We start from the raw sequence: 57,671 nt of genomic DNA, 5'->3' as shown, positions 1-57,671 counted from the left end.
ATGATAAGAACTGCAATAACGAGCTTGATATTTTTATTGAACATATTGTCTAGTGATTTTTACCTTTAGTTTAGCGCTGGCAAAAGTACTAAAAAGTTAATTAAATATTTTAAGTTTGGGCTTGCCAAAGTAAAAAGTCTTCGTATATTTGCGCCCAGAATTTTTTAGGGAAGTTTAATTTCCCATCAACAAAATCCATAAAACAGTTCGGAAATGAAAAGAACGTATCAACCATCCAAAAGGAAGAGAAGAAACAAGCATGGTTTTAGGGAGCGCATGGCGACTGCCAATGGTAGAAAAGTTCTTGCGAGAAGAAGAGCCAAAGGAAGAAAAAGATTAACTGTTTCCTCTGAGCCAAGACATAAAAAATAATGATAGTATTTATTATTTAAATTAAAGGTGTTACTTTTCCAGTAACACCTTTTTTTTGACATATAAGGAGATAACCGAGAAACCCCTATAGAAAATGCCCAAAAGAAAAGATTTAAATTCCATTTTGATTATTGGTTCTGGTCCGATCATCATCGGCCAGGCATGTGAGTTCGATTATTCTGGTTCCCAAGCGCTTCGCTCCCTCCGGGAAGATGGTATCGAAACCATTTTGATAAACAGTAACCCCGCTACAATTATGACGGACCCTGCCATGGCAGACCATGTTTATCTAAAACCGTTGACAACCAAGTCGATTGTAGAAATACTACAAAAACACCCAAATATTGATGCAGTATTGCCAACCATGGGTGGACAAACAGCATTGAACCTTTGTATCGAAGCTGACGACAAAGGCATCTGGGAAGATTTTGGAGTGGAGATCATAGGGGTGGACATCGACGCCATCAACATTACAGAAGACCGCGAGAAGTTTAGGGAGTTAATGCTCAAAATAGGAATAGGAATGCCACCACAGGCTTCTGCGACATCCTTCTTAAAAGGAAAGGAAATTGCCCAGGAGTTTGGGTTTCCATTGGTGATCAGGGCTTCCTTTACACTGGGTGGGGCAGGAGCGGCCATTGTACATGACCCGGCAGAGTTTGATGATATGTTGAGCCACGGTTTGGAGGTTTCTCCCATCCACGAGGTAATGATTGACAAGGCCTTGATGGGCTGGAAGGAATATGAGTTGGAGTTGTTACGTGACAAGAACGACAATGTGGTGATCATTTGTACCATAGAGAACATGGACCCTATGGGAATCCACACAGGGGATTCCATCACCGTTGCACCGGCAATGACCTTGTCCGACAGGACGTTCCAAAGAATGAGGGATATGGCCATCCATATGATGCGTAGTATAGGGGACTTCGCAGGTGGATGTAACGTACAGTTTGCCGTAAGCCCGGACGAAAAAGAAGATATTATCGCCATCGAAATCAACCCCAGGGTTTCCCGATCCTCTGCATTGGCCTCCAAAGCTACCGGATATCCGATTGCAAAAATAGCGGCCAAATTGGCGATTGGTTATACCTTGGACGAGTTGGACAACCAGATTACCAAGTCCACATCAGCCCTGTTTGAGCCTACTTTGGACTACGTTATCGTAAAAATACCACGTTGGAACTTTGATAAGTTCGAAGGTTCTGACAGAACCCTTGGTCTTCAGATGAAGTCCGTAGGAGAAGTAATGGGTATTGGAAGGTCGTTCCAAGAGGCCTTACACAAAGCCACACAATCCCTTGAAATCAAACGGAATGGACTGGGTGCCGATGGTAAGGGTTACAAGGATTATGAGACCATCATGGAAAAATTAAGGGTGCCAAGTTGGGACAGGGTATTCGTTATCTACGATGCCATACAACTTGGAATTCCATTAAAACGCATCCACGAAATCACCAAGATAGATATGTGGTTCCTAAAACAATACGAGGAACTGCACTTCTTGGAGATGGAAATATCAAAATACACCATAGAAAGTTTGCCAAAAGCCTTGTTGTTGGAAGCCAAACAAAAAGGTTTTGCCGACAGACAAATCGCCCATATGTTGGATTGTTGGGAGAGCGAGGTGCACAGCAAGCGTATGGATTTGAAGATCAACCGAGTGTATAAGTTGGTTGATACTTGTGCCGCCGAATTTAAAGCGGTAACTCCGTACTACTATTCCACTTTTGAAGAAGAAATAGAGACACCCGATGGTGAGCGCTATGTCGCCAACGATAGTGTGGTGACGGATAAGAAAAAAGTTGTGGTATTGGGCTCTGGTCCTAACCGGATCGGACAGGGAATCGAGTTTGATTACTGCTGTGTACACGGTGTTTTAGCTGCGGCCGAGTGCGGTTACGAAACTATTATGATCAACTGTAACCCGGAAACCGTTTCCACGGATTTTGATACAGCGGACAAACTTTATTTTGAGCCCGTATTCTGGGAGCATATTTACGACATTATCCTTCACGAAAAACCAGAGGGGGTTATTGTGCAGTTGGGAGGACAGACTGCATTAAAGTTGGCTGAAAAACTGGATAAATACGGAATAAATATTATTGGGACTAGCTTCCAATCGCTTGATTTGGCTGAGGACAGAGGTAGTTTCTCAACCTTGTTGAAGGACAATAATATTCCTTACCCGAAATTTGGTGTGGCAGAAACTGCAGATGAAGCTTTGGATTTGGCAGAAGAATTGAAATTCCCATTGTTGGTAAGACCATCTTATGTGTTGGGTGGACAAGGAATGAAAATTGTGATCAACAAAGAGGAGTTGGAAGCCCATGTCGTGGATTTGCTGCGTAAGATACCGAACAACAAGTTGCTTTTAGATCACTACTTGGATGGTGCCATTGAAGCTGAGGCGGATGCCATTTGTGATGGTGAGGATGTGTACATTATCGGAATCATGGAACACATTGAACCTTGCGGAATTCACTCCGGTGACTCCAATGCAACCTTGCCACCATTTAACTTAGGTGAATTTGTATTGCAGCAGATAAAGGACCACACCAAAAAGATTGCTTTGGCACTCAATACCGTTGGTTTGATCAACATTCAATTTGCGGTCAAGGATGACATCGTTTACATTATCGAGGCCAATCCCAGGGCGTCGCGTACGGTTCCATTTATTGCGAAAGCATACAAAGAACCTTATGTAAACTACGCCACCAAAGTAATGTTGGGCGATAAAAAAATCAAGGATTTTGATTTTAACCCACATTTGGATGGATACGCCATCAAACAGCCTGTGTTCTCCTTTAACAAGTTCCCTAATGTAAACAAAAACCTGGGGCCAGAAATGAAGAGTACGGGCGAGAGCATTCTGTTCATTGATAGCTTAAAAGATGATGAGTTCTACAACTTGTACGCCAGAAGAAAGATGTACTTGAGCAAGTAGGCTGCATCAATAGCATACAGACCTTTAAAGCGATTTTCTAATCAATCAATTGAAAAGATTCGGCAATCGTTTTAAAGGTTTTTTTATGTTCTGCTTTTTTGTTTTTCAAGGTCCAGCCCATCACCATATATACCCTGTCATCCCCTTCTATAAAGGTCAGAAAATAAGAGATTTCGTTCGGTACGCCATCAATAAAGGCATCCAATTCCATGGTTTCAGCATCCAAACCGTTTATTGTTAAAGGCTCTGGTTGGGATTTAGTATTGATTTTGGCTCCGCGGGATAGTAACTGTAATCTTGCGACCCTGTAGTTCTGAATTATAGATAGTTCATCATCATACTGTCCCAAGTCGCGATATACTTCTTCAAAACCAGCTTTGGGCTCGTCAATTACCAAGAGGTAGGCTTCTTTGATCAGACTTTGGAACTGTAAAGAGGCTTCTTCGTTCAAACCTGTGGTTCCTGTCATAAACTTTGGGATATCAATTGTGTAATTCCCATCAATGGACACGGGACGGAAGGTCTCCATTCCCAAGGCGGTATCCTCCTTTTTATTCTCTTTACATGCCGTTGAAGAAACAAGGCTAGCCAAAAAAATAATGAAAAAACGAATTTTCATAGCGGAACAATTGTTTTTCAGGAATAACGAAGATAAAATATAAACGGTTTCAGGTGTGTCTGACGCTTCAATTTTCTATTTGAGGTTACTTTTCCAAGGTAAAATCCATCATTTCCTGAATTTTCATTTTATGATAAACAAAATTTTTCGCCGTGTCTACAAAATTTTCATCAAGAAAAATAGCCAATAAATAAAATTTAACCATAATTAACAACTTCGATTTGTTGGAGAAATTTGGGTGATATAGTTTTGTTCCCCGAAATGAAGAAGGCTTTTTCAAAATATCTGTTTCCTTTCCTGATCTTAATGTTGGGAGGATTCATCAATTTGTATGCGGATTCGCAAGAAACTTCAGTTGCGAACGATGCCTGCTATCTTCAAAACTTAGATGATCAACATTCCTCAGCGACCTTCAACACGCTCCAATTGGGATTGGAGAAAAGGCACTGTGCCGAAATAGATGTTGAAGAGCAAGAAGAACGTGAGGAAGAATTGGCTTCACACAGTTTTTCAATAGAACATGGCAGCACTTTTACTGCCAGTTTAATTGCCTCTTGGGGGCAACTCTTTTTGGAATCTAACTCAAATTTTGGGCTTTCCCATCCCAAATTATCTTCTCCTGTAAAGAAGTATGTTAGGTTTCAGGTATTCCGAATCTAGAATTTTCTTTTTTGCGAAGAGGTAATAGCCCCTTTGCAACTTTCTACAACCCTTTGGGTAAAAATCAATAGCCAAGGGCAGGTCCCTTTATGTGGATTCGGACTTCCCTTGATTAATTCAAACCATTTTTAAACAGTAAAACTATGAGGAGATTTTCCATCTTCATCGGCTTGCTTGTAGTAATGTGCTATGCAAGCTGCGAATCCAAGGAACACGAAAACAAGGAAGAAACCAAATACCTCGTGTCAAGTCCAATTCAAAAGGATACTTCAATTACCAAGGACTATGTATGTCAAATCCATTCCATTAGACACATTGAGCTAAGAGCCCTTGAAAAAGGATACTTGCAACATATTTATGTGGATGAAGGGCAACATGTAAACAAGGGGCAGCAGATGTTCCATATTATGCCCAATGTATACCAGGCCGACCTTCAAAAAGCAAAAGCGGAAGCCGAAGTGGCCGAAATAGAATATAAAAACACAAAACTGTTGGCCGATGGCAATGTGGTATCTGCCAATGAACTTGCCATGGCCAAAGCTGAATACGATAGGGCCAAAGCGGAAGTTAGTTTGGCAGAGACCCATTTAGGGTTTACGGATATCCGTGCTCCATTTGATGGGATAATGGATCATTTGGAAGCAAGGGAAGGAAGTCTTTTGGATGAAGGTGAACTGTTGACCACACTATCCGACAACTCCAAAATGTGGGTCTATTTTAATGTGCCGGAGGCCGAGTACCTCGATTATATCACCAGTGCCAAAAAGAATGAAAAGCAAGAAGTGGAGCTTTTAATGGCCAACAATAAAAAGTTCGATCAACCCGGTATTGTTGAAACCATTGAAGGTGAATTCAACCACGAAACAGGGAACATAGCCTTTAGGGCCACCTTCTCCAATCCTGATGGCATTTTAAGACATGGGGAAACAGGAAGTATTTTAATGAAAGTTCCGTTGGACAAGGCCATGCTTATACCGCAAAAGGCAACTTTTGAGGTGTTGGACAAAAAATACGTGTTTGTTGTTGATGAGAACGATACCGTACAGCAGCGCGAAATTGAAGTAGGTGCTGAATTGCCACATCTATTTGTGGTAGAAAAAGGGCTCTCGTTAAACGACAAGGTGCTCTTGGAGGGTATCCGTATGGTTAAAAGCGGTGAAAAAATCCATTTCGATTTTGAGAAACCGGAATCTGTACTGTCCAATCTTGAGTTGTACACTGAGTAACAACCCCATAATTCTTAGTTAGTATGTTTAAAAAATTTATACACAGACCTGTGTTGGCCATTGTGATTTCGGTCATAATAGTTTTTACGGGAATGTTGGCCATAAAACAACTGCCCATTTCGCAGTTTCCTCAGATCGCACCTACCACGGTAAATATTTTTATCGCCTACCCAGGGGCAAGTGCCGATGTATTGGTGAATTCAACTTTAATTCCATTGGAGACTTCCATTAATGGGGTGCAGGGGATGCGGTACATAGCTTCCGATGCCACCAGTGCTGGTGAAGGGACTTTACGTGTAATTTTTGAACCGGGTACCGACCCCAACCAGGCCGTCGTACGGGTAAAGACACGTGTGGATCAGGTAATGCCCTTATTGCCCGAGCTGGTTCAGCGGGAAGGGGTGGTTATAACCCCGGTACAGCCCAGTATGTTGATGTATGTAAACCTGTACAGCGATGCCAAGAACAATGACGAAAAATTCCTGTATAACTACGCCTACACCAAAATGATTCCCGAAATTCAGCGGATAAATGGTATAGCCAGTGCCAAAATTCTGGGTAGTCGAAAGTTTGCCATGCGGGTTTGGCTCAAGCCGGACAGAATGCGTGCTTATAAGATTTCTGCTGAAGACGTATTGGAGGCCATGGACGAACAGAGCATCTTGGCCAGACCTGGACGTTTGGGAAGAAGCTCGGGTAAAAAAGCACAATCCTTGGAATATGTTCTGGTGTACCAGAACAGGTACAACGAACCTCAACAGTACAAGGACATTATTATTAAAGCCAATGAGGACGGGGAAATCCTAAAACTTGGCGATGTAGCCGATGTAGAACTCGGAAGTGAATTTTTTGATATCTATTCCAATTTGGATGGAAAACCATCGGCATCCATAGTATTAAAACAGACCTTTGGTAGTAACGGGAGTGATGTCATCAAATCGGTAAAAGAAAAATTGACCGAACTGGAAGCAGAAATGCCTCCTGGGATCGATTACAAGATCAGTTATGATGTATCCAACTTCTTGGATGCCTCAATAGACCAAGTATTGCATACCCTGCGAGATGCTTTTATCTTGGTGGCCATTGTGGTATTCCTTTTCTTGGGGGATTGGCGATCGACCTTGATCCCGATCATTGCGGTTCCCGTTTCCCTGATCGGTGCATTCTTTGTAATGCAACTTTTCGGACTGTCCATCAATTTGATAACACTTTTTGCCTTGGTATTGGCCATTGGTATTGTGGTGGACAACGCTATTGTAGTGGTAGAGGCAGTCCATGTAAAAATGGAAGAGGAAAACCTTACCCCTTATAAGGCATCTTATGAAGTTTTGGGTGAGATAGGTGGGGCAATTATTGCGATTACCTTGGTAATGACCTCAGTGTTTATACCTATTTCGTTCATGACCGGGCCTGTTGGGGTATTCTACCGACAGTTTTCCATAACCATGGCCGGGTCCATTGTTATTTCCGCTATTGTGGCACTTACTTTGACCCCGGTGCTATGTGCAATGATGTTGAAGAACACACATGGAAAATCACGAAGAAAGTCACCGGTAAATCGATTTATTGATTGGTTTAACGGTAGGTTCGAAAAACTTACCGGACGATATGTAGGTGTATTGAACAAGATTGTTAACCGTAGAGTGGTAACATTTGGATTATTGCTGGCATTTTGTGCCGGTATTTTCTTTACCAACCAAGTGTTGCCGGCAGGATTTATTCCCAATGAAGACCAAGGGATGATTTATGCCATCATCCAGACGCCTCCAGGAGCAACTTTGGAACGAACCAACGAGGTGGCCAGAAAACTTCAGGCCATTTGTGAGGAGACCGAAGGTGTGGAGTCCGTTTCTTCTTTGGCTGGATACGAGATCATGACCGAAGGTCGTGGTTCCAACGCAGGTACCTGTCTCATCAACTTAAAACCGTGGTCGCAACGGGAACATTCCGTTCATGAGATTATGGAAGAACTGGAAGAGGAGACCAAGGACCTGGGAGCTATCATTGAATATTTTGAACCGCCAGCGGTTCCCGGTTTTGGTTCATCGGGTGGTTTTGCTATGCGCTTATTGGATAAGACCAATAGTACGGATTACCATGAATTCGAAAAAATCAATAACGATTTCATGGATGCCTTGCGTGAACGTAAGGAGTTGGCAGGCCTATTCACCTTTTATGCCGCAAATTATCCTCAGTACGAGTTGAAAATCAATAATAAAGCGGCCATGCAGAAAGGTGTCTCCATAGGAAAAGCCATGGAAAACCTCAATATTTTAATAGGTAGTACGTACGAACAGGGTTTTATCCGTTTTGGACGATTCTTTAAAGTATATACCCAAGCCGCACCGGAGTATCGTGGTATGCCATCCGATCTGGAAAAGCTCTTTGTGAAGAATGAAGAAGGAGAGATGGTTCCATATTCCGCATTCATGTCCATGGAAAAGAGGCTTGGCCCAAACGAGGTGACTCGTTACAACCTTTATAACTCTGCAGCCATAAGGGGATTACCTGCCAAAGGATATACCAGTGGTGATGCCATTGATGCCATAAAAGAAGTGGCTGAACAGACGTTGCCCAGAGGATATGATATTGCCTGGGAAGGCCTTTCTTTTGATGAAGCCCAGCGCGGAAATGAATCTATATACATTTTTATTGTGGTATTGATTTTCGTCTATTTGGTGTTGGCTGCCCAATATGAGAGCTTCTTGCTGCCGTTGGCGGTGATCCTGTCTCTTCCCGTGGGGGTTTTCGGGTCCTTCTTTTTATTAAAGCTCATGGGTCTTTCCAATGATGTATATGCTCAAATCGGTATGATCATGTTGGTGGGTCTTTTAGGTAAGAATGCGGTATTGATCGTTGAGTTCGCCGTTCAAAAACACCGGCAGGGCTCAACCATTCTCGAGGCGGCCATCGAAGGTTCCAAGCAACGTTTTAGACCTATTTTAATGACTTCGTTTGCCTTTATAGCTGGTCTGATTCCATTGGTTGTGGCCACTGGGGCGGGTGCGATAGGTAACCGTACCATTGGAGGTTCTGCCTTGGGCGGTATGCTTATAGGTACCATATTCGGAGTATTGTTGATACCGGGCCTTTATTATGTGTTCGCCAAAATGGCCGATGGCAAGAGCCTTATTAAGGACGAGCATGATGAACCGATTTCAGAAGAATTTTTTAGACAAAACGACACCGTGTTCAAGTTGCGCGCCCGTCTTCGTTTGATGAATAAACGTTTGAAAAAAATAACGACGCCAAAAAATGGAAAGAAGAATAAAAAAGGCAACCAAGATGAAGCATAGAAAATCACTATTAATTGGAATGATTGCGATGGTGGCCCTTTATTCCTGTGTGCCCACCCGTGGGATAAGGGAGGAGAACGTATCTGTCCCCGAGAATTATCAAAACCAATCCACAGATACCATTAATACGGGACTTGTGGAATGGAGAGAATTCTTTAAGGACCCTAATTTAATTGCATTGATCGATTCGGCCCTAGTGAAAAACCAGGAACTGAACATTATGTTGCAGCAAGTGGATATGGCCAAAAATAGGATCCAGGCCAAAAAAGGGGAGTATTTGCCCTTTGTTAACCTGCAGGCAGGCGCCGAGGTAGAAAAAGTAGGTGAGTATACCCGAAATGGAGCTGTGGAAAAAAACCTGGAGGTGAAGGAAGGCGAAGAGTTCCCCGAACCCCTGACCAATTATATGGTCGGGGCCTTTGCCACTTGGGAGCTCGATGTCTGGAAAAAGTTGCGCAACGAGAAAAAAGCAGCTGTTTATGAATATTTGTCCAGCGTAGAGGGCAAGAACTTCATGGTGACCAATCTAGTAGCGGAAATCGCTGATTCCTATTACGAACTGATGGCCTTGGATAACCAAATGGCCATTATTGATCAAAACTTGGAGATTCAGCAGAACGCCTTGCGGATGGTAAAACTCCAAAAACAAGCCGCTCGCGCCACAGAGTTGGCCGTTAAGCGTTTTCAGGCAGAGGTGATGAAAAACCAGAGCCATAAATATGAGATCCAACAGCAAATTGTAGAGGTGGAAAACCGATTGAACTTTTTGATCGGTAGCTCACCACAGCATATTCCAAGGACATCCGATAATTTTATCGACAGGTCCATTGATACGATCTATGCAGGAATACCTTCGCAGTTGTTGCAAAACCGCCCCGATGTGCGCAGTGCCGAGTTTGAATTGGCAGCAGCAAAATTGGACACTAAGGCGGCTAAGGCCAGTTTTTACCCACAGTTTACCATTAAAGCAGGTTTGGGGCTTGAAGCATTCGATACCAAATACCTTACCACCACACCAGAATCCGTTTTGTATTCGGCCATTGGTGATATGGTAGCTCCCTTGATCAATAGAAATGCGATCAAGGCTCAGTACAAGAATGCTACGGACAGACAATTGCAGGCGGTTTACGAATATGAAAAGGCTATTTTGAATGCGTATATCGAGGTGGCTAACCAGTTGTCCAATATCGATAACCTGAAAAAGAGCTATGAATTGAAAGATGGTCAAGTACAGGCCTTAACGGAATCCATAGAACTTTCAACGCGTTTGTTCCAATCCGCAAGGGTGGAATATATTGAGGTGCTTTTGGCACAGCGTGAGGCCTTGGAATCCCGAATGGAATTGGTAGAGACCAAAAAGGACCAGCTATTGGCCCAGGTAAATATGTACCGAGCCTTGGGCGGTGGCTGGAATTAAGTCCCAGATCAATAGTTTTACCTACTGTCTTGGCTATTGATTTACCCAAAATGAAAGCCCATTTTACAACTGTAAAATGGGTTTTCTTCATAAAAGAAAAATGATACAAGGGCTACTCTTTTGATTTCATCAATTCATTGTAGGCCTCCTTATTATGAAATTCCCTGGCATAATCAAGTGCTGTTTTACCCTCATTGCAGGTGGCCTTGATATCAGCCTCACTTTTGATAAGGACCTTAACAATAGCTACATTGGTGGTGGCGGCGTACATTAATGGAGTCAAGCCCACACCATCTTTTTTGTTCACTTTGGCCCCTGCGTTCACCAACAATTCGCTGGTTTTTAGACGCCCTTCTTTGCAGGCGACCATCAAAGGTGAAAATCCAGAGGGAAGCGAATTTTCAGGATCACCTCCTGCAGCCAATACCAATTCAAGAAATTCAGAATCATCTTTACGTGCCGCTTCAAATATGGCATTGTTGCCATAACTGTTTTGTAGGTTGACATCGGAACCTTTTTCAATAAGGTGTTTTGCGGTCTTTTTCATTCCTTTTACCGTGGTCTTCATAAGGGCGGTCCAACCTTTATGGTCCTGCGCATTAATATCCAAACCGGAAGCAATCAAAAAATCGATCAGAAGGGAAAGGTCTTTATCTCCTTCGGCGTTATCTATCACAAGTGAAAAAGGAACACTGCCGTCTGGTTCAAATGGATTGACTTTTGCCCCGTTCTTCACCAAATATTCAGTTATGGGAAGATTTCCATTGGTCAATGAAATACAAATGGGGGTCAATCCTTGGTCCAACGATGCTTGGTTTACCTCCGCACCCTTCTCCACAATTTTTTTGACAAGGTCAAGGTTGTTCAAATCAATCGCTTTAAAGAGGCAGTTTTCATTTTGGACATCGAGATGGTTGACTTCCGCTCCAGCTTCAAGAAGGGTTTCTATAATGGGAATGTTTCCCAGATAAATGGCCCTATCCAGAACATTCCAACCCCAATCTGCGTTAAAGACTGTGTTTGGAGAGGCACCCTTTCCCAAAGCTTGTTTAACCGTATCAAGATTACCCTTATCCACTCCCTCCACGAGTAAGTGGGCCACATCTGAATTTGTACTCATTATATTGTATTTGAAAGTTACACTACTGTAAATAGCAATACTTGTGTTGAGTTGAAGTGTGGTTAAAATAGAAAAAAAGTAAGAGGTCTACGATGTGATCTGACGAATGCCCCTTTTGAAATGTTGGATGCCACATCTTAATTGGTGTAGGGATGAAAAGGTCTGGTCAATCCTGCAAATAGATAGCGGGTATACAACATGTATGGCCTTGGTCTCCGATCCACCACCACCATATCCATTTGGATATCGGACTTGGACCTTTGGGACAGTTTCGATTTGTAATTGAGTAAGGCCGCTATTCCCTCTATTTACGCTTGTTCAATAGGCTCATCCATGTTAAAAAACCTTTTCAGATTATGGCACATATCATCTAAAAACTCTTTGATTTCCTCAATAAACTCTGGCTCTTTTTCCAACCGATTGATGGTCAAATGAACGACAATGGATTCTGGTTCGGGAGGATATCCCGTAGTAATGGTCCAACATAGGGCATTGGGGCATTCCAGTAGGGCAAAACGGCATCCTCCTTTTATTTTGTTGCGAATCAAAGTGAATTCTCCCCAAATCCCGCCAATTTGCGCCTCATTTTCATGTGGGTCCTCCAAGTTGAAGATTTCAGAACTGAATTTATCTAAGTTACTCAAGGTTAAATACTTATGTATTTTTTGTTCTGTTGTTGATATGTCAATCGTTCTAAAATATTCCATCGGACATTCTTGTTTTTATCCCCCCGCAATTTTATTCCACCCTTGTTGAATCAGAAGTTTGTGCTGGTAATGGTAGCTCTGTGACAGGTGCGTCCCAGACAATTTTCCAGTCCCCATCCATTTTTTCCCAGAGCACCAAATAGTTTCCTTTATCTTCCATCGGGGGGATTGGAGAGGTCTCGTTTGGCGTAAATGTCATGGTGTATTTTCCGTATTCAGTCGCCAAATCACCGCTGGCCTTTACTTCTTGGGTGTTGAGGTCCAACTGCCATTTTCCAAACTGGATGTTTTGTTTCCATGCAGCTTTATAGTTCTCAATTCCAACAACGGCTGGTTGGTTGGGCATAAACTGAATGCAGTCATCAGCAAAATGCACGGCAGCGGAGTCGATCATGCCCGAAGCATAAAATCCTTGGATTTTTTCATTTTTCTCTTCAATGATCTTTTGTATTTGTGCGGAATATTCTTCCCCAGATTTGGCCTCAGTTGCGGGTTGCTCACAACTTGCCGCAAATACAATGGTCAGTAATGCTGAAATACTGGTCACGAATTGATGTTTCATAATGATATAGTTAATGGATTGTTTACACGTACTTATAAGTGCGGGGGAACTATATCTGATTTACTCAACAACCAAAGACGATGCAAGTTCCCTGTGTAACTTCCATTCGCCATCTTCAGTTTTTTTCATGATTACCAAAAAGGTGTCCTCCATTTCGTGGACCGTTCCGTTCTCATCGGTATAGTACATGGAGCTAACACCAAAATCATAGGCCATGGTATCGGATAATATGACGGTTTCCTTGGGATTCATTTTAATACTGTCGTATCGAAATTTGTTTCCGTGTTGTTCTCTCAACTTTCTGTAGGCAATCCAGTCTTCGCTTCCCGGACCTATCGAAATCATATCCTCGGTTGTGAATTTGCCCAAGTCACCGTAACGTTTTTCCTTGACCGTTTGCTCAAAGGATTTTCGAACTTGTTCAATTTTGGCCAGCTCGGCTTCCACATCAATTTCATGGATCTGGACAGGCTCCACAACGACCTTGTCCTGTTTTTCCCCACAGGAAAACAAGGTCAAGATCGCTAGAAGGCCTATTGTATTTTTCATCCTGGTCTGATTTATTTGTCTCCTTTATACTTATCAAACCATGCCAGCACACTTGCAATTTTGGCAATCAAATTGCTGGGTTTATTGGCAATGCCATGCGAAGCACCTGGAATCCTGACCATGGCAGTTTCCACATTTTCCAGTTTTAGCGCGGCATAAAACTGTTCAGATTCCGCAATCGGGGTACGGTAATCTTCTTCCCCTGTTAAAAGCATTGTTGGAGTGGTCACATTCCCCACATAGGTAAGGGGTGAGCGTCTCCTGTAATTTTCTGGATCTTCCCAAGGCTTTTTACCAAACCAATATTTGGAGAAGAATTGCACGCCATCGGCATAGAGCACAAAACTGGTCCAGTTGATCACAGGTTTGGCGACCACTGCGGCCTTAAAACGGTCTGTTTTGCCCACAATCCAAGCGGTGAGTACGCCACCACCTGAACCACCAGTAACAAATAGGTTGTCTTCATCCACGTATCCTTTTTCTAAAAGGGCGTCCACACCGGACATCAAATCTTCATAATCATGGTTGGGGTAGTCGTGGTGGATGAGGTTTCCAAATTCCTCTCCGTAGCTCGTACTTCCACGGGGATTGGTGTAGAGCACCACATAACCTTCGGCAGCATAGGCCTGGATTTCGGCGGAATACACTTCACCATAACTGGTAAACGGTCCTCCGTGTATCTCAAGAATCATCGGATATTTTTTGGATGGGTCAAAATCGGGCGGGGTTACCACCCATCCTTGTATTTTTCGTTGATCATAGGAAGACTCCCACCACATTTCTTCAACTTCGCCCAATTTTTTAAAGGAGAACAGGTCGTCGTTCACGGCGGTCAAACGTTTGCTATTTCTCGTATCTGCTGCACCTAAATCGGACGGATGACTCGTATCTCCCTGAGTGTAGGCAAATTTGTTGTTGTTTGAGGCTGAAAAACCAGCGGCGTTGTAAGGTCTGCCCAATGATAATCCACCCAATCCGTTAGTGATGTCGTCAACTTTGCCTGATAGGCTCATGGAAGCTAATTTTCCCACACCTTGGTCGGTGTAGCTGAAATAGAACCCATTGCCTTTGCTGTTCCAGGCCATATCCTCCACATCGCGGTCAAAATCACCTGATACCAACTGGGAGCCAGATCCATCGGTGTTCATTATATACATTTGTGTAATCTGATAGCCTTGTAAACGGTCATCGTAACCCAAATAGGCAATTTTAGAACCATCTGGAGACAAAACAGGGTGGGTATCGGGACCATAGCGTTTGGTCAATGGGGTGATTTCACCATCATTTACATTGATTGCGTAGATTTCACTGTCTGCGGGCTCCATTTCCTCATCTTTATGAAAATTAGCGCTAAAATATAGATGCTTGTTGTCTTTGGCCCAAATGGGACCCCCGTGATCAAACTCGGAAAAAGTCAATTGTTTCGGTGTACCTCCAGTGATAGGGAGCGTGAACAATTGTGAGTTACCGCCTTTGTAATATCCCGCACCATCTCCACGGTAGTTCATTTTGTCAATGTATTTGGGTGGTTTGTTCCATTCCGCTCCTTCTGGTTTGCCTGGCATTTTAATGATGGATTTATTGGCTTCAGGCACAAACATGTTAAAGGCCACATATCTGTCATCATAAGACCACGAAACAGCACCTGGCGATTGTGGTGTGTTGGTCAGGGCCATGGTTTCCTTGGTGTCCAACCACATCAGGTATAGCTTCATTTTATCATCTGCCATATTGGATTTAAAAACGATTTTGGTACCATCGTGCGACCATTTTGGAGCAAAATCGTTATGGTTTCCCGTGGTCAATGGACGGTTGTTGGAACCATCAAAATTGATGATCCATAGATTGGAAAGATTTCTGTCCGTCATTACATCCTTAAAATTTCGGACATAGATGATTTTGGAACCATCGGGTGAAATCTGTGGGTCGGAAACATATTCCATGTTAAATATGTCCAACAATTCCAGATTGGACTGTACTTGGCCAAATAGTAAAGGACTTGTTGCTACAAATAGTAGCATGGTGGTGAGTAATTTTTTCATAAGGTTGGTATTTAAGGTCATGTTTTTAGAAGACGTTATCTTTTTTTATATCATTCTGATTTATCGGTATTTCTTGTCTCATCGATATGGACTGTAGGTATATTGACAATTTCATAAGTGGCCGAGGCCAAAATGACCTTATCATTGGTTTTTTGGATTCTTTTGCCAATTTCTTCATTAAGAAGATGTTTGGTAATCCTTCTTTTTTTATAGTCTACAATATACCTTAAATTAAACTGAACCCAATTGTCGGTCATTGTAATGGCAAGTGTGGGGTTGACCTGGGCATCTTCGATATAATATTTGTTCACCACATCCTTCCATCCTGCTATGGAACTTTGTACATATCCAGATAGCATTTCCTGTGCAACCGTAATGACGATTTTTTTGGCCAACTCCAAATCGGAACCATATCTGATGGGTAAATTGAATTCATCCCAAACAAAAGGGAAATCCGAGGAATAATTATAAACCGGTCCTTTAAAAACAAAGGAATTGCTCAGTTTAACGATACGCCCGCTGTAATTGTCGCTGGAAACCCATTCCCCTATTTCCATCATGGTGGTGTACATGCTATCTATGTCGATAACATCACCTTTAATGCCGTTCAATTCTATTCGGTCCCCAGGTTTGTAGACTCGCACAAAAAAGATATAGAAGGAGCCTGCAATACTTAATATCAATTCTTGCAGGGTAATCGTAATTCCTGCGGTGAGCAGTCCCATGGCAAGTCCAAAATCCCTAATACTGCCGGTAAAATACGAGATGGTGATCAAAACAATAAACAGGTAGCCAATTACCTGAATTGCTTTTTGCGCTTTGTATTTAACGGAATTATCATGAAGATTTTTCTTCATCCACCGTCGTGTCCATGCAATAAGTATAAATATCAGTACAACCCAAGCCAGGTATTTAAGTATGCTCGAGGTGAGGCTTTCATTAGTAAACCAATCCTTTAAATTTTCAAATAGTTCCATTTGGACATATTACGCTTGAAACTCCAAAAAAACTGACCGATTGAAGGGGCGTTCGGCCGTGTTTTGATTGAAACACTTAAAAATAAGGATTTTATATTCTTCTCAATTGATTTTCAGATAATCTAGACTGAAAAATAATAGAGGGGTGAAGAAGATGGGTTAATAAGTGGTGGTCATGTTTTGATCTACACAGATGATAAAATCCGCCACGTTACGATTTTCTTCCTCCAGGTCATGCACATTTTCTTGTGTAACCGTGGATATGGTACCATATTCTAAATCGGGTCGCTCCAATTGGAGGTACCAAAGAATGCCTTCATAATCATTGGAATGGTAAGCCCCGTTATAATGCAAAAACAATGAGCCCTCCTCATAATTTTGAAGTATAAAATGTGCCATGGTCGCATCTTTGATAGCTTGGGCCATCACCAAAGTGGGGCTACCGTGATCGCCCATCATTTTAAGAATGTTTTGGTATCCGGGCAATTCCGGATCAAACGCAATCGGTAGGGGAGCAATCCATTCCTTTTCTTGAGCGGGGAGTGAATCCAAGGCTTCAAATCCGCCGTTGTACACCATACTGGCATACCGTCTGGGCACATTGGAGGCCACAAAAACCAAATTACTGTCTTTGGCAAAGTCCACCAAGGGGGCATAATCGGTTTTGTGATTTTTCCAGAGCCGTGCCGTGGAATCCAATGCCTTGTAGTCTATCTTGCCCGATAAATAATCATTGAGTTCATCTTGGTTATCGGTTTCGATCATTTCGGCACCGAGGATAAGCGGTCTTTTGGCATTCAGGTCCGCCGTAAGCTCATATTGCAGCCAATGCGCTATAGGATTGTTGTGCAGCTCCCCAAATAGTACCATATCCTTGTTCTCAAGGGTCTTGAGCATTTTTTTGTACGATACCTTCTTTCCTTTGGCGTTGTAAATAACGTAGGGTTCTTTTTGAGCTGTTAGGGTCAAAAGGTTAAGGATGAAGGCTAGAAGAAAGAGTACTTTTTTCATTTGATTTGATTCTACCTCTCCCACTCGGTATGGAAAATACCTTCGCGGTCCAAACGCTCATAGGTGTGCGATCCAAAGTAATCGCGTTGTGCCTGAATCAAGTTCAAGGGCAAACGGCTACTGGTATAGGCATCAAAATAGGTAAGCGCGTTGGACAATCCTGGCAATGGGATGCCGTTGGCCGCCCCATAACTCACCAATTCCCTTGCTGCATCGACCGTGCTTTGGACTTTCTCCACAAAAGAGGACGATAGCAGGAGGTTCTGTAAATCTTTATCCGTTTGATAGGCTTTGGTGATATCGGCCAACAACGCGGCACGGATAATACAGCCTGCACGCCATATTTTGGCAATTTCCCCCAATTCCAGTTCATAACCGTATTCTTTGGAGGCATCGGCCAATTGGTGCATTCCCTGTGCATACGTAATGATGAAGGCAAAATACAGTGCTTGCTCCGCTTTTACGGTAAAATCCTCTTTGTCCACGGCATTGGGCACAGGGCGACCGTACAGCTCGTCGGCTTTGATGCGTTCTGCTTTTAGGGCGGATATTTCCCGCATACTCACTGCAATATCAATGGTGGGTACCGGAATGCCCAAATCCATGGCGTTTTGTGAGGTCCATTTTCCGGTTCCCTTTTGTTTTGCCTTGTCCAGAATCATATCAACAAGGTCATTATCCGTCAAATCATCTTTTTGATCAAATATTTCGGAAGTGATTTCCACTAAAAAGGATTGTAAACGCCCTTCATTCCACTCCGAATATGTTTTATGGAGCTCATCGTTGGTAAGTCCGCCTGCTTTTTTTAGGAGGTCATAAATCTCGGAGGTCAACTGCATCAAACCGTATTCGATGCCATTATGTACCATTTTTACGTAGTTCCCCGCAGATTTTGGTCCCAGATAGGCCACACAGGGCTCACCTTTGTATTTGGCAGAAACGGCTTCAAAAATTGGCTTTACATGTTGGTAGGCTTCCTTGGAACCTCCAGGCATAATACTGGGCCCCTTTCTGGCACCTTCGGCCCCACCGGAAACGCCGGCGCCAAAAAAGTTGATGCCTTTTTCTTTTAAATAGGCCTCGCGACGGTCGGTATCGGTGTAAAAGGAATTTCCTCCATCAATAATAATATCGCCCTTGTCCAAATGGGGCAACAACCCTTCGATCACGCTGTCCACGATTTTTCCGGCAGGTACCAACAACATGATTTTTCGGGGAGTTGTCAACGATTGTACAAAGGTTTTTACATCAGAAGTGGCGTTCACTTTGTTGGAATCACCACCTTCTTTGATCAATGCACTTACCTTTTCTTCATCCAAATCATTTCCGAATGCGGTAAATCCGTTGTCGGCCACATTCAAAATAAAATTACGTCCCATTACCCCAAGGCCCACAAGGCCAAAATCATACGTATCCGCCATTATATATTTTTCTTCTTCTTTTGTTGTTAAGACAACCCTAAGGTTGTGATTTATTGAAATACGAACCTAAAATAAACCTTATATTCGTCATGCTCAAAAATATTGACATCATATTGGAATGAATCTGTCAATATGCGTATAACTCGCCAGAAACCTGAAATACTATGAAAAAGACTGAGAATCAGATGCTCGTTATTTTTGGAGCATCGGGTGATTTGACAGCAAGAAAGCTGATGCCATCCTTGTTTAACTTATACTTGGCCAAACAATTACCGGAAAACTTTGTAGTACTTGGTGTGAGTAGGAGCGACCTTTCCGATCAGGCGTTTCGCGACCGCGTGGTGTATAAAAGTGATTATTTAAAAGAAAAGACCAAGGATCTTAAGGAGAGTGAAATAACGAATTTTGCGAACAAGCTATTTTATGAGGATTTAGGGGATAGTTACGATACTGATTACGGGGTTTTAAGAAAGCGCGTGGAACAACTTAAAGAAAAAAACAACACCTCTGGAAATATTATTTATTACCTGTCCACGCCACCCACTTTGTACGAAACTATAGCCCATAATCTATCCGACGCCGGGATGAACACCCAAAATAATGGATGGAAGCGTTTGGTGGTGGAGAAGCCCTTTGGATATAGCTTGGAGACCGCTAAAAAGTTGAACAAGGGGATTCATCAATACTTTAAAGAGCATCAGATATATAGAATCGACCATTATTTGGGGAAAGAGACCGTCCAAAACTTATTGGTAACCCGTTTTTCCAACAGTATTTTTGAACCATTATGGAACCGCAACTACATTCAGCATGTAGAAATTACCAATGCAGAAAGTGTGGGTGTGGAAAAGCGTGGGGGCTATTACGATAAGTCCGGTGCGCTGCGGGATATGTTTCAGAACCACCTCTTACAGATTGTTTCGTTGGTGGTAATGGAACCGCCCATTGGCGCCGATGCTGAAGAAATTAGGAACGAAAAAGTAAAGGCACTGAAGTCTTTACGCATTATGACCGACGAAAAAGAGCTTTTTGAAAACACCATACGTGGACAATATGTCTCATCCAAGGTAGGAGGTAAAAAAGTGAAAGGCTATCGTGAAGAAGATGGGGTAGATCCAAATTCCACCACAGAAACCTATGCCGCTATTAAATTTTATGTGGACAATTGGCGTTGGCACGGAGTTCCTTTTTATGTTAGGACGGCTAAACGAATGCCAACAAAAGTGACAGAAATCGTAATCCACTTTAAAAAACCCCACCACCAAATATTTAGGGGGTCCGGCATGCAAGAAATGGACAATAAATTGATAGTCCGGATTCAACCGGATGAAGGAATTCTGATCAAATTTGGGGTCAAAGTTCCAGGTCAAGGGTTTAAAGTGGAACGTGCAAATCTGGACTTTTACTACTCCAGTTTGGCCGAAACCTATGTAATGGAAGCCTACGAACGTTTGTTGTTGGATGCCATGCAAGGCGATGCGACCTTATATGCCAGGGCCGATGAGGTAGAAGCGGCCTGGGAATTCGTAGATCCGATTTTGAACTACTGGAAAAGCGGTAAGGATGTTCGTATGTACGGTTATGCCGCAGGAGCATGGGGTCCTGAAAATGCAGATAGTTTGATCGGAGATGACGGGTATTGGCGAAACCCTAGCGAGAACTTGGCGGAAGACCCTGGCTATTGTGTGATTTGTTGATTTTTCCGATGTCCGATGTGTCAGTTCGAGTCCTTTGGTTGCGCTCTGGATAAACCAAGGGCATAATCAAAAAAATTAATTCAAGATGGATTTAAAAATTTATAAAGACAAACAAGAGGTAGCAGAACAGTTTTCCAGCTACTTTGTAGATCAATTAAAAGATAAAGACGCTTTTCACGTGGCATTGTCGGGAGGAAGCACACCAAAGATAGTTTTTGATGTGTTGGCCGACAATTTTGCGGATAAAGTGGATTGGAGCAATGTGCATTTTTATTGGGGTGACGAACGTTGTGTTCCTCCTTCTGATGATGAAAGCAACTATAAAATGACCGTGGAGCACCTGTTTTCTAAAATCGAAGTGCCTAAAGAGAACATCAATCGGATTTTGGGTGAAAAAAATCCTGTTAACGAAGCAATGCGCTATGCCAATCTTTTGGAAATAGATTTGGATAGAGTGGAGAAGACGCCACAATTTGACCTAGTGATATTGGGTATGGGCGATGATGGTCATACCGCCTCCATTTTCCCTCACGAGATTGAGTTGTGGGATTCCCAGGACCATTGCGTGGTGGCTACTCATCCAGATTCGGGCCAAAAAAGAGTTTCCATTAACGGGAAGGTCATCAATGCAGCCAAAGAAGTGGCCTTTTTGGTCACGGGAGCATCAAAAGCAGAAAAGGTGAAAGCCGTTGTTGAAAAAACCGAAGGATCCGATGCATACCCTGCATCTTTGGTTAATCCATCATCAGGAAATTTAGTTTGGTTTTTGGATAAGGAAGCTGCTGCAAAGCTTAATCAAAATCCATCTTAACGTTTTCTCCTTTTAGAAATTCCAAGTATTCGTTTACTTTAAAGTTATTCGATTCGTATTTGCTGTCGCGTTTAAAGGCGGATTGTTTACGCTCCTTACTGCGTGCAAAACGGCGTATATCTTGCTTTGTCTTTAATATTAGACCGGGAATCGTTTTGTTTTTGCCGTCCTTGCCTTTGGCCACCATGGTAAAGTAAGAGGAGTTGCAATGCTTGACTTCTCCCGTGGTCACATTTTCGGATTCTACACGTACGCCCACGACCATCGAGGTTTTTCCGGTATAGTTGATGGAAGCCTTTAGTGTAGCTAGCTCTCCAACTTCAATGGGGTTCAGGAAATCCACTCGATTTACCGAAGCGGTAACACAATAGCTTTGTGAGTGTTTGGAAGCACAAGCAAAGGCTATTTGGTCCATGAGGTTGAGAATGTGTCCACCGTGTACCTTGCCACCAAAATTGGAGTGGGAGGGGAGCATCAGTTCGGTGATGGCAACCCTGCTTTCCCTGGATGATTTGAACTTTTTCATATTAATTCCTAAAAATCGGTGATTTTTCAGAGTTTACTTCTGTGATAAAATACTTGGTGTCGCCTAACCAGAAAAATGTGGCATAGCGTTCTTTGTAGGTAACTTTGATGTACTGGCCTTGGTACTCTTTCATTTTTTCAATGATTTCCTTTTCACCGTCTTCCACGGAGAACGAAAACACATTGGTACCGGACAACCCTTGGCTGATCTGGCCTTCCCATGTTTTTACCAAAACCCCTTTTCTACTGAATTTAATGAGCTCGCCGGAACGATAGCCCTCACTATAGGGTACATAATAGACGAAAGCAAAATATCCCACAACGCCAATTATAATGGCAACAACAAAAATGGTCAGGAATTTTTTCATGGTCAGTGTTTCTAATTAAGTTCTTCAAAATCGTCCTCGTGGGCGCGCTTTAAAATGGGCTCGGGAAGCGATTTTTTAGCTTTTGCCCCCATTTTCTTCAATTTTTCGATGGTGGTGACAATATTGCCACGTCCTTCGACCAATTTGTTCATGGCTCCACGGTATTCACTTTTGGCCTCATCCATCTTTTTGCCCACTTTGGTCAGGTCGGTGACAAATCCTTCAAATTTATCGTAAAGTGCACCTGCTTGTCGAGCTATTTCAATAGCGTTACGTTGCTGCTTCTCGTTGCTCCACATCGAATCAATCGTCCTGAGTGTGGCCAATAGCGTAGAAGGCGTAACGATTACAATATTTTGTTCAAACGCTTTATTGTAGAGGGAGTTGTCCTCATTTATGGCAATGGCAAATGCAGGCTCTATCGGTACGAACATCAACACAAAATCAGGACTCTCCATCTCGTAAAGGTCTTCGTACTTTTTGGAAGACAGCTGTTCCACATGTCTTCGTAAGGAGTTGATATGGTCCTTCAGGAATTTGGGCCTGTCCTCTTCTTCTGCATTGGTGTAGCGCTCATAATCTGTTAACGAAACCTTGGAATCCACGACCATTTTTTTGCCATCGGGCAGGTGGATGATCACATCGGGCATTACCCGACTGCCATCTTCGCGTTTAAAACTTTGTTGCACGCTATATTCCCTATCCTTTTCCAGGCCAGACTTTTCCAGAACACGTTCCAGAACCAGTTCGCCCCAGTTTCCTTGCATTTTGCTATCGCCTTTCAAGGCCTTGGTCAAGTTTTCAGCTTCTTGGGTGATTTTAAGGTTTTGGGTCTGTAAGTTGAGCAATTGTTCCTTTAGTGCGGAGTGGATACTAATGTTTTCCTTTTGTGATTTTTCCACCTTTTCCTCGAACTCCTTAATTTTTTTGTTGAGTGGGGTCAGGATATTTTCAATGTTCTCCTTGTTGCTTTTGGTGAATTTTTCACTTTTTTCGTCCAAGATTTTGTTGGCGAGGTTTTCAAATTCCTTGGTAAACTTTTCCTGAAGTTTTTCTACTTCTTCTTTTTGTTCCCTGTTCTTTAATTGAAGATTTTCCAAATCGGCCTGGTATCGCACAATCTGATTGCTCTGCTGCTCTTTTTCACGTTGTAATTGTTTTTGCTCCTCATCATTGAGCAACAATTTATCGTTCAGGGATTTGATGGTTGCATTTAGTTGCTGCTCCCTTTCGCCCCAAACACTCTCCGTGGACTTGGTTTTCAGTTTTTGAATGTACATGCCCACAAAGAGCCCAATGGCCAATGTGGCAATGCCTATTATGATGTAGATGATCTCTGTGCTCATGAAAAAATTTCTGCAGGATAAAGATAACGGATTCCGTTTGATGCCGAAATGGAAAGTGTACTTACTTATTCACTTTAAAAGAACCCGTTTTACCATCAAACTGTACCATTTCCGAAGGAAACAATTGGTCAAAGTGCTTTTGTTCGATAAGTTGACACGGGTCTCCAAAGGGATGGTCTTTTCCATCCAAAATAAGTATTCGGTCGCATAATTGGATGGCCAATTCGATTTCGTGGGTGGTGAACAGAATGGTTTTTTGTTTGTTGTGCGCCAATTCCTGAAGCATTTTTAAAATCTGCACTTTATGATATAGGTCCAAATGCGTGGTCGGTTCATCCAAGAGGATCAAGGACGTGTCCTGTGCCATGGCTCGTGCCACCAGCACTCGTTGTAGCTGCCCATCACTTAGTTCGTGGCATTTGCTGTGTCGGAGTTCGTTCAGCAAAAAGGCATCCAAACTAGCTTGGATTTGTTGCTTGTCCTCCTTCGTCAATGTGCCCAACCAGTTGGTATAGGGCTGCCTTCCCAAAGCAATCAATTCCTGAACCGTGAGATTTTTGGAAGCAGGTTGCTCTGTCAATACCACACTAAGTTCTTTGGATAGTGAGGACGAGCTATATTTTTCCAGCGGTTTTCCATTCAAAAGTATATCACCGGAGAGTTTCGGTTGAAATCCGCCCAAAGTCCTAAGTAGCGTAGATTTCCCGATTCCATTAACGCCTACAACGCCGCAAAGCATACCGGCCCCCAAATCAAAATTGATGTTGTTGGCCACGGTTTTGGAACCGTACCCAATGGATAATTGGCTAATGGACAATATGTTTTTCCCGGTTTTTGCCATCAGAACATCATTTTACGTTTACGCACCAAGAGCCATATCACCACAGGAGCCCCCACTAAGGATGTAATGGCATTTATGGGCAATACACTGGCGGAATTGGGCAATTGTGCCAAGGTATCGCACAGAAGCATTAAAATGCCCCCGTACAGCATTACGGCGGGAATCAACACTTTGTGTTCCATGGTATCAAAAATCTGTCTGGTCAAATGGGGTACGGCCAAGCCCACAAAAGCAATGGGTCCTGCAAATGCTGTAATACCACCGGCCAAAAGTCCTGTTGCAATGATTATCGTCAATCGTGATTTTTTCAGGGAGACTCCCAAACTTTGCGCATAGTTTTCCCCCAAAAGAAAGGCATTCAATGATTTTATGGAGAGGATGCTCAATAAAACACCCAGGGCAACAATGCCTCCCATTAACAGTATTTGGTTCACGGAGAGGTTGCCCACACTTCCAAATGACCAAAATATAAAGCGCTGAAGGTTTTCCGCACTGGAAAAATAGGCCAGCACGCTAACTAGGGCAGAAGTAATGCTGCCGAACATCAATCCAATAATCAACAGGGCCATGGTGTCCTTTACCCTTTGCGCTACAATCAATACGATCAAAAGCACCAAAAAGCTTCCAATACTGGCGGCAATGGCAAGAGAAATATCACCTAAAAAAGAAAAAGATGTATAGCCTGTAAACAAAGAAACGCCCATTAACAATAAAGCGGCACCCAAACTGGCCCCTGAGCTTATTCCAAGTACAAAAGGACCTGCCAAGGGATTTCTGAATAAGGTTTGCATTAAAAGTCCGCTCAACGAAAGTCCTGCGCCCACCAAAATAGAGGTGAAAGCCTTCGGCAATCGATAATTCCATATAATGTATTCCCAAGATGCTTTCTCGGGAGATGTACCGAACAGCGTGGAAATCATATCTGTGAAAGGTATGCTTACAGAACCTGAACTAATGTTCAAAAGCCATGCGCATAGCAGTGCCAGCGCCAAAAGGACAAAGGAAATACGATATGTCCTTGAGCCTTTCATTTATTGTAATGGTTTAATGAATTTAAGTTTTTTTTCCGGCAGTAACTCTGGATGCAATATTTTGATGAAATCTTTTAGGACGATGTCGGGACGGTGCTGTGCCAATTCGTAGAAAATAAGTCCTCCTTTACCCCCTTTGTCCATCGCATTGGAATATACCTTTTTGTTGGTGAAAGCGGTGAATTCTTTATGGTGTGGGTTTGCTTCGCCTAATTCCGAATAAGTGGTATGGGCGGAAGGATTAAACCAGAATTCGGCGTTTTGTGCTTTATCCAAAACCGACTCCAAACTGAGTCCGATACTCCCTGTTTCCTTGGTATTGCTCCATAGATAATCGGCATTGGCATCATTTAGAAATTTGGCCATCCAGCTTCCGCCCCCTGCTACGTACCACACATCCTTGTAAAGTCCGCCGGTTAAAACAGTAGGTTTGGATGTTGCCTTTTTTGCCAATGAGGCGGCCTTTTTATAGGATATTTCAATTTCTGTAAAAATGCTATCGCCCAATTTTTCTTTTCCAAAAAAAGGAGCAAAGAACTTGATCCATTCAGCTTTTCCCAGAGGGGTTGGTTCTGCCCAATCACCATTGTAAACTATGGGAATACCTACTCTTTCAATGGCATCGTAGGCCTTGTTTTCTTCATTGATGCTGAACCCGATGATCAATTCAGGGTTTACCATAAGAACCATTTCCGTGTTGAGAACATCGTTCATCCCCAAATTTTTAATGTGACCGCTTTCCACTCGCTCCCTCGCTTCGGGGGATGAGATATAGTCCGTGTTTGGAAAACCCACAATAGAATTCAATTCCCCCAATTGTTTTATGGGTTCAATATGCGTGGTAGAGGTAAGCACTACCTTCTCCACAGGAGTTCCAATGATGGCATCGTATTCCCCTTTTGGGAAAGTCACCGACGGTAATTTTTCCTTTGGCACCAATACGTATTTAAAGCTATCCGCTCCTGGCCAGGCTGCGGTAATTACGATTACGGTAAAGTTACCCTCTTTTTCCACGGTAAAACCCGTTGCATATTTTATTGCAGAGGTTGATTTTTGATTTTTAACGGATTGCGGTTTTTTTTCTTGATCGCATCCTGCAAACAGAGCCAAAAGAAATCCCAAGAGCAGAATGGTGTGCTGTTTTTTTGCCATGGGCCAAAAGTAAGATTATTTAAGTTTTACGGAAAAAGATTAAACAGATTGATTAGCTTTGACCCCGAATTTTGGTTCGCACGGAGTTTCCGTGGGATTAAAAGGGAATCCGGTGCAAAACCGGAGCTGTTCCCGCAACTGTAAATGTATGCCAAACTATTTTTTGGCGCCTCTTAAGGAGGGTGTTGCTTTCTACATACCCACTGTTCAGATGTTTTGAATGGGAAGGGCGAGCAACATTTCATAAGCCAGGAGACCTGCCAGGTTCAAACAAACAATGTTAAACTTTCGGGATAAAAGTTTACGTATGCATCACATACTATTCTCCCGTTTATTCAATTAAACGAAATGAAAAGAAATCATTTATGGTTGATTACCGCTCTATTGGCGGGTAAGGGGATTTTTGCGCAAAATGTACAGCAAGATTCACTTAAAGTGCAACAACTGGACGAGGTTGTTGTAAGCGATTCAAAATTTGAATTGAAAAGAGAAAACTCTGGTAAAACGGTGATCAAGATCACTGCCGAGGAAATGCAACGCAACCAAGGCAGGACGGTTGCGGAAATCATTAACACTAAAAGTGGTATCGAGCTAGCCGGTAGCCGCGGCCGTGACGGTGCCGTGTTAGGGGTTTATGCCCGTGGTGGCCGTGGACGTCAGGTTTTGGTGATTATTGATGGTGTCCGTGTGTCCGACCCCTCCACATTTTCTGCGGAGTACGACCTTAGATTACTGTCACCCAATACCATCGAGTCCATCGAGATCATTAAAGGGGCGGCCAGTACGCTTTATGGTACCAACGCGGTTACGGCCGTGATCAACATCACTACAAAAAAGAGTTCCAAAAGAAAGATCGCTGGTAATTTTGAAACCAGCGTAGGGACCAATCAAACTGCCGATGACCAAAATTATAATCTTGGAAGCGTTCAAAATTCGGCAAACGTAAACGGTACTTTGGGCAAGTTCAATTATGGGGTTGATTTTTCCAATAGATATAAGAGTGGACTCTCGGCAGCGGTGACCCCAGAGAACGAAGAGGATGTTTTTTCGCACTTTAGCACCAATGTAAAGTTGGGCTATCAGTTTTCGGAAAACTTCGGAATTCAGGTCTATGGGAACCAGACCAAGTTCAAAAATGAATATGACGCTTCGATGGCTGAAGCTCCCAATTTGGGCGTGAACGAGCAGCAACGTGTTGGTTTGTCCTCAGAGTTGGGTTATGGCAAAGGCTCGTTGTACTTGAATGCTGCTTTTGCAGATTATGAGTCCGTGGCCAACGATACTTATGGCGAGAGCAATACCAAGGGCAGCAATTGGGTCTTGGATTTGTACAACAAATATGTTTTTGGTGAGCAATTCCATACCATACTTGGTATAAACTATATAAAGGACGAAGCCATTTTTGTAGATGAAGTTGACTTTGCTATCGTAGATCCTTATGTCAATCTGGTTTATGTTTCGGATTTTGGGTTGAATTTGAATGTGGGAGCCCGTTTGAACCATCATTCCGAATATGGAAATCATTTTGTATACAATGTAAACCCGTCGTATGTTTTTAATACGGATAATGGGTATGTAAAACTGATGGGGTCTTATGCCACATCGTACATCACACCTAATTTAACACAACTTTTCGGCGCCTTTGGAGGCAACCCGGAGTTGGAACCTGAAGAAAACTCGACCCTTGAAGGTGGTGTGGAATTTAAACTGAACAATACATTTCGAATCAGCGCGGTTTATTTTGATAGAAACGAGACCAATGCCATTGGGTACGATGCCAATTTTATGAGCATTAATATAGCGGATGAAATAGATGCCAATGGGGTAGAGGTTGAAGCTACGTGGTTGCCTTGGAGCAGTTTTAGCGTAAATGCCAATTACACCTATACGGAGCGCAAAGGGGACAATGCCATCCGTATCCCAAAGCATAAGGCCAATGTGTCCTTATGGTATCAGTTTTTTGAGGGTACCAATGCATCATTGACATACGCATACACCGGCAAACGTTTTGATACGAACTTCGCGACCTTTATGGATATCGCTTTGGAGCCTTTTTCTTTACTGAACTTTTCCATTAGACACGAATTGATTCCGAGCAAACTGAATGTGTTCTTTAACGCAGATAATCTATTGAACGAGGATTATAGGGAGTTACTCGGCTTCACGACCCGGGGAAGAAACTTTAGGGTGGGTCTCAACCTGAGCCTTTAAAAAAAGAAAAGCGGCCAATCGGCCGCTTTTTTTATTATTTGTTCAATTGCAATGGTTTTTCCAAATACATATTGTCCTTTAATCGAGTTTCCAGTCTGGAAGATGTAAAAGTATTTGCAGGCATTTCAACGGTAAAGTCAAATTTACCGGATACTCCTGTAATTTCTTGAAGTGCACGAGCCAAAAGAGGCTCGTTTACGTCGCCCAATACACCAAGATTGCTCAAATCCTCCCCAAGCACAATATCAGGGTTTAATCCGCTAGTGTAGTCATAAAACCCGATAGAATTCTCATTTCTACCTACTAAAGGTTGTAGTCCCCAAGAGTTTCCAGCATTGATACTGCCCTCGCGATTACTATTATAAATATAGGAGTTGTCCGGGTCGTCTACTAAAGTAATGGAAAACTCGTTTTTACCTCGGGTGGTTTCACCAATATGGATAACATCAATGTAGGGGTCAAGTCCGTTCATGACCAATTCACTGGCCGAAGCGGAATCACCTGTGGCTATCACAAAAACCCTACTCAAGTTAAGTGTATTTATAGGGCTGGTCCCTGTAGTATTGGCAAAATAGTCGGTCAGGTAATCATCACTTAATTGCTCTTGTATCTTATTGTTCCAACGTTGTTTAATATAAACTTCATTGGTATTGGTGCCATAGATCATACTGGCCAAAAGGCGCGATGTATTTACAGAACCTCCGGGGTTGTAACGCATATCCAAAACAAGTTCGGTGGCACCTTGAGCTTTAAAATCTGCAAAGGCAGCATTTAAATCCTCATTAAAACTGCTTAAAAACCTATTGTACATCAAGTAAGCGACTTTTGTGCCGTTAACATCCAAAGTTTTGGAAATCAAAATAGGATCCTCCACTTGGTTTTCTATTTTGTTTAGGACGACTTCTTTATCACTGTCAGAAATGGTATTGTTGGACACAGTGGCCATTCCAAGTGTATACGAACTATTATCCCCAAAAAGCAGATCGACATAATTATTGACGGTGAGTTGAATGCCATTTACCCGCGTAAAGAACTCTCCTCTTTGAATATCCTTGGTGGAAGCATCGGAATCTGGCCATATATATTGAACAAATCCGAATACATTATCCGTATCGCCAATTAGTCCCAATCCAAATTCCAGGCCATTACTTTGGGATACGCCGGATAGGTTACTTACCAGCTCCGAATAATCTTCGTTGGCGAAACTAAATCGGTCATCACCAAATAGAAGTGTATCATAAAAAAAACTTTCGGGATCTTCAAAAGACTCCAGGTACTCGGTATACTCGGTATTTGTGGAAAATCTGTCGTCAGCGAGATCATTAACATTAGCCTGCCAAAAATACCAGAGGTTCATGGCCTGCCACATAAAATTTTGGGACGTAACATCTACCGTTTCTGGTTCGGGAGTACTGGTGGGGTTTGTAATTTGATTATCATCATTGCTACAAGCAACAATAAAAAAGGTTAGTCCTATAAATAGGAAGAAATATTTTTTCATAGCTTCATTTTTTTTTGAATTCACTCAAATTTTGTTCCAAATATATCTAAGGTGTAGGTTGAATTGAGTAAATAAGCATGGGAGACCATACAAATTTTCCTTGCAAAATAGGTTTATATGGGGAAATTGCAAATTTTTTGTAACAAATTTCGATATGTATCGTCGTGATAGTGTAGGTCGATAAGAAAGACACAAAAACAACTAAGACAACCAAATGAAACAAACAGAATTTTTAAATGTGGTTTTACCCTTTCAGGATAAGCTATACAGGTTGGCAAAACGCCTGTTGGTCTCTCGAGAGGAAGCGGAAGACGCCACTCAAGAAATTTTGTTGAAGCTATGGTCAAAGAACGAATCCATGGAGAAGTATAAAAACGTAGAAGCTTTTGCCATGACCATGACCAAAAACTTTTGTTTGGACCGTTTAAAGTCCAAGCAAGCAGGGAACTTGAAATTGGTTCACAGTAATTACACCGATGGAAACTCCTCCTTACAAAAACAATTGGAGGCCGAAGACAGTGTAAGTTGGATGGAACGAATTATGGAGGACCTGCCAGAACAACAAAAAATGATATTGCAACTACGGGATGTAGAGCAATATGAGTTCGACGAGATATGCGAGCTCATGGACATGAAACCCACAGCGGTGCGCGTAGCATTGTCGAGGGCGAGAAAAACAGTGAGAGAGGAATTAATTAAAAAACATAACTATGGAATTGGGTAACATAGAAAAAATATTGGAAAAGTATTTCGAGGCCACTGCGACAGTGGACGAAGAAAGAACACTTAGGGCATATTTTTCGCAAGATGAGGTTGCACCTCACTTGGAGCAGTACAAGCCCATGTTCAACTACTTTTCCATAGCCAAGGAAGAAAAGTACACCAAGCAGGTACCATTAAAACCTAGAGTAAACTATTACAAGTGGCTATCCGTTGCAGCGGCAGTAGTTCTCACCTTTGGCATTTATTTTGGTAATCAGTACCAAGAAACAAAGCGTTTGGAACAAGAACAGGCGGAGTACGCCTACGAGGAAACCGTAAAAGCTTTTGAGTTGTTAGCGGAAAATTTTAACCGTGGCACAGAAAAAGTGGCCTACCTCAATGAGTTCGAAGAAGCAAAACAAAAAATTTACAACAACAATTAAAAAACGTAACAAAATGAAAAAGTATATTTTAATCGCAGTAATGGCATTATTGCCTTTGGCAGGGTTCTCACAATCCCTTTTTGACAAGTTTGAAGATTTGGATGATGTAACATCCGTAGTGGTGAACAAAAGCATGTTCAATCTTTTGGCAAAAATCGATGTAGAGGTCGATGACCCGGAAGCACAAGATTTTATTGATATTACAAGCAGTCTTAAGAGTTTGAAGGTGTTTACGACCGAAAACAAGAAAATAGGAGAGGATATGAAGTCTTCTGTGGAGAGCTACTTAAAGTCTTCTAAAATGGAGGAGTTGATGAGGGTTAAGGACAAAGATGCCAACGTTAAATTCTATATTAAAGAAGGACGGGATGCAGACCATGTAAGCGAACTGTTGATGTTCGTAACAGGAATGAAGAACGTGGAGGCCGATGGCAGAAAGTTCGAAACCGTAATCTTATCCCTTACAGGTGATATAGATTTGAACAAGATCAGTTCGTTGACCAAGAAAATGAACTTGCCAGAAGAACTTAACGAAGCAAGTAAGAAAAACTAAATAGAGAATATCGGTTGACAATAATCGGTTGGGAATTGTAACAAAATGCAAAAAAAACCAACTAATTATTGTCAACTGATTATCAGTTGACAGAATCAATCAAAAACAAAATAAGATGAAACATATTATTAAAACCATGTTGGTAGCCGGAGCAATACTTCTGGCTTCATGCGCTTCGCAGCCCAGTCTGCAAGAATATTATGTGGACAATTCGGAAAATCCGAACTTTTTGTCCATCGATGTTCCCGCCAGTATTCTAAAACTAAATGAGGAAGATTTGAATCCAACTCAAATAGAAGCCATAGAATCCCTACGTAAATTTAATTTATTGGCCTTTAGAAAGAATGCGGACAATGAAGCTGAATATGAAATTGAAAAGAAAAAGGTGCGCGAGATTTTAAAAAATGATGACTTTGTGGAGTTAATGAAAATCAACTCGCAATACGGTAAAGGCGTTATCAAATATTTGGGTGATGAGGACGCCATTGATGAAGTAATCATTTATGGGGATAGTAAAGACAAAGGTTTTGCTCTGGTACGTGTACTAGGTAAAGATATGAACCCGGCTCACATTGTGCAGTTAATGCAGGCCATTCAAAAATCCGATTATAAAGGTGAAGGCCTTGGTGAAATTGGGGACTTCTTAAAAGGCTAAGACCAAACATTATATATTGAGTAAAGGGCGACGTTTGTCGCCCTTTTTTGGTTATGGCAGATAATAAGTGACCTAGTTTAGTATCTTAGTGTCTCATTATAAGAACACTAACAAAACCTAGGCATCATGGAAAAAGCACAAGAATGGTTCGATTATGGAATTGAACTGGCCAAAGAATTCGGTCCCAAACTAATTACGGCCCTTATCATCTACATTGTAGGTATGTGGGTGGTAAAAAAGATTATTGGCGGTACCCGAAAGGTAATGTCGAAAAGCAAGTACGATGAATCCTTACAAAAGTTTTTACTCAACCTTTTTTCTTGGGCCCTCAAAGTATTCTTGATCATTATTGTAATCTCCCGATTGGGCGTGGATGTTACCACATTTGCCGCCGTAATCGCAGCAGCAGGTCTTGCGGTGGGTTTGGCCTTACAAGGCTCACTGTCCAATTTTGCCGGAGGTGTGTTGATCATGATTTTCAAACCTTATAAAATTGGAGACCTGGTAGAAGCACAGGGCATTTTGGGAAAAGTAAAGGGAATCGAAATATTTACCACAAAGTTGGTAACTCCGCAGAACAAGCTTGCAATTATCCCTAATGGTGCCATGGCCAACGGTAACATAATCAATTACACAGCCGAGGGGAAAATGCGTGTGGATACTGTAATAGGAGTTGGGTATGATGAGGACATCAAAAAAACCAAAGAAGTATTGTTAAAGGTATTGACCTCAAATAAAAAAGTACTTAAAGATCCAGAACCATCCGTAAACGTATTGGAATTGGCCGATAGCTCTGTGAATTTTGCGGTAAGGCCTTTTTGCAAGCCCGAGGATTACTGGGATGTATATTTCGCGACCCACGAAAATTGCAAAATCGCTCTGGACAAAGCTGGAATCGAAATTCCATACCCACATCAGGTGGAGATTCATAAGCAAGGATAATGGTGTAGTTGGATTCTTGGATGTTCCGATTAGTAGAATATTGGCTTGGTTGATTAGTAAGCATTCAGGTCAATGGTAAAGGTTTGATAGGGATTTCGAGAAGCATTGTGAGCCGGTTCCTTCGTAATTTCAAAGGCTGTCAAGACATCTCATCTTGGGCAAGGGATTTACACGAATTACCCGAATAATTGGGGATGCTTTTGCTCTTGTTCTTATTCTTGAAAAGAGATTCTTCAGTTGCAGTGCTCCTCCAGAATGACAACCATGACTGTCTTCACAAAGCCAAGGAATGTGTGTCACATCGAGCGCAGTCGAGATGGTTTGAGCCGAACTTAATTAAACCCCGGTGTAATTCGCTGGGGTTATTTGTTTCAGCTCAGTTTTAATGGCATCGGAAACGTCCAAGGTTTCAATAAAATCGGCAATGGATTTTTGATTGATTTTCTCGTTGGTACGAGTGAGACCTTTTAAGGCTTCGTAGGGGTTGGGATAGCCTTCTCTTCGCAAAATCGTCTGAATGGCTTCAGCCACAACGGCCCAATTGTCCTCCAGGTCCTTTTCGAACTTGGCCTGGTTCAATACCAGTTTGTTCAACCCTTTTAACGTGGATTGAAATCCAACTATGGTATGTGCAAAAGGTACACCTACGTTTCTTAAAACGGTGCTGTCCGTGAGGTCGCGTTGCAATCGGGAAATGGGCAGTTTGGCCGATAAATGCTCAAAAATGGCATTGGCCAAGCCCAAGTTTCCTTCGGAATTCTCAAAATCAATAGGGTTGACCTTATGTGGCATGGCCGAAGACCCTACTTCTCCTTTTTTGATTTTCTGCTTAAAGTAATCCATGGAGATGTACGTCCAAATATCCCTGTCCAAATCAATCAAAATGGTGTTGATGCGCTTGAGGCAATCGAACAAAGCGGCCATATGATCGTAATGCTCAATTTGAGTGGTGGGGAAGGAGTGGTACAACCCTAGCTTTTCCTGTACAAACTGTTTTCCGAAAGCTCTCCAATCGTTGTTGGGATATGCCACTTTGTGTGCATTGTAATTCCCGGTGGCACCACCAAATTTTGCTGCACTGGGGATATCGTTCAACAAATTGAACTGCTCCTTGAACCGCTCCACAAACACGTCGATTTCCTTGCCCAATCGGGTAGGGGAGGCTGGCTGACCATGTGTTCTGGCCAACATAGGGATGTTCTCCCATTCTTTGGAAAGCTCTTTTAGTTTTTCAAAAACTTCCAAATAGGAGGGCACGTAAACATCGTTCATGGCCTCTTTGATGGAAAGCGGAATTGCCGTGTTGTTGATATCTTGGGAGGTTAACCCAAAGTGGATAAACTCCTTGTATTTTTGAAGCTTTAACCCATCGAACTTTTGTTTGATGAAGTATTCCACGGCTTTTACATCGTGATTGGTTGTTTTTTCAATGTCCTTTATGGTCTGGGCATCCTCCGAAGAAAACTCTTGGTAGATTTTCTGCAATTCTGGGAACAAAGCCTTGTTGAAATCGGCCAACTGTGGCAAGGGTACCTCACATAGCGCGATAAAGTATTCAATTTCTACTTGAACGCGGTATTTGATCAGGGCCTCTTCCGAAAAATAGTCTTTTAAGGCTTTGGTTTTGTTTCTATATCTACCGTCAATCGGCGAAATGGCATTAAGTGGTGTCAATGACATGGTCCAGAAAATTTTGAAAGCATCAAAGATACTTAAACCTGCGGTTTAGACACCCAATTTGGCCAACTTATCCAGAGTTTTTTTTGCACGGTTTTTATATCCTGTGGTACCAGAGGCGTAGCTTTCTTCTAGAACGAGTTTGAGTTCGGGGTGTACCCAATCAAACTTAAGACCCAAATAGTAAAGGCTTGTCATAGCAAATACCTTTGGTGCAACGTTTATGGGGCCAATCAACCAATCAAAACAAGCAGTCATGATTTTTTCCAATTGTTCATCCGTTATATTTTGAACAAATTCCGGTTGCTTTTTTTTGAAATAGGCTTCACATATCATTTCGCAAACATGAGCCGTGGGCCGAATACAGGATTCGGTCTTTAAAACTGATAAACCATTGACAAAATCTTCAAAAAAAGGAAGTAGGTAGGTTAGTTTTTTGCGCATCAAATGGTCAAATGTCCAGCTCGCATTAAAGGTACCTTCTTTGTCTTCCAATAAAACCTCCTTGTAGAGAGCTTGGGCCAATTGGGGCTCCTTGGTTAACTGATTGACCAAGTCATCAATTTGGGATTTGGATATTCTGCCTGAACTAAGTTCGGTATGAAGCTGCTCTTCGGTCACAAAAAATCGATATATTTACTAAAATCCTGTACGTGATGAAAATAGTGAAAAAAATAGCAATAGTTCTATTGATCGTATTGATCGGGATGCAATTCTATCGTCCTGAAAAAAACAAGGCTGAAGGCGATTATGTGGCCGTTTTTGAAGCCGAGACACAACCCTCAGTTGAAGTAAAGCAAATTTTGAAGACAGCTTGTTATGATTGCCATAGTGCCAATACCGAATATCCTTGGTACAATAACATAGCACCGGTATCCTATTGGTTGGCAGACCATATTGAGGAGGGAAAAGAACATTTGAATTTTTCCGATTGGGAAAGCTATGACACGAAAAAGAAAGATCACAAACTCGAAGAGGTTATCGAAGAAGTGAAGGAGGGTGAAATGCCTTTAAATGAATACACTTGGACCCATGCAGATGCGAAATTGTCCGATGAACAAATAAGTGCTCTGCTTGCATGGGCCAATGAAGCTAGGGCCAACTATTAAAAAGTTCTTTCACCAATTGGGGAACACCCTCGGCAGCAGTTTCCGGAATCACGGTAAGGTTATTAAAATCGGCCGACCGAATGTTTGGCTTGGGGTCAATAAAGTAAATTGGGGTCTGTTTGGATGCATAATGTATTAAACTTGCAGCCGGGTATACTTGCATGGATGTTCCCACGATAATCAATATTTCGGCCTGTTGTGTGATTTGCGCAGCAGTTTCCAGCATGGGAACCATTTCACCAAACCACACAATGTGCGGACGCAATTGATTGCCCATATCATCTGTATCGCCCAAAACCAAGTCTTTTTTCCAGTCCAATATATGGTTTTCATTTACCGTACTGCGCACTTTGAACAGTTCGCCGTGCAAGTGCACCACGTGGGAACTACCTGCTTTCTCATGAAGATTATCAATGTTTTGGGTTACAATGCTTACATCAAACCCTTGTTCCAGTTCGGCCAGCGCCAAATGGCCCTTGTTGGGCGAAACATCCAATAATTGCCTTCTCCGCTGGTTGTAAAATTCAAGTACCAGTTCGGGATTTCTGGCAAATCCTTGCGGCGAGGCTACTTGCATTACATCATGACCTTCCCAAAGTCCATTTTCGTCGCGAAAGGTTTTTAGTCCACTCTCGGCACTCATTCCTGCACCGGTCAATACAACTATTTTCTTCTTTGCCATTTATGGTGGGTAATTTATTGTTTTGGAACAAGTTGGTCTTTGTCAACGGTAATCGATTCTATCTTATCTCTTGTGTAGTAGACTGGAAAGTAAGTATCGTTGGCCCAATCTTCAAAAAGGTTTTTATAAAAGGGACTATCAGGGTCACCGGATTGTCCGGGTGAATTTGTCCCTACGGATTCATTCCAGTCATTTACATCAACAATGATCCTGAAAGTGGCTCCAGATGTTTGGTTGTCGTTGCTTCCTGTTACCCCGGGAGTATATTGGTTGCCCCCTCTGGGTAATTTGTCCGTATTCAATTTGGATTGTAATTCGGCATTGACCACGTTGCCCAATGGATGTGTGATTTGCACATGTTTATAATCCGCTTGACCATACTGCCATGTTGCCATATCACTTCCAAATTTTTCGGAAAGGCCTTTTACCGCAGAAGCAAAAGTCCCTGCTAGATAACGATCTCGTTTGTTCATTGCATTATCACCAAATTTTGATTCCGGGCGAAGGATCCATTGCATCAATTTGTTCATTTGTATCCTGGAAATGACCGATTGTACTTCGGCATCTGGGAAATATTCAAAATAATCGTTCATCAGCTCCCTTTCCCATGCCACATAAATAGCTGCATTTGCCGAGTTTTTATCCAAAACAAAATCCCAATCCAACAACCCTTGTTGGGCTTGTTTCAATAGGTCGTCGGTAAAAGTTTGACTCTCCAATAGTGGAACAAGGGTGCGAGCCGGTATGGACAGGTAATCGGTTTGCAAAGCCTTCATGTCCTCCATGGTCAGTTTTTCACCTGAGCCCAGTACCTCTTTCAATCTATCCCCTCTAAATGGATCGCTCCACATATAGCCAATAGCGTCCCATTCCGTGTAATCATCGGGAGTTACATTTTGATTGGCAGTTGAGATAAAACCGTTGGAAGGATTATAATCGTTGGGTTTTTGTTTGATAGGGAGGTAGCCGTCCCACTCGTACCTGCCGTCACCGGGAACGGGAACCAATCCGCTGAAGTTTTTTCGGACAGGGGCGATTCCCACTGCTTGCCATCCTATGTTACCTTCTTTATCCGCCCATATCATGTTTTCGCCCGGAATGTTACTGTAATTACAGGCATCCCTGAATTCTTCCCAATTTTTAGCTTGATTCATTCTCAGGGAAGCCAAATAAGGGGAGCTTCCAGGTTCCATCCAAGCACATCGCACAGCGTAGGCCACATGATTCAGGGAATCGATATAGGTGACGGGGCCATGGCGGGTATATTTCAGTTCCACCTGGGCAGCTTCACTGTTCTTTACCGGAATGGTCTCGTTGATCACCTCCATGTCCTCCCAACTGTCCTTATATTTATATTGATTGAGATTTTCAGGATTCAGCTCATAGACCATCAAATCTTCCCCATCTGTTCTGAAAACCGTCAAACCCCAAGCACCGTATTGATTGTGTCCGATGGAAATTCCAGGAATCTCTGGCTCACCTCCGCCAATTACGTCCCAACCAGGGGCAGATAAGTGTGTCCAATAGCGAAGAGAGGGTACTGCCACGGTTCTGTGCGGATCATTGGCCATATAGGCATGTCCATTTTCTGCAAGTGAAGGACTGGTTACCCAATTGTTGCTGCCAATCCACAGTTTATCGGATTCAGATGGATACATCTTTAGCTCAGCATTTTGGCTCAAACTTTGCTCAACACGGTAATCCGGTAAAATATCTTCCGGCTCAAATTTCACAGGGGTCCGATAGGCTTCATATAATTCCAATATATCATCGGACAATAGGTCTGGGTCAATTGCTGGATCTAATTCCAATTTAGGTTCTTTGGGATGAAACCAATAGTATTCTTTTACTTTTTCAGGACCTAATTTAGCGACCGCCCTACCGATGTCCAATTCATTGGTAATATTGCCCAATAGGCCTTGATGGCGTGAAATGACGACTTCTGGAGTCCACTTCTGTGGCTTGATGCCCAGGGCCTTGAAAGTGATGGGCAATAATTCGGGGTTTTGTAGTACTTCTTCAATGTAAGCGTTTACCCCATTGGTATATGCAGTGATGATCTCCTCTCCATCGGGATGGTACTGTTGCATCTCGGTCTTCATATCGCCCCTAAATTTGAACAAACGGGTGCCGATATCCCTTTTTAGTTCCCTTTCGCCCAAAATTTCCGCCACTGTTCCCTTGGCTTGTCTTCGCCATATCTCAAACTGAAAGAGACGGTCTTTTGCGGCATAATATCCTTGGGCGAAAAACAGGTCGTGCTGATTTTTTGCGTAAATATGGTTGATACCCACTTCATCACGAAGCACCTCCACAGTATCGGTCAGGCCATCAATTTGAATCGCATTGGTGGTATCTTGCTTTTTGCAGGAGGTGGTGAAAATAATAAGTGAAAATAGGAAACTTTGAAATGTTTTCATCGTAAGTATTGTTGGTTTCAGTTGGTTCATGTGATCTAGGTTTACACCATATTGGTAACTAAGATAAGGAATCTATTCTCTTGATGAAGGCATTACACTATCTGGACTGTGTTCGGTTTCTGAATAAATTACGTACTTTCAATCTATAGTTTCCAGCGAATCGCAAACCATAGATGATTCAATCCTAAAACAACCCAACCATAAACCAATGAAAAAAACTATTTTCTCGTTAGTTGCAGGTCTTTTTATGTTGACCTGTTTTTCCCAAAACAAAGATCAAATTGCTGAAAATGACAGTATTTCGATGACTACTGCCGCAATGGATTCCATAATGGCGGAAAAAGCAAAAAAGAGGCAAGAAATGATGGCCAAAATCGAGGCGGCTGTCACTTATCCTGTTCTTGAGGCTGGAACATTTTCCGGGGTTATTCCCGTGGAAGATATCACCGAAACCCCTGATCCAAATCTGGAATATAAATTGATGTTCGAACTGGTCAATTTTGATAGTGATTCCCCCTCCAAATTGGATGCAAGCATTGTTGAGGTGGCACGTATCATTAATTTACATGTGGCATCCGGTATTCCTTTGGAAAATATTTTTCCAGTAATCGTGGTCCACGCAGGTTCACTGAACGCATTCACCACCAATGAATTTTATAACGGGAAATTCGGAATGGACAACCCGAACATGAAACTCATTGGGGAGTTGGAAGGTTTGGGGGCCAAGTTCATTTCTTGTGGACAGGCCATGTTTTTCTTCGAAGTGGACAAAGAGGCTTTACTGCCGATGTTCAAAGTATCATTAACGGCCCAAACCGTACTTAGCTCCTACCAAATGAAAGGATATGTGAAATATCGCATTGATAGATAAATCGATAATGTAAATGTGCTTAGGGGGATACTATAAACTCAATCCGTGGATTTGGTGTTCGAGAGCTCGATTATCCGGTCCATTGTTTTTGAAATATGATTTAGTTCCCCTGTCCAAGTGGTAGTGTTTACAATATTGTTGAGGTCGTTATGCCTGTCCAGTACATAATTGTCAAAAGCAAGGGATTCTAAAAACGTTAAATCAATTCTTGGGTCCGACAACAACTCTTTGTAGTCCAAACTATATTTAAAGTGCTCTTTTTCAAAAGGTTTTAAATGGTTGAGATAATTTTCACTGGCCCGTAATTCCTCTTCCTGATAATCGGACAATACATCCTTCCAACCAATAAGCAGTTGCCGTAGCTCATCATTGGAAATAATTTCTATCGTTGAATTGTTGAGCAAACTGTTGATGATTCCAGTGGATGGGTTATAGGTGTAGGCAAAACTGACCGTGAATAGGTGATACGACAATGAGTCCAGGTTATCTATAGTATTAACATCGATTGGTAAGCGCGATTTTAAGTATTCAGCAGACTTAAAGGTTCGTTTATGGTGCGTCATAATAGAATCCAAAAGCTTTTTATTAAAGACGAATTCTTGGTGTAGATCCTTTAAAATAAATGCCTCCTTTTGTTTCTCCTTTCGTCTATCGTTCCAATTGTTTATTTGCAGCGCCAATAAAATCCCGATCACTACAAGAAAAATCTCCCCAACGGCGTAGAGCGCGTATTTTGTGAACTTGTTTTCGGTAAACAATCGTTGCCGAATTTTGCGAAAGAATTGTATCATGAAGGTGTGGTTAAAAGGGGTAAACAATATTTCTTCATACAGGTATGCCCATATTCTTATGCTTTTCTAATTTTTTGATAAAAACTCCCGAACATCCTGCTCTAATTTTACCAAATCGGGTTTGTGGGTGTACATCATATGTCCAGCTTCGTAATAAAACATTTGTATTTTATCCCGCTCAATACCATTTCTGGAGAAGGTATATTCGGCATCAAAAAACGGACAAATCAGGTCATAATAACCACTCGCCACCATCACTTTCATTCCAGTGTTTCTGCGCATGGTTTCACTCAATTTACGGGTAACATTCACGTAGGAAGGTTCCCATCCTTTTCCTTTGGGAACCGGCTTCCAATTCCACTTGCCATATATTTCTCCATTGGATGTTAGGTAGGGCCTGTCCATTTTCACATTGAGCACAGAAGCATAATAATGGTTTAAGGAAGCTGTATATGCGGAACTTATCTGGTAACTGGACGGGTCTCCAAGGTGTGGACCATCCGTTAGTTTATCCACTTCATTGCCCATGTAACGTCCATCCAATCTACCAATGGCCAGTCCTTCATCGGCAAGCAGTTGTTTTTGAAAACGAGGTATCAATATCCTTAGGTTGGATTTTAAAATATACTGTTTGTCCAATCCAATAAAATAGCTGAGCCTATCGGCAATCTCATTTTTTTCTGTCTTTGTCAAAAGGGAACCTTTGTATAGGGCTGGTGCATAAATGTTATAGGTGAAATCCCTACATTCGTCCACAAAGGACTCCAAGGACTTGCCTTGGCCTGCTTTTTTGTGGTACCAGGCTGTTGCGGCCATACTGGGCAAATAGGTCAAATAGGATGTGATATTGTCGTGAACGGATGTGGAACCTGCATAATCCAATGCTTGAGAAATAAGCACCAAACCGTTCAATGCCATATTTTGTCCATTTCCTTCCAATGCATTGGCGACCCCAGCAGCTCTAGTGGTTCCAAAACTTTCGCCAATAATGTATTTTGGGGAAAGCCAACGGTTGTTTTCGGTAACCCATTGACGTATAAATTGTGCAACGGAATTGGCATCTTCGGTTAGGCCCCAAAAATCTTCGACCATGCCCTTGCCAATAACTTTGCTGTAGCCCGTACCTACCGGATCTATAAAAACAAGGTCCGTCAAATCCATTATCCCGTTTTTATTTTCGAGCAAGGTGTAGGGTGCTGCGCCATCATCCGCTGTAGCATTCGAATCCACTTGTACCAATCGCGGACCAAACATACCCATTTGCAACCATACGGAAGCAGACCCGGGCCCTCCGTTAAAAACGAAAGTGACGGGACGTTTGCTTATATCCGTTATCCCTGTTTGTACATAGGCAACAGACCAAATTGACGCGACAGGTTCCCCGGATTTATTTTTTAAATAGGTTTCCGATGCAATGGCCTTGTATTTTATCAATTTGCCACCATTGGTGATTTGATGGCTGCTTTCAAACGATTTTGGTTCGGGAACCGAAAGTGAATCTTTATCTGTTTGTTGGGCAGAGAGTGATAGTGTGATAAGCAAACAAATGGTAAGGTTGAAGAATTTTCGCATGGTCTTTTTTTGGTTTTCATAAATATAGTAAAAGGAATTGTCTGTCGGGCCAATTTAAATTATGGGCGAGGGTTGCAATTATCTCACGGTAAAGCTGTTCCGCCGATTCCTTCAATAATATCAGCAAATTTCCCAACCTCGATGGTCCCGATATCATTTTCTTTTTTCAATAGTTCAGTATTTAACTTGGTTCCTGATTGAATGGTTTGCATCGGGGTCATTCCAAGGTGCCATTCCTATTTTTCTATAAACTCGCATTTCTAATTTTTCCTATCTTGGTTTTATGTTTGATGATGATTTGCTGACATACCTTGAATCCTATCTTACCGAAGAACGAAAACAACGTTTTTTGGATGTCCTGAAACTACGAACAAGGCATATCACTGTTGCCATTGAGGATGTTTATCAATTGCACAATACCAGTGCCATAATTCGCAGTTGTGATGTTTTTGGGGTGCAGGATGTTCATGTGGTGGAGGATCGCTTTGGCAAACGTTTGGACAAGAATATTGCTATGGGCGCAGAACAATGGGTGGATGTAAGCAGGTATAAAAACACCTCGGATTGTATTGCCCAATTAAAAAGTAAGGGTTACCAAATTATCGCCACTACACCGCACAATAATTCCACCTTATTGCCTAATTTTTTTCCTGCGGAAAAATCAGTGATTTTTTTTGGAACGGAGAAGGAAGGATTATCTGAAGGGGTAATGCAGCAGGCGGATAGCTTCTTAAAAATTCCCATGGTCGGTTTTTCCGAGAGCCTGAATGTATCTGTTTCAGCAGCCATCATAATACAGCAACTGGCCCAAAAAGTACGTGATTCCGACCTTGATTGGCAATTGACTGATATAGAGGTTCTTGAAAAACGATTGGACTGGACCAAAAAATCCATAAAGGATGTCCATGGCATCATAAAAAGATATCTGGCCGAACAATAATTTTTGTATTTTTAACTGTGAATCAATCAATTACACAGTTATGTTAGTACTTTATATCATTTTGGGCGTAGTGGTTCTTATTCTCATTTTGGCCGCTATTGCACCAAAAAACTACGATGTTTCCAGATCTATTGAGATCAATCGCCCCAAAAGTGTTGTTTTCGAATACCTCAAATCGTTACAAAAGCAAGACGAATGGTCCCCATGGGGGAAACGTGACCCAAACATGGATAAGGAGTTTACGGGAACTGACGGTAAAGTGGGAGCCATCAGCCGGTGGAAAGGTAATAAGGAAGTAGGGGAGGGAGAGCAAGAAATTACAAATATTGTGGATGGTGAGCGTATCGATTCCGAACTTCGGTTTTTGAAACCTTTTAAATCCACTTCCGACGCCTATATCATTACCAAAGAAGTTGATAAGAATGTAACCAAAGTAGTTTGGGGCTTTTCTGGGAAGAACAAATTTCCGATGAGCATTATGATGCTGTTTATGAACATGGACAAAGCAGTGGGAAAAGATTTTGAAGAAGGTCTTGACAGTCTAAAAGAAATTCTAGAAAACCAATAGTTATGGAAAGAAATATGGTAGGATGGTTCGAGATTCCTGTAGTGGATATGGACCGTGCAAAAAAGTTTTATGATACCGTATTCCAAATTAATATCCAGTTACACGATTTGGGAGGAACAAAGATGGGATGGTTTCCCGCGGATTATGATAAGCCCGGAACATCAGGATCTTTGATTCAAAACAAGGATTGGTACAAACCGAGTAACACGGATGGAGTACTGATCTATTTTTCCAGTGCCGATGTGGACAACGAATTATCGCGAGTTGAAAAAGCAGGAGGCAAAATTACACAACCCAAAACCCAAATAAGTCCGGATATAGGCTATATGGCTTTGTTTGTGGATACTGAAGGCAACCGAATTGCATTGCACTCCAGACAGTAAAGACTACTCCACAAGCTCCAATAGGGCAATGTCAAAATCGTTATCCAAGATTACCTTTCCGTTGGCCACAGTAACCTCGGTCTCGGAATAGGTGTCGTACAGTTTAGTGCCATCACCGAAAAACCCTTTTACCCAGAGTGACTTTTTACCTTTAGGTAAATCTAGTCCAACAACCACTTTGTCCCGATACTCTCCATTGTCATAAGTTCTGGAGAAAACATAGGGCGACTTGGCCAAACGCTTGTGTTTTCCAGCGCCCACAGCAGGATGGTTGGCCCGGAACTGACCCAATTTTTGCCAGTGCTCATGTATTTTTTGCGTTTCGGGCAGGCTATCCAAATCTTCCCAATTCATAAATGATCGAAGTGTGGCGTCGCCTTCGGTTCCTTCAATGATCAAATTTCTAGAGGATTCATCTCCATAATATACCTGTGAGGCACCTGGTGTGAGCAAAAGTACATTTGCTGAACGATAAGGCTTTGTTCGGTCCTTATCGTATGGAGCGCCATCATCGTGCGAGGTTAAATAGTTGAGTACGCTTTTATCTTTTAGTTTGGTGTGGAGTAGTTTGCTGTACTTTTTAAAAATGGTTTCGTAGCTTTTGTCCGCGTCGTTTTTGAGCTCAAAATTGATAAGGCTCTTGAACCCGTAGTCAAAGTAGTCTACTTTTTTGTCACCAAAATCAAAATTTCTTCCGGCGGAAATACCGTAGTTGTACACTTCACCGACCATATAAAATGGATTGTCGTCCAGAATTTTGTCCTGATGCTTTTTTTTCCACAATTCAAAAGCGTAGTTGGCCTCCTTGTGAAGGTCGGCCCATGCGTTTTCGTTTACATGTTTTACGGTATCTACACGAAAACCATCTACCCCTAGATCATTAATGTAGTCGGTAAGCCATTTGATAATATAGTAGCGTGGGGCCCTAGGGTATCCAGTGCGGTCAAAAAATAGCTGTAATTCGTCAAGTTCCTTGCTCAAACGGCCCTCCTCTTTCCATTTGGCCAATAGCGCGTCGGGCAGTTCCACGGGCTCATCCGATTCTGTAAGAATATCGGGCAAGTTTGCTACCAAAGTACAGGCGGTAGTGTTCTCATAAGTTGTAAACTCACATTTAGGACCTGTCCTAACCCAATCATCTGGCCAAACAGGGTCTTTTTCGGTGACTGGCCCTGTATGGTTCAATACAACGTCCAAGAGAATTCGTATGCCCTTGCTGTGTGCAGTTTTCACTAAATTTTCAAGATCTTTTCTTGTTCCAAAATTAGGGTCTATGGAAGTCCAATCCTTGGCCCAATACCCATGGTAACCATAGGTTTTTCCTGTACCTTCATCCGTTGCCCCGTGGATTTGCTCTACAACCGGGGTAAACCAAATGGCATTTATGCCAAGATCGGTAAAATATCCTTCTTCAATTTTCTGTGTGATTCCTTGTATATCTCCTCCTTCAAAGCCTCTTAGAACAGCGGTTTCTTCGGTTCGGTCAAAATTAACATCGTTATCGGGATTACCATTGTTGAATCGGTCCGTCAACAGAAAATAAATATTGGCGCCTTCCCACACAAAGGGCAAATCTTTTTTGGGAGCTTCTTCTTCAACTACTTGCGCCTGTGTAACTTGCTGCTCTTTTTTAACTTTCTTGCAGCCAATAAGTGAGGATATGGAAAACAAAACAACAAGTAGTTTTTTCATGAATTGGGATTTTGTCTAAAGCTATAAAATGCGGGCGGAAAAATAAAATTTATTTATAGCCCTTTAAGACAATCCCTAGGGTTTGAGATAGAGGTAATTATTGGTTTCTGTTCAGCACTTTGTACTCTTCGTAACAACTGGAAATAGCGTCCAGAATTTGAAGGTCGTTGGCTGTTTTTATAAAGGATTTGGAATAATTACAGTTGTTGAGAATATCCTCGATATCCACTTTTTCCAATTGGAGCAACTCTGTCAAGGTTTCCCGATCGAATTTTGAAGCCAAAAGATCTCTAATATTATCATCATCCTTGATTTGGCGAAGCTTTCGCATCTGCCTCGGTTTTTTGCCAAAAAGATTCCGCAACAGATCGGCCGGATTAAGGATGGCCCCCAAAACTTTGGTGACCGCACTAGGGTTTCGGTTTCCTGCTTCATAACTGGTGGGAAGTCCGGAAATACTGTACTGGCGGGCATTGTTTATGGGTAGGTTCTTTACGTCAATTTCCAAATAACCTGTTAGCTGATAGGGTCTTACCACCACTTCTTCAAGGGCATAGGCAAGCTCCGTTAGGGCAATCTCGGTATTTCCAAATCGGAACATATCGTTGGTAACCCTCACTTTTTGGGTCTTAAAGCCTAAATACGAAAAATAAAGTGTATCGTTGACCGCAGCTGGAATGGTGAACTTACCTTCAGGATTGGTAATGGTGCCCTTTACCTGATTCAGGTTGATCACGTGCACACTTTCCAAAGGAAATTCTGTTTGGGCATTGATTACCGTTGCAGTAAAATCCTTTACCTCTTGATTTTCGTTGTCTTCAACTTGTGAAAAACCGAACAGCGGGATTAGGGACAATAGTATAAGTAGTACTCTTCTCATGCAATCTTTGTGATAATAAAAATACTAAACAAAGAAAAATAAATAGCAGAGACTTACCATTTAATATAGAATTAACTAATAAAAACCTTGTCTTTTCTTGCCTCCTTTTTTGCTGTAACCGCCTTTTTTACCTCCTTTATAAGACTTATTGCCACCTTTTCGGCCACCACCTTTTCGGCCTCTGCGTTTTTTGCCTCCTTTTCCGCCACTACCAGGGTTTTTTGAAACCTCCACATTTACAAAGCGTCCGTCCACCTTAAAATCGGTGAAGGTTTGAAGGATAAGTTCGGTAAGTTGCGCATCCGTATTAAAAAAGGAAAAAGAATCCTTGGTATCCACATTGTAGATATCCTCCTTTTCCAAGTTCAACGTATCGCGGAGGAAATCTTTTAGACTCATCCAATCGTAGCCATCACGTTCCCCAACGTTAATAAAGTAACGAACAGAACCTTCGGTGGGCATATCTCCCTTGGAGGATCCCTTCTCCTTGCCTGAATCTTGACTGTTAAGGTCTTTGGTCTTGCTATAGTAGTTGTAGAATTGGGTAAACTCTACGGAGAATATCTTTTTAATGAGTTCTTCGCGATCAATGCCTTCCAGAACATCGTTGATGGCAGGCAAATAGCTGTCAATCTCTTTGTTGACTTTGGTTTCTTTAATCTTATTTGCCAAATGATACAATTGAATCTCACAGATTTCGATGCCATCGGGAATCTTTTTTGATATAAATTCCTGTTGAATCTTCTTTTCAATGGCCTTGATCTTCCTCAACTCAGACCGTGTAATGATCACCATGGAGATTCCGGACTTTCCGGCACGTCCTGTACGACCGCTACGGTGGGTATAGGTTTCGATTTCATCCGGCAATTGATAGTTGATCACGTGGGTTATATCGTCCACATCGATACCACGGGCCGCTACATCGGTAGCTACCAACATCTGTACCTGCTTTTTACGGAAGGAGTTCATTACCAAATCCCTTTGGTTTTGGCTCAAGTCACCATGTAGGGCACCAGCGTTGTATCCATCTTCGATGAGCTTTTCCGCTACACGTTGGGTATCTCTTTTGGTTCTACAGAAGACCACGGAGAAGATTCCAGGGTTGGCATCGGCCAAACGTTTAAGTGCTGCATAACGGTCACGTCCACCTACCACATAATATTCGTGCTGTACGGTAGAAGCACCTGCATTTTTGGACCCAACGGTAATCTCGATGGGTTTGTGCATGAACTTTTTGGCAATCGTGGCCACTTCCTTAGGCATGGTCGCCGAAAATAGCCATGTGAACTTTTCCTTTGGTGTATTGGACAAAATGTCCTTGATGTCTTCATAGAAGCCCATGTTCAACATCTCATCGGCTTCATCTAGCACACAATAGTCGATTTTTGAGATGTCGACCATATTTCGGCCGATCATATCCTTCATACGGCCAGGAGTGGCCACAACAATCTGTGCGCCTCTTTTTATTTGTCTGGCTTGGTCGGTAATGCTGGCACCACCATAAATGGCGACAACATTAAGTCCTTTTACGTATTTGGAGTATAGTTTTAGTTCATTGGTGATCTGCAAGCAAAGCTCTCTTGTAGGGGAGAGGATCAATCCCTGAGTGGTTCTGCTGTCCTGTTGGATCTTCTGGATCATCGGAAATCCAAAGGCAGCGGTTTTACCTGTTCCTGTTTGGGCAAGGGCCACCAAATCGGTTTCCTGCTCCAATAATATCGGAATTGATTTTTCTTGTACTTCAGAGGGGGATTCAAATCCAAGGTCGGAAATAGCATCCAATAGGGGTTTGTCCAACCCCAAGGCTTCAAATTTTGTCATAGCGGTGTAAATACCTTAAATCGCAAATATGTTTGTGTTGTATAGAGCGATTTTTAGTATTTCCCGTTCAAGCCCATCACAACACCTTGCCCATACCGGCGGCGTTAATAAAGCGGCAAAGGTACACTTATTTTGATCGGTACAAGCTAAGTGGCGTTCTTTTTTAAGAATGCCACCAATTTTTGAATGGCCCTACCGCGATGACTAATAGCATTTTTGGTCTTAGAAGACAGTTCACCAAAGGTTTGATCATATCCATCAGGTTTAAAGATGGGGTCATATCCAAAACCACCTTCTCCATGTTGTTCGGTAGTAATCCGACCCTCAACAATACCATCAAATGTAAAACTTACGCCTTGCAGGTTTAAATGGACCACAGTTTTAAAGTGAGCGGATCGAACATCGGTTCCTTCCAATTCGGATAGTAGCTTTGCCATGTTGTCCGAGGCATTTTTTTGTCCTCCAGCATATCTGGCAGAATACACACCGGGAGCGCCATCCAAAGCATCAACAAGTAATCCTGTGTCGTCGGAAAAACAATCCAGACCATAGGTTCGGGTTACATAATCGGCTTTGATCTTGGCATTTTCTTCCAGCGTATCGCCAGTTTCAGGGATTTCATCAAAGCACTCTATATCTTTTAAGGAGAGTAGCTCAATGTTTTCGGGAAGCAACTGCTGAACTTCCTTTAGTTTATGGTCGTTATGGGTGGCAAAAACTAGTTTCAAATCAAAAAGGATTCTATTTTGAGTTTCAAAAGTAGTAATTTCGGACTTTAAGCGATTTTTATGAAAATGAAAGTGCCACCGGCCATGGTGATGTTGGTTTTTGGAGGATTAATGTATGTATTGGACAAATTTTTGCCTGTAGGCGAATTTGATTTTTTTGGCAAGCATGAACTGGCGATGTTTCTTTTTGGCCTTGGTGTTGTGGTGATTTTGATATCGGTAATCCAATTTTTCGCCAGAAAAACCACAGTTGACCCATTGAATCCCAATAAAACTTCAAAATTGGTAACCAATGGCATCTATAAATTTACCCGAAACCCGATGTATTTGGGCATGCTTCTTTTTTTGTTGTCCTTTGGTCTAAAATTGGGCAATGCATTCAATACTTTGGTTGCAGCTGGGTTTGTATCGTACATGAACCATTTTCAGATTAAACCCGAAGAAGAGGCCTTAATGAAAATGTTCAGTAAGGAATATAACATCTATTGCAAACTGACAAGACGTTGGTTCTGAGAAACGGAAGTTAAAAAATGTACTTTTTTGGGTGGCATTTAAAACAAATCGTAACGGATTTTTGATTTATCCGCAAATGTGTAAGGTTTTTGATAAGTTCCGATTATAAGGATAGAATTAATGTTTAATTTTATGCCTTAATTTTTTTGAAACAACTCATGGTGGAAACAGGACGCAAATATGTGTTCGATTTTGATAGTACGCTCACACGTGTTGAAGCGTTGGATGTTCTTGCGGAAATGACGCTGCATGGCAACCCAAAAAGAGACGAGATCGTGGCGGAAATCCAAAAGATCACCAATTTGGGGATTGATGGGGATATTTCCTTTACGGAATCCTTGGAACGAAGAATCCGTTTGTTGAATGCCAACAAGAGGGACTTGGAAGACTTGGTGGTCGAACTCCGTCAAAAGATTTCAAAGTCTATTGAAGCGAACAAGGAATTCTTTTACGAGTATTCCGATGATATCTATGTGATTTCCTGTGGTTTCAAGGAATTTATAGACCCCATTGTTGAAGCGTACAATATTCCATCCGATAGGGTATATGCCAATACCTTTACATTTGATGAGGAAGGCAACATTACAGGTTTTGATGAAAACAATGTACTGGCGGCCCACAACGGAAAAATAGAATGTTTAAAAAACTTGGATTTGGAAGGCGAGGTCCAGGTAATTGGTGATGGCTACAGCGACTATGTAATGCGCGAAGCCGGTATCGCCCATAAATTTTTTGCCTACACAGAAAATGTGCATCGTGAAAAAGCGGCCATCAATGCCGATCACGTAGCGCCGAACTTAGATGAATTTTTATTTGTAAACGATTTGCCAAGAAACTTATCATATCCCAAGAACAGAATCAAGATCCTTTTACTGGAAAATGTGCACCCAGCTGCTTTTGAAAATCTTTCTGAAGAAGGTTTTTCGGTTGAGCTGATTAAAACCAGTCTATCCGAAGAAGACCTTATTGAACGCATTAAAGGTGTTCATGTGCTGGGGATCAGGTCCAAAACCCAGGTAACCCAAAAAGTACTCGATGCCGCCGATAAATTGATGGTAGTTGGTGCATTCTGTATTGGAACCACACAAATAGACCTCGATTACAGCAAAAAGAAAGGGGTAGTGGTCTTTAATGCACCGTACAGCAACACCCGTTCCGTTGTGGAGCTTGCCGTTGGGCAGATCATTATGCTCATGCGAAGCATTTTTCCACGAAGTACGGAAATCCATAATGGAGAGTGGAATAAGACAGCTGCAGGTTCACAGGAGGTGCGTGGCAAAAACCTTGGTATTGTGGGGTACGGAAACATCGGTAAACAAATGTCCGTTTTGGCCGAAGCCATGGGGATGAAAGTGTATTACTACGATGTAAACGATCAATTGGCACTTGGTAACGCTGTAAAATGCGAAACGTTAGAGGATTTGTTGAATGTTTCCGATGTGGTTACCCTGCATGTGGACGATAATAAGGCCAACAAAAACTTTATTGGGGAGCGAGAACTCAATCAAATGAAGAATGGAGCCAAACTCATTAACCTCTCCAGAGGGTTTGTAGTTGATATTGATGCCTTGGCCAACGCACTTAAGAGTGGGAAATTGGGCGGCGCGGCCATCGATGTCTATCCATCCGAACCACGAAGCAACGGGCCATTTGAGACTCCGTTACAAGGGTTGTCCAATGTGATCCTCACTCCACATATTGGTGGTAGTACAGAGGAAGCACAACGGGATATTGCCGATTTTGTTCCCAATAAAATCATGGATTATATCAATTCAGGAAATACAGTGGATGCTGTAAACTTCCCAAATATAAGATTGCCCAAACAGAACAAGGCGCACCGATTTTTGCATATTCACCGAAACGTTCCGGGTATTATGGCCAAGATCAATGAAATATTGGCGCAATACGGGCTCAATATTTCCGGACAGTACCTTTCTACTGATAGTGAGGTAGGTTATGTGATCACCGATTTGGATAAAGAGTATGATAAGGATGTGATCAAGGCTCTCAAGAAAATCGAGAACACCATCAAGTTTAGGGTGCTTTATTAATTATTATTGGTGATGATAGGGTTCATTCCTGAGGATGGTAAACCCCCTGTAAATCTGCTCCACAATGAACAATCGAACCATTTGGTGGGAAAATGTCATTTTGGATAGACTAACTTTCCCTGAACTTTTGGCGTAAACGGCATCACTAAATCCATAAGGTCCACCGATTACGAATACCAGGTTTTTAATGCCGCTGTTCATCTTTTTCTGTAAAAACCGGGCAAACTCAACAGAGGTGTATTGTTTTCCTTTTTCATCAAGCAAAATTAGAGTATCCGTAGGTTGCAGTTGCGCTAGGATCAGTTCGCCCTCTTTTTCTTTTTGCTGGGTTTCGGAAAGATTTTTACGGTTTTTTATATCCGGGATCACCTCCAATTGAAACTTGATGTAATGCTTCAGCCGTTTCTTGTAAACGGTTATAAGTTCTTCCAGTTCAGCCTTATCGGTTTTGCCAATGGCGATCAAAGTAATCTGCATGCCCAAAAATAAACGTTTCGCATTAAATTAAGCATGTCAAAGTGATGTACAACGAACAATGTTTTTATTATTTTCGTTTAAAACCCCATTTGGATGATTTCCGAAGAACAATTTCAAAACGAACTGGATTTGATCATTGCCAATGCCGTTAGGGAGGATGTTGGTGATGGTGACCATAGTTCCCTGGCCTGTATTCCCGTATCGGCAAAAGGAAAGGCAAAACTACTTGTAAAGGACGAGGGTGTCTTGGCAGGAGTGGGTTTTGCCAAACAAGTATTCAACTATGTTGATCCGGATTTGACCATGGAGATTTTGCTGGAAGATGGAGCACACGTTAAATATGGCGACATCGCTTTTTATGTGGAAGGTAGCTCACAAAGTATTTTAAAGGGCGAGCGATTGGTGCTCAATGCCATGCAACGTATGAGTGCCATTGCTACCAAAACCCAGGATTTTGTTTCTATTTTGGACGGGACCGGAACCAGGATATTGGATACTCGAAAAACCACTCCGGGTATTCGTGCTTTGGAAAAATGGGCCGTTAAAATCGGAGGAGGGGAAAATCATAGGTTTGCCTTGTATGACATGATCATGCTCAAGGATAACCATATCGATTTTGCTGGTGGAATTACAAAAGCCATTCAAAAAACACAGGATTATTTAAAAGAAAAGGACAAGGACCTAAAGATTATCGTTGAAGCCAGGAATTTGGATGAGGTGGATGAAATATTGAAATCAGATGGTGTATACCGTATTCTTTTGGACAATTTTGATTATGATGATACCCGCGAAGCAGTGCAACGAATAGGGGATAAGTGCCTTACCGAGTCTTCGGGCGGCATTACTGAGGACACGATTCGAAAATATGCCGAATGCGGCGTGGATTATATTTCATCCGGAGCCTTGACCCATTCCGTTTACAATATGGACCTAAGTCTAAAAGCAGTTTAAATGTCCGCAGCCATAGAAGAGAAGTTGGAAAAAATACCCGTAATCAATTGGATTGTGCGGTTGTTGAAAAAAATTAAGCTCAAAGCTTTTGAGGGACTCTCTTTCTATGACCTGATTGAAATGTATTTGATGGGAATTGTCAAAGGGGCACTTTCCTCGAGGGCCAGTTCCATCGCTTTCAGTATTTTTCTTGCGTTGTTTCCCCTGCTGATTTTTTTGGTGACCATGATTCCCTTTATTATTCCATACGTGAGCGTGGGCAATGAGAATTTCGACGCCCAGTTTTTGGACTTTTTGGAGTCTTTTCTTCCTTCGGCAACGAGTGATTACTTTGGCGATATCTACCAGCAGATTAAAGATCAAAAGCAAGGCGGTCTATTATCCTCTGCTTTTATTTTGTCCATTTTTCTTATGGCAAATGGGGTCAATGCCATATTTGGGGGGTTTGAGAATTCCTATCATGTTGAATTGACAAGGAACTTTTTTCGTCAGTATGCCTATGCACTAATGGTTGGCCTGATCCTATCCATTTTATTGATTGTGGGAGCTGTGGCTTTCGTTTATTTTGAATTTTATATTGTGGAATATACCAGTGAATATTTGGGTAAAACTTTGGGTTACGATGTGGAGAAAGGTGACACCATTGGCATACAAGTGGCAAAAGTCCTATTCTTCCTTTGTTTGCCTTACTTCACTACTGCCATACTCTATTATTTTGGTACAGCGGAAGGTAGAAAGGCCCGATTCTTTTCCGCAGGTGCCCTAATGACGACCCTATTGTTTTTATTGACTTCTTATCTTTTCGGAATATACGTTGAAAAGTTTGCACGCTACAATGAACTTTATGGCGCTTTGGGAGGATTGTTGATTTTAATGGTGTTCATATGGTTGAATTCTAATATATTATTGTTAGGTTTTGAACTGAACGCAACCCTTAACTCTTTAAAAAAACGACATGAACAACAGCAAAACCCTGAATAAATGGATATATCTTGCCTGTTTTCTGCTTTGCCAGATAACTTGGTCACAAACCGTTTTCGGTAAGTGGAAAACCATTGATGACCGCAATGGAATTACCAAGGCTATCATCGAAATATATAGGGAAGATGGTTTAATGCACGCCAAGGTGGTTGAAATTCTGGAGGAGGGCAAAAAAGGGGCTTTGTGCACCAAATGTGAAGGTGATAAAAAAGATAAACCCATCCTCGGTATGAAGATTATGGAGGATTTCGAGAAGAACAATAAAGGTATCTACAAGGGCGACACCTTGTTCGATCCTGAACAGGCCATGACTTTTAAAGGAAGGGTGTGGTTGGATGAAGATAATGAAGACCGACTTAAAGTAAGGGGATATTTGGCATTTTTGTACAGAACCCAAACATGGCACAGGGTTGTAGAGAATTGATGTATGGATTATTTTTTGGAAGTTGTTCTTCCCATTCCTTTGGAAAAACTCTTTACCTATAAAATTTCGAAGGCCGAAGCGGATTTTATTAAGGAAGGAATGCGTGTAGCTGTTCCTTTTGGCAAATCAAAAATATATACTGCCCTTGCGTATCGGGTACATCAAAATGCACCTGAAGCCTACGAACCCAAAGAAATTTATCAAATTCTTGATGAGCACCCTGTAGTAACAGAAGTGCAGCTCAAGCATTGGGAGTGGGTGGCCAAATATTATATGTGCACCTTGGGAGAGGTGATTCGGAGCGCCCTGCCCAGTGCTTTTATGTTGGAAAGCGAAACACTGGTTTTGCCCAATAAAAATGCAGAAGTTGATGAATCGGAACTAACGGATGACGAGTTTCTGATATTTGAAGCATTACAACATCAAACCGCTTTGAAAATTTCTGAGGTAAGCGACATTGTCGACAAGAAAAATGTACTGAAGCTCATAAATGTGCTGGTCCACAAAGGCGTGGTGCTGCAAAAAGAGGAACTGTACGAGCAATACAAACCTAAATTGGTCCGCTACGTTAAACTTTCCGAGCAATATACTGATGAAGAAAAACTAGCTGATTTACTAAATGAGCTAACCCGAGCACCCAAACAAAGCCAAGTAGTACTGTCCCTATTTCAACTAAAGGCCAAAAGCACCAAACCCATTCCCATTGCCGAATTGGAAAAGGAAAGTGGGGCCTCCAGAGCTGTGGTCAAGGCACTGATCGATAAAGATATTTTGGAGGAATACCACGTCCGGAAAGACAGGGTGGAGTTTGATGAACGCTCCGAAGCATCCAAGCATATGGATTTAAATGAATACCAGCATCAGGCTTTGGTGGATATCCACAAAGGTTTTGATCAAAGTAAACCCGTATTACTGCATGGAGTTACATCATCGGGAAAAACGGAAGTTTATGTAAAACTGATTGAAAAATGCCTGGATGAAGGCAAGCAAGCCCTGTATTTGCTGCCAGAAATAGCACTGACCTCACAATTGATCAATAGGCTGAGACATTATTTTGGGCATCAAGTATCCGTTTACCATTCAAAATATAGCATTCATGAAAGGGTGGAGGTCTGGAACAACGTGCTGAAAAATGCGGAAAAGGCCCAGATAGTGATCGGTGCCCGCTCTGCTCTATTCCTTCCCTTTGCTAATCTAGGGTTGGTCGTGGTGGACGAGGAGCACGAAAGCTCTTTTAAACAATTTGATCCTGCACCGCGCTATCACGCCCGGGATGCCGCTGTGGTCTTGGCCGCCCTTCATAAGGCAAATATTGTTCTGGGCTCGGCAACACCGAGTATCGAGAGTATGTTCAATGCCAAGACCCAAAAATATGGCTATGCTTCCATTGCACATAGGTTTGGCGATGTGTTGATGCCCGATATCAACTTGGTGGACATCAAAGAAGCTACCAGAAAGCGCCGAATGAAGGGCCATTTTTCCGAAATGCTTATTAAGGCCATTACTGAAGCCTTGGAAGAGGGAGAACAAATCATCCTTTTTCAAAACAGAAGAGGGTTCGCTCCTGTGGTGGAATGCACTACCTGCGGTCATGTACCGCAATGTCCCAATTGTGATGTGAGTTTAACGTACCACCAGCATAGAAACCAGTTGAGGTGCCATTATTGTGGTTATCACATGGCGTTGCAGCAGGCTTGTTTGGCTTGTGGCAGTCCCACTTTGGACAATAAAGGCTTTGGTACCGAACAGATTCAGCAGGAATTGGGGCAGTTATTTCCAGAGATTTCGGTGGGGCGAATGGATTTGGATACTACTCGTGGAAAATATGCGTATGAAAAGATTATCTCCTCTTTTGAAAATCAAGAGATGGATATTTTGGTAGGTACCCAAATGGTGACCAAGGGGCTTGATTTCAGAAATGTGAGTTTGGTAGGCATCATGAATGCGGATTCCATGCTCAATTTCCCTGATTACCGTGCCCATGAGCGTAGTTTTCAAATGTTGACCCAGGTTGCAGGCAGGGCAGGGCGTACCCAAAAGCGAGGTAAAGTACTGATTCAGACCTACAATCCATACCATCAAATACTGCAGCAAGTCACCACCAACAGTTATGATAAAATGTTCAAGGAGCAGTTTTACGAAAGGGAACAGTTTAAGTACCCACCTTTGGTACGTCTTATCAGAATCACGTTAAAGGATAAGGATTTCAATAAATTGAACGAAGCTTCGGATTGGTTGGCGGGTTCGTTGCGCAATGTGCTCGGTTCAAACATTCTTGGGCCCGAATATCCGCCGGTGGCTCGAATTCGAAGAGACTATCTTAAAAACATAATGATCAAGATTCCGCGTGATCAGCCCTTGGCACAAACAAAAAATAGCATTAAAAGAATTGAAAAATCTTTTAATGCTATTTCCAAGTATAAAAGTGTAAGACTG

53 protein-coding genes and 1 riboswitch (2 of these 54 running past the window's edge) are annotated in these 57,671 nt (G+C 42.2%); of the genes, 25 read left to right on the top strand and 28 right to left on the bottom strand.

The window, feature by feature from the left end; genetic code table 11:
• On the bottom strand, positions 1-44 hold the beginning of the coding sequence (locus tag J0654_RS06710) for a DUF2892 domain-containing protein (RefSeq protein ID WP_207026996.1). It extends 472 nt beyond the left edge of the window; the window shows 44 of its 516 coding nt (coding positions 1-44); the start codon lies at positions 42-44; its stop codon lies beyond the left edge, outside the window.
• Positions 45-213: 169 nt separating this feature from the next.
• Between J0654_RS06710 and rpmH the strand changes: the two genes are divergently transcribed.
• The gene (rpmH, locus tag J0654_RS06705; RefSeq protein ID WP_072882462.1) at positions 214-372 is read left to right on the top strand and encodes a 50S ribosomal protein L34; all 159 of its coding nucleotides are present in this window, start codon (positions 214-216) and stop codon (positions 370-372) included.
• 94 nt (positions 373-466) lie between these two features.
• Entirely contained in the window at positions 467-3,319 is a 2,853-nt protein-coding gene (gene carB, locus J0654_RS06700) for a carbamoyl-phosphate synthase large subunit (RefSeq protein ID WP_207026994.1), read from the top strand.
• Positions 3,320-3,356: 37 nt separating this feature from the next.
• On the opposite strand, the gene J0654_RS06695 is transcribed toward carB, so the two are convergent.
• Entirely contained in the window at positions 3,357-3,938 is a 582-nt protein-coding gene (locus J0654_RS06695; RefSeq protein WP_207026986.1) for a hypothetical protein, read from the bottom strand.
• Between the two features lie 261 nt (positions 3,939-4,199).
• On the opposite strand from J0654_RS06695, the gene J0654_RS06690 reads away from it, so the two are divergent.
• From J0654_RS06690 to J0654_RS06675, 4 genes are all read left to right on the top strand, one after another.
• Entirely contained in the window at positions 4,200-4,598 is a 399-nt protein-coding gene (locus J0654_RS06690) for a hypothetical protein (RefSeq protein WP_207026984.1), read from the top strand.
• A 143-nt stretch (positions 4,599-4,741) separates the two neighbouring features.
• Positions 4,742-5,824, top strand: a complete 1,083-nt coding sequence (locus J0654_RS06685; RefSeq protein ID WP_207026982.1) for an efflux RND transporter periplasmic adaptor subunit — start codon at positions 4,742-4,744, stop codon at positions 5,822-5,824.
• 23 nt (positions 5,825-5,847) lie between these two features.
• On the top strand, positions 5,848-9,120 hold the full coding sequence (locus tag J0654_RS06680; protein WP_207026980.1) for an efflux RND transporter permease subunit: 3,273 nt from the start codon (positions 5,848-5,850) through the stop codon (positions 9,118-9,120).
• Positions 9,080-10,537: a TolC family protein gene (locus tag J0654_RS06675; RefSeq protein ID WP_207026978.1), complete on the top strand. Its 1,458-nt coding sequence runs from the start codon at positions 9,080-9,082 to the stop codon at positions 10,535-10,537. The genes J0654_RS06680 and J0654_RS06675 overlap by 41 nt, the downstream gene beginning before the upstream one ends.
• Before the next feature lie 112 nt (positions 10,538-10,649).
• Here the strand turns inward: J0654_RS06675 and J0654_RS06670 are convergent, their stop codons facing one another.
• From J0654_RS06670 to gndA, 8 genes are all read right to left on the bottom strand, one after another.
• Positions 10,650-11,657, bottom strand: coding sequence for an ankyrin repeat domain-containing protein (locus J0654_RS06670; protein WP_207026976.1), 1,008 nt, complete (start codon positions 11,655-11,657; stop codon positions 10,650-10,652).
• 308 nt (positions 11,658-11,965) lie between these two features.
• Positions 11,966-12,301, bottom strand: a complete 336-nt coding sequence (locus J0654_RS06665; RefSeq protein ID WP_237685896.1) for a hypothetical protein — start codon at positions 12,299-12,301, stop codon at positions 11,966-11,968.
• A gap of 94 nt (positions 12,302-12,395) precedes the next feature.
• Positions 12,396-12,926, bottom strand: a complete 531-nt coding sequence (locus J0654_RS06660) for a YybH family protein (protein ID WP_207026972.1) — start codon at positions 12,924-12,926, stop codon at positions 12,396-12,398.
• 60 nt (positions 12,927-12,986) lie between these two features.
• A complete protein-coding gene (locus J0654_RS06655) occupies positions 12,987-13,475 on the bottom strand; it encodes a YybH family protein (protein ID WP_207026970.1) in 489 nt (162 codons plus the stop codon).
• Between the two features lie 11 nt (positions 13,476-13,486).
• Positions 13,487-15,517 (bottom strand): S9 family peptidase, encoded by a 2,031-nt coding sequence (locus J0654_RS06650; protein ID WP_207026968.1) that lies wholly within the window; start codon positions 15,515-15,517, stop codon positions 13,487-13,489.
• A gap of 50 nt (positions 15,518-15,567) precedes the next feature.
• Complete coding sequence (locus tag J0654_RS06645; RefSeq protein WP_207026966.1) at positions 15,568-16,494, bottom strand: mechanosensitive ion channel family protein; 927 nt, start codon at positions 16,492-16,494, stop codon at positions 15,568-15,570.
• Between the two features lie 159 nt (positions 16,495-16,653).
• A complete protein-coding gene (locus tag J0654_RS06640; RefSeq protein WP_207026964.1) occupies positions 16,654-17,505 on the bottom strand; it encodes a ChaN family lipoprotein in 852 nt (283 codons plus the stop codon).
• A gap of 11 nt (positions 17,506-17,516) precedes the next feature.
• Entirely contained in the window at positions 17,517-18,926 is a 1,410-nt protein-coding gene (gene gndA, locus J0654_RS06635; RefSeq protein ID WP_207026962.1) for an NADP-dependent phosphogluconate dehydrogenase, read from the bottom strand.
• Between the two features lie 164 nt (positions 18,927-19,090).
• On the opposite strand from gndA, the gene zwf reads away from it, so the two are divergent.
• On the top strand, positions 19,091-20,623 hold the full coding sequence (gene zwf, locus J0654_RS06630; protein WP_207026960.1) for a glucose-6-phosphate dehydrogenase: 1,533 nt from the start codon (positions 19,091-19,093) through the stop codon (positions 20,621-20,623).
• Positions 20,624-20,708: 85 nt separating this feature from the next.
• Positions 20,709-21,434 (top strand): 6-phosphogluconolactonase, encoded by a 726-nt coding sequence (gene pgl, locus J0654_RS06625; protein WP_207026958.1) that lies wholly within the window; start codon positions 20,709-20,711, stop codon positions 21,432-21,434.
• Here pgl and J0654_RS06620 read toward each other — a convergent pair.
• The 6 genes from J0654_RS06620 to J0654_RS06595 all read right to left on the bottom strand — a co-directional run bounded on the left by J0654_RS06620 (position 21,415) and on the right by J0654_RS06595 (position 26,697).
• Positions 21,415-21,960 (bottom strand): acyl-CoA thioesterase, encoded by a 546-nt coding sequence (locus J0654_RS06620; protein WP_207026956.1) that lies wholly within the window; start codon positions 21,958-21,960, stop codon positions 21,415-21,417. The genes pgl and J0654_RS06620 overlap by 20 nt on opposite strands.
• 1 nt (position 21,961) lies before the next feature.
• Positions 21,962-22,327 carry a 6-phosphogluconate dehydrogenase gene (locus J0654_RS06615; protein ID WP_207026954.1) on the bottom strand — a complete coding sequence of 122 codons (366 nt, stop codon included), beginning with the start codon at positions 22,325-22,327 and terminating at the stop codon, positions 21,962-21,964.
• Between the two features lie 11 nt (positions 22,328-22,338).
• Complete coding sequence (locus tag J0654_RS06610) at positions 22,339-23,673, bottom strand: DNA recombination protein RmuC (RefSeq protein WP_207026952.1); 1,335 nt, start codon at positions 23,671-23,673, stop codon at positions 22,339-22,341.
• A 61-nt stretch (positions 23,674-23,734) separates the two neighbouring features.
• Positions 23,735-24,514, bottom strand: a complete 780-nt coding sequence (locus J0654_RS06605) for an ABC transporter ATP-binding protein (RefSeq protein ID WP_207026950.1) — start codon at positions 24,512-24,514, stop codon at positions 23,735-23,737.
• Complete coding sequence (locus J0654_RS06600) at positions 24,514-25,545, bottom strand: FecCD family ABC transporter permease (protein WP_207026948.1); 1,032 nt, start codon at positions 25,543-25,545, stop codon at positions 24,514-24,516. Before J0654_RS06600 ends, J0654_RS06605 begins: the two co-directional genes overlap by 1 nt.
• Positions 25,546-26,697: an ABC transporter substrate-binding protein gene (locus tag J0654_RS06595; RefSeq protein WP_207026946.1), complete on the bottom strand. Its 1,152-nt coding sequence runs from the start codon at positions 26,695-26,697 to the stop codon at positions 25,546-25,548.
• A gap of 55 nt (positions 26,698-26,752) precedes the next feature.
• A riboswitch (cobalamin riboswitch) is annotated at positions 26,753-26,976 on the top strand.
• Between the two features lie 69 nt (positions 26,977-27,045).
• Here J0654_RS06595 and J0654_RS06590 point away from each other — a divergent pair.
• Positions 27,046-28,908, top strand: a complete 1,863-nt coding sequence (locus J0654_RS06590) for a TonB-dependent receptor plug domain-containing protein (RefSeq protein WP_207026944.1) — start codon at positions 27,046-27,048, stop codon at positions 28,906-28,908.
• Positions 28,909-28,942: 34 nt separating this feature from the next.
• Here J0654_RS06590 and J0654_RS06585 read toward each other — a convergent pair whose 3' ends face one another.
• Positions 28,943-30,409 carry a S41 family peptidase gene (locus J0654_RS06585; RefSeq protein ID WP_207026942.1) on the bottom strand — a complete coding sequence of 489 codons (1,467 nt, stop codon included), beginning with the start codon at positions 30,407-30,409 and terminating at the stop codon, positions 28,943-28,945.
• A gap of 214 nt (positions 30,410-30,623) precedes the next feature.
• Here J0654_RS06585 and J0654_RS06580 point away from each other — a divergent pair, with 214 nt between their 5' ends.
• The 5 genes from J0654_RS06580 (at position 30,624) to J0654_RS06560 (ending at position 33,704) form a co-directional block, all read left to right on the top strand.
• Positions 30,624-31,133, top strand: a complete 510-nt coding sequence (locus tag J0654_RS06580; protein ID WP_207026940.1) for an RNA polymerase sigma factor — start codon at positions 30,624-30,626, stop codon at positions 31,131-31,133.
• On the top strand, positions 31,120-31,554 hold the full coding sequence (locus J0654_RS06575; RefSeq protein ID WP_207026939.1) for a hypothetical protein: 435 nt from the start codon (positions 31,120-31,122) through the stop codon (positions 31,552-31,554). Before J0654_RS06580 ends, J0654_RS06575 begins: the two co-directional genes overlap by 14 nt.
• 13 nt (positions 31,555-31,567) lie before the next feature.
• Entirely contained in the window at positions 31,568-32,107 is a 540-nt protein-coding gene (locus J0654_RS06570) for a DUF4252 domain-containing protein (protein WP_207026937.1), read from the top strand.
• A gap of 115 nt (positions 32,108-32,222) precedes the next feature.
• Positions 32,223-32,762, top strand: coding sequence for a DUF4252 domain-containing protein (locus J0654_RS06565; protein ID WP_207026935.1), 540 nt, complete (start codon positions 32,223-32,225; stop codon positions 32,760-32,762).
• Between the two features lie 126 nt (positions 32,763-32,888).
• Positions 32,889-33,704 carry a mechanosensitive ion channel family protein gene (locus J0654_RS06560; protein ID WP_207026933.1) on the top strand — a complete coding sequence of 272 codons (816 nt, stop codon included), beginning with the start codon at positions 32,889-32,891 and terminating at the stop codon, positions 33,702-33,704.
• A 336-nt stretch (positions 33,705-34,040) separates the two neighbouring features.
• Here the strand turns inward: J0654_RS06560 and purB are convergent, their stop codons facing one another.
• Together purB and J0654_RS06550 are read right to left on the bottom strand one after the other, a co-directional pair.
• On the bottom strand, positions 34,041-35,384 hold the full coding sequence (gene purB / locus J0654_RS06555) for an adenylosuccinate lyase (RefSeq protein ID WP_207026931.1): 1,344 nt from the start codon (positions 35,382-35,384) through the stop codon (positions 34,041-34,043).
• Between the two features lie 45 nt (positions 35,385-35,429).
• Complete coding sequence (locus J0654_RS06550) at positions 35,430-36,002, bottom strand: hypothetical protein (protein WP_207026929.1); 573 nt, start codon at positions 36,000-36,002, stop codon at positions 35,430-35,432.
• Positions 36,003-36,037: 35 nt separating this feature from the next.
• Between J0654_RS06550 and J0654_RS06545 the strand changes: the two genes are divergently transcribed.
• Positions 36,038-36,490: a heme-binding domain-containing protein gene (locus J0654_RS06545; RefSeq protein WP_207026927.1), complete on the top strand. Its 453-nt coding sequence runs from the start codon at positions 36,038-36,040 to the stop codon at positions 36,488-36,490.
• Here J0654_RS06545 and J0654_RS06540 read toward each other — a convergent pair.
• Together J0654_RS06540 and J0654_RS06535 are read right to left on the bottom strand one after the other, a co-directional pair.
• Positions 36,474-37,172 (bottom strand): SIR2 family NAD-dependent protein deacylase, encoded by a 699-nt coding sequence (locus J0654_RS06540; RefSeq protein WP_207026925.1) that lies wholly within the window; start codon positions 37,170-37,172, stop codon positions 36,474-36,476. The genes J0654_RS06545 and J0654_RS06540 overlap by 17 nt on opposite strands.
• A 14-nt stretch (positions 37,173-37,186) precedes the next feature.
• Positions 37,187-39,592, bottom strand: coding sequence for a penicillin acylase family protein (locus J0654_RS06535; protein ID WP_237685895.1), 2,406 nt, complete (start codon positions 39,590-39,592; stop codon positions 37,187-37,189).
• Between the two features lie 208 nt (positions 39,593-39,800).
• Between J0654_RS06535 and J0654_RS06530 the strand changes: the two genes are divergently transcribed.
• The gene (locus J0654_RS06530; protein WP_207026921.1) at positions 39,801-40,463 is read left to right on the top strand and encodes a DsrE family protein; all 663 of its coding nucleotides are present in this window, start codon (positions 39,801-39,803) and stop codon (positions 40,461-40,463) included.
• A gap of 38 nt (positions 40,464-40,501) precedes the next feature.
• Here J0654_RS06530 and J0654_RS06525 read toward each other — a convergent pair whose 3' ends face one another.
• Both J0654_RS06525 and J0654_RS06520 read right to left on the bottom strand, forming a co-directional pair.
• On the bottom strand, positions 40,502-41,254 hold the full coding sequence (locus J0654_RS06525) for a DUF6090 family protein (RefSeq protein WP_207026919.1): 753 nt from the start codon (positions 41,252-41,254) through the stop codon (positions 40,502-40,504).
• A gap of 66 nt (positions 41,255-41,320) precedes the next feature.
• Positions 41,321-42,826: a S10 family peptidase gene (locus tag J0654_RS06520; protein WP_207026917.1), complete on the bottom strand. Its 1,506-nt coding sequence runs from the start codon at positions 42,824-42,826 to the stop codon at positions 41,321-41,323.
• Positions 42,827-43,109: 283 nt separating this feature from the next.
• Here J0654_RS06520 and J0654_RS06515 point away from each other — a divergent pair, with 283 nt between their 5' ends.
• Genes J0654_RS06515 through J0654_RS06505 form a run of 3 tightly spaced genes read left to right on the top strand, consistent with a single transcriptional unit; the run spans position 43,110 to position 44,717 of the window.
• Complete coding sequence (locus tag J0654_RS06515; RefSeq protein ID WP_207026915.1) at positions 43,110-43,766, top strand: TrmH family RNA methyltransferase; 657 nt, start codon at positions 43,110-43,112, stop codon at positions 43,764-43,766.
• 40 nt (positions 43,767-43,806) lie between these two features.
• Positions 43,807-44,334 (top strand): SRPBCC family protein, encoded by a 528-nt coding sequence (locus tag J0654_RS06510; RefSeq protein WP_207026913.1) that lies wholly within the window; start codon positions 43,807-43,809, stop codon positions 44,332-44,334.
• Between the two features lie 2 nt (positions 44,335-44,336).
• A complete protein-coding gene (locus tag J0654_RS06505; protein WP_207026911.1) occupies positions 44,337-44,717 on the top strand; it encodes a VOC family protein in 381 nt (126 codons plus the stop codon).
• 3 nt (positions 44,718-44,720) lie between these two features.
• Here the strand turns inward: J0654_RS06505 and J0654_RS06500 are convergent, their stop codons facing one another.
• The 4 genes from J0654_RS06500 to J0654_RS06485 all read right to left on the bottom strand — a co-directional run bounded on the left by J0654_RS06500 (position 44,721) and on the right by J0654_RS06485 (position 49,838).
• Positions 44,721-46,409: an alpha-amylase family glycosyl hydrolase gene (locus J0654_RS06500; RefSeq protein WP_207026909.1), complete on the bottom strand. Its 1,689-nt coding sequence runs from the start codon at positions 46,407-46,409 to the stop codon at positions 44,721-44,723.
• 97 nt (positions 46,410-46,506) lie between these two features.
• Positions 46,507-47,289 (bottom strand): carboxypeptidase-like regulatory domain-containing protein, encoded by a 783-nt coding sequence (locus J0654_RS06495; protein ID WP_207026906.1) that lies wholly within the window; start codon positions 47,287-47,289, stop codon positions 46,507-46,509.
• Between the two features lie 75 nt (positions 47,290-47,364).
• On the bottom strand, positions 47,365-49,110 hold the full coding sequence (locus J0654_RS06490; protein ID WP_207026904.1) for a DEAD/DEAH box helicase: 1,746 nt from the start codon (positions 49,108-49,110) through the stop codon (positions 47,365-47,367).
• Between the two features lie 146 nt (positions 49,111-49,256).
• Positions 49,257-49,838, bottom strand: coding sequence for a non-canonical purine NTP diphosphatase (locus tag J0654_RS06485; RefSeq protein WP_207026901.1), 582 nt, complete (start codon positions 49,836-49,838; stop codon positions 49,257-49,259).
• 60 nt (positions 49,839-49,898) lie between these two features.
• On the opposite strand from J0654_RS06485, the gene J0654_RS06480 reads away from it, so the two are divergent.
• Together J0654_RS06480 and serA are read left to right on the top strand one after the other, a co-directional pair.
• A complete protein-coding gene (locus tag J0654_RS06480) occupies positions 49,899-50,351 on the top strand; it encodes a methyltransferase family protein (protein ID WP_207026899.1) in 453 nt (150 codons plus the stop codon).
• Positions 50,352-50,509: 158 nt separating this feature from the next.
• Positions 50,510-52,402, top strand: coding sequence for a phosphoglycerate dehydrogenase (gene serA / locus J0654_RS06475; RefSeq protein ID WP_207028002.1), 1,893 nt, complete (start codon positions 50,510-50,512; stop codon positions 52,400-52,402).
• 3 nt (positions 52,403-52,405) lie between these two features.
• Here serA and rlmH read toward each other — a convergent pair whose 3' ends face one another.
• Positions 52,406-52,879: a 23S rRNA (pseudouridine(1915)-N(3))-methyltransferase RlmH gene (gene rlmH / locus J0654_RS06470; RefSeq protein ID WP_207026897.1), complete on the bottom strand. Its 474-nt coding sequence runs from the start codon at positions 52,877-52,879 to the stop codon at positions 52,406-52,408.
• Positions 52,880-52,972: 93 nt separating this feature from the next.
• On the opposite strand from rlmH, the gene nadC reads away from it, so the two are divergent.
• The 4 genes in view from nadC to priA are tightly spaced (at most 3 nt apart) and all read left to right on the top strand, a layout consistent with a single transcriptional unit that may run on beyond the window.
• Positions 52,973-53,830, top strand: coding sequence for a carboxylating nicotinate-nucleotide diphosphorylase (gene nadC, locus J0654_RS06465; RefSeq protein ID WP_207026895.1), 858 nt, complete (start codon positions 52,973-52,975; stop codon positions 53,828-53,830).
• Positions 53,831-54,811 (top strand): YihY/virulence factor BrkB family protein, encoded by a 981-nt coding sequence (locus J0654_RS06460; RefSeq protein ID WP_207026893.1) that lies wholly within the window; start codon positions 53,831-53,833, stop codon positions 54,809-54,811.
• Complete coding sequence (locus tag J0654_RS06455) at positions 54,786-55,235, top strand: DUF2147 domain-containing protein (RefSeq protein ID WP_207026890.1); 450 nt, start codon at positions 54,786-54,788, stop codon at positions 55,233-55,235. The genes J0654_RS06460 and J0654_RS06455 overlap by 26 nt, the downstream gene beginning before the upstream one ends.
• Before the next feature lie 3 nt (positions 55,236-55,238).
• Positions 55,239-57,671, top strand: the 5' portion of a protein-coding gene (priA, locus tag J0654_RS06450; RefSeq protein WP_207026889.1) for a replication restart helicase PriA. The gene runs 24 nt beyond the window's last position; 2,433 of the gene's 2,457 nt are visible here — the first part of the coding sequence; the start codon lies at positions 55,239-55,241; the stop codon falls past the right edge of the window.

The sequence above is a fragment of the Flagellimonas profundi genome (assembly GCF_017313275.1).
GTDB lineage: Bacteria > Bacteroidota > Bacteroidia > Flavobacteriales > Flavobacteriaceae > Flagellimonas > Flagellimonas profundi.
The sequence above is the reverse complement of the archived record's forward strand: the minus strand, read 5'-3'. Positions and strand labels throughout refer to the sequence as shown.

What these genes read in the sequence shown, in the direction of transcription:
- rpmH (WP_072882462.1), top strand. Translation starts at nt 214, where the DNA reads ATGAAAAGAACGTATCAACCATCCAAAAGGAAGAGAAGAAACAAGCAT.
- carB (WP_207026994.1), top strand. Translation starts at nt 467, where the DNA reads ATGCCCAAAAGAAAAGATTTAAATTCCATTTTGATTATTGGTTCTGGT.
- J0654_RS06695 (WP_207026986.1), bottom strand. Translation starts at nt 3,938, where the DNA reads ATGAAAATTCGTTTTTTCATTATTTTTTTGGCTAGCCTTGTTTCTTCA.
- J0654_RS06690 (WP_207026984.1), top strand. Translation starts at nt 4,200, where the DNA reads ATGAAGAAGGCTTTTTCAAAATATCTGTTTCCTTTCCTGATCTTAATG.
- J0654_RS06685 (WP_207026982.1), top strand. Translation starts at nt 4,742, where the DNA reads ATGAGGAGATTTTCCATCTTCATCGGCTTGCTTGTAGTAATGTGCTAT.
- J0654_RS06680 (WP_207026980.1), top strand. Translation starts at nt 5,848, where the DNA reads ATGTTTAAAAAATTTATACACAGACCTGTGTTGGCCATTGTGATTTCG.
- J0654_RS06675 (WP_207026978.1), top strand. Translation starts at nt 9,080, where the DNA reads ATGGAAAGAAGAATAAAAAAGGCAACCAAGATGAAGCATAGAAAATCA.
- J0654_RS06670 (WP_207026976.1), bottom strand. Translation starts at nt 11,657, where the DNA reads ATGAGTACAAATTCAGATGTGGCCCACTTACTCGTGGAGGGAGTGGAT.
- J0654_RS06660 (WP_207026972.1), bottom strand. Translation starts at nt 12,926, where the DNA reads ATGAAACATCAATTCGTGACCAGTATTTCAGCATTACTGACCATTGTA.
- J0654_RS06655 (WP_207026970.1), bottom strand. Translation starts at nt 13,475, where the DNA reads ATGAAAAATACAATAGGCCTTCTAGCGATCTTGACCTTGTTTTCCTGT.
- J0654_RS06650 (WP_207026968.1), bottom strand. Translation starts at nt 15,517, where the DNA reads ATGAAAAAATTACTCACCACCATGCTACTATTTGTAGCAACAAGTCCT.
- J0654_RS06645 (WP_207026966.1), bottom strand. Translation starts at nt 16,494, where the DNA reads ATGGAACTATTTGAAAATTTAAAGGATTGGTTTACTAATGAAAGCCTC.
- J0654_RS06640 (WP_207026964.1), bottom strand. Translation starts at nt 17,505, where the DNA reads ATGAAAAAAGTACTCTTTCTTCTAGCCTTCATCCTTAACCTTTTGACC.
- gndA (WP_207026962.1), bottom strand. Translation starts at nt 18,926, where the DNA reads ATGGCGGATACGTATGATTTTGGCCTTGTGGGCCTTGGGGTAATGGGA.
- zwf (WP_207026960.1), top strand. Translation starts at nt 19,091, where the DNA reads ATGAAAAAGACTGAGAATCAGATGCTCGTTATTTTTGGAGCATCGGGT.
- pgl (WP_207026958.1), top strand. Translation starts at nt 20,709, where the DNA reads ATGGATTTAAAAATTTATAAAGACAAACAAGAGGTAGCAGAACAGTTT.
- J0654_RS06620 (WP_207026956.1), bottom strand. Translation starts at nt 21,960, where the DNA reads ATGAAAAAGTTCAAATCATCCAGGGAAAGCAGGGTTGCCATCACCGAA.
- J0654_RS06615 (WP_207026954.1), bottom strand. Translation starts at nt 22,327, where the DNA reads ATGAAAAAATTCCTGACCATTTTTGTTGTTGCCATTATAATTGGCGTT.
- J0654_RS06610 (WP_207026952.1), bottom strand. Translation starts at nt 23,673, where the DNA reads ATGAGCACAGAGATCATCTACATCATAATAGGCATTGCCACATTGGCC.
- J0654_RS06605 (WP_207026950.1), bottom strand. Translation starts at nt 24,514, where the DNA reads ATGGCAAAAACCGGGAAAAACATATTGTCCATTAGCCAATTATCCATT.
- J0654_RS06600 (WP_207026948.1), bottom strand. Translation starts at nt 25,545, where the DNA reads ATGAAAGGCTCAAGGACATATCGTATTTCCTTTGTCCTTTTGGCGCTG.
- J0654_RS06595 (WP_207026946.1), bottom strand. Translation starts at nt 26,697, where the DNA reads ATGGCAAAAAAACAGCACACCATTCTGCTCTTGGGATTTCTTTTGGCT.
- J0654_RS06590 (WP_207026944.1), top strand. Translation starts at nt 27,046, where the DNA reads ATGAAAAGAAATCATTTATGGTTGATTACCGCTCTATTGGCGGGTAAG.
- J0654_RS06585 (WP_207026942.1), bottom strand. Translation starts at nt 30,409, where the DNA reads ATGAAAAAATATTTCTTCCTATTTATAGGACTAACCTTTTTTATTGTT.
- J0654_RS06580 (WP_207026940.1), top strand. Translation starts at nt 30,624, where the DNA reads ATGAAACAAACAGAATTTTTAAATGTGGTTTTACCCTTTCAGGATAAG.
- J0654_RS06575 (WP_207026939.1), top strand. Translation starts at nt 31,120, where the DNA reads ATGGAATTGGGTAACATAGAAAAAATATTGGAAAAGTATTTCGAGGCC.
- J0654_RS06570 (WP_207026937.1), top strand. Translation starts at nt 31,568, where the DNA reads ATGAAAAAGTATATTTTAATCGCAGTAATGGCATTATTGCCTTTGGCA.
- J0654_RS06565 (WP_207026935.1), top strand. Translation starts at nt 32,223, where the DNA reads ATGAAACATATTATTAAAACCATGTTGGTAGCCGGAGCAATACTTCTG.
- J0654_RS06560 (WP_207026933.1), top strand. Translation starts at nt 32,889, where the DNA reads ATGGAAAAAGCACAAGAATGGTTCGATTATGGAATTGAACTGGCCAAA.
- purB (WP_207026931.1), bottom strand. Translation starts at nt 35,384, where the DNA reads ATGTCATTGACACCACTTAATGCCATTTCGCCGATTGACGGTAGATAT.
- J0654_RS06545 (WP_207026927.1), top strand. Translation starts at nt 36,038, where the DNA reads ATGAAAATAGTGAAAAAAATAGCAATAGTTCTATTGATCGTATTGATC.
- J0654_RS06540 (WP_207026925.1), bottom strand. Translation starts at nt 37,172, where the DNA reads ATGGCAAAGAAGAAAATAGTTGTATTGACCGGTGCAGGAATGAGTGCC.
- J0654_RS06535 (WP_237685895.1), bottom strand. Translation starts at nt 39,592, where the DNA reads ATGAAAACATTTCAAAGTTTCCTATTTTCACTTATTATTTTCACCACC.
- J0654_RS06530 (WP_207026921.1), top strand. Translation starts at nt 39,801, where the DNA reads ATGAAAAAAACTATTTTCTCGTTAGTTGCAGGTCTTTTTATGTTGACC.
- J0654_RS06525 (WP_207026919.1), bottom strand. Translation starts at nt 41,254, where the DNA reads ATGATACAATTCTTTCGCAAAATTCGGCAACGATTGTTTACCGAAAAC.
- J0654_RS06520 (WP_207026917.1), bottom strand. Translation starts at nt 42,826, where the DNA reads ATGCGAAAATTCTTCAACCTTACCATTTGTTTGCTTATCACACTATCA.
- J0654_RS06515 (WP_207026915.1), top strand. Translation starts at nt 43,110, where the DNA reads ATGTTTGATGATGATTTGCTGACATACCTTGAATCCTATCTTACCGAA.
- J0654_RS06510 (WP_207026913.1), top strand. Translation starts at nt 43,807, where the DNA reads ATGTTAGTACTTTATATCATTTTGGGCGTAGTGGTTCTTATTCTCATT.
- J0654_RS06505 (WP_207026911.1), top strand. Translation starts at nt 44,337, where the DNA reads ATGGAAAGAAATATGGTAGGATGGTTCGAGATTCCTGTAGTGGATATG.
- J0654_RS06500 (WP_207026909.1), bottom strand. Translation starts at nt 46,409, where the DNA reads ATGAAAAAACTACTTGTTGTTTTGTTTTCCATATCCTCACTTATTGGC.
- J0654_RS06495 (WP_207026906.1), bottom strand. Translation starts at nt 47,289, where the DNA reads ATGAGAAGAGTACTACTTATACTATTGTCCCTAATCCCGCTGTTCGGT.
- J0654_RS06490 (WP_207026904.1), bottom strand. Translation starts at nt 49,110, where the DNA reads ATGACAAAATTTGAAGCCTTGGGGTTGGACAAACCCCTATTGGATGCT.
- J0654_RS06480 (WP_207026899.1), top strand. Translation starts at nt 49,899, where the DNA reads ATGAAAATGAAAGTGCCACCGGCCATGGTGATGTTGGTTTTTGGAGGA.
- serA (WP_207028002.1), top strand. Translation starts at nt 50,510, where the DNA reads ATGGTGGAAACAGGACGCAAATATGTGTTCGATTTTGATAGTACGCTC.
- rlmH (WP_207026897.1), bottom strand. Translation starts at nt 52,879, where the DNA reads ATGCAGATTACTTTGATCGCCATTGGCAAAACCGATAAGGCTGAACTG.
- nadC (WP_207026895.1), top strand. Translation starts at nt 52,973, where the DNA reads ATGATTTCCGAAGAACAATTTCAAAACGAACTGGATTTGATCATTGCC.
- J0654_RS06460 (WP_207026893.1), top strand. Translation starts at nt 53,831, where the DNA reads ATGTCCGCAGCCATAGAAGAGAAGTTGGAAAAAATACCCGTAATCAAT.
- J0654_RS06455 (WP_207026890.1), top strand. Translation starts at nt 54,786, where the DNA reads ATGAACAACAGCAAAACCCTGAATAAATGGATATATCTTGCCTGTTTT.